Here is a 56,005-nt window from a genome sequence, read left to right on the forward strand (position 1 = left end):
GGTCCACCCGGTCCAGACCCCACGACGGCGGGTTCAGCTGGTCCGTCGAGACCGAGACGGTCTGGTTCTGCTCCACGTAGGCGACAGCGGGGTCGGCGGCGACGCGCTTCGCCTGCTTTTCGGTCAGCGCACCGGAGAAGCCACGGACCGAAGACGCGAAGGTCTTCTCGACCGTGCCGCCGTGGCGCTGGGTCACGCTCTTCGCGGTGGCTTCGACCGACGAGCCGTCCTTCAGCACGACGATGTAGCTGTCCTTGATCGCCTTGGCGCTGCCGGCGTTGACGATCGAACCTTCCGCCGCCGACGCGACGGTGGTGCCGCCGAGCGCCGTCAGCACTGCGACGGCCGCGGCCACACCGAAGGCAGGCAGTCGTCTCTTCAAGGTTCCCAGGGAATTGTTCAAGATATTCCTCCCAGGCAGGGGCGACCCACGGACATGACGAGGCCCGCCGGATCGTTGGGGTGAATCAGAGGTGAACCGCGTTCCACTTAGGAGCGCAGGCTGAGACTAAGTCGCGTTTTCACCCTAAGGAAGACCTTGCATTACGGACATCCCGGTAGTAATGGGCACCGCGTCGGCGCAGCTCGGGCACCGTTCAGCCCCCGCCTTTAGTCGCGTTTTGCGCCCGTACGGCCCACGAAGAAATGGGGATCCGCACATCTGGTGGTCGTTTTCCCACCCTCGCGGCGTTTCACGCTCGTGGAAGTACACACGGATGGCCGCCTACTAAAGTCGTGACGTCGGCGGGCGGAAAACGATTTCCATCCTACCTTCGGATGGAGCACACTCGGGCGCATGCTGCTCCGACAGGAAATCCCGGCCGATCGCGAGGCGATCCACGCCGTGCATCTGGCCGCGTTCGCGAAACTCAGCGTCCCAGTGGTCGAGGCGAAACTCGTCGACGAGCTACGGGAGGACGGCGACCTGATCGGCGCACTGTCCATCGTGGCCGAACGCGACGGCGAGGTCGTCGGACATGTCTGCTGCAGCCCGGCGAGGCTCGGCGGCGACGAGAAGTCGACGGTCGGTCTCGGCCCGCTCGGCGTCCTGCCCGAATACCACGCCTCCGGCATCGGCTCCGCGCTCGTGCACGCCGTGGTCGGCGCGGCGGACGCGCTCGGGTACGGCGCGGTGGTCCTGCTGGGCGACCCGAACTACTACTCCCGCTTCGGTTTCGTGCTCGCCGCACAACACGGGATCACGCCGCCGGTCGCGGAATGGGCGCCGCACTTCCAGGTCCGCACCCTTCGCGCGTACACGCCAGAGCTCCAGGGCGAGTTCCACTACTCGCCCGCCTTCGACCGCCTCTAGCCCCTCCCGCGTTTCGTCCTCTGAATGCGGTCCTTGCGCGTGCGACTACCGCATCCAGAGGACGAAACGCATGGGGGTCAGGACGGCGCGAGGAGGTTGTTCCGGCGCAGGAACTCCTCGGCGACGTCGAGCGGGTTGCGCTTCTCCTCGCTGAACTGGACATTCAACTCGGTCAATTGGTCGGTCGTGAGCGCCGCCGAAACCCGGTTCAGCGCGTCGACCTCCTTCGGTGACAACGTCCCCTTCGCCGCGAGCGGCACGATGTTCTGCGCGGGGAACATGTTCTTGTCGTCCACCAGCGGCACGAACCCGTTGGCGGCGATCGACGACGACGTGCTGAACAGGTCGGCGACCTGGACGTCGCCGGACTTCAGCGCCGCAACCGTGACCGGGCCGCCGGTGTCCGTCGTGCGGATCTCGGCGAACTCACAGCCGTAGAGCGTCTTGATCTTGTCCTTCCAGCGGCTGCTCCACTGCCCTGGGCCGCCGAACACGAATTCCTTGCACCGCTTGCCCAGATCGGAGAAGGTCCGGATCCCGGAATCGGCGAGCTCCTTGCGCACCACCAGCAGGTCCTTGTCCTCCGCAGGCGCCTGTTCGAGGACCTCGAATCCCGACGGCAACTTCAGCTTCAGCTGCGCGTAGACGTCCTGCGGCGTGGTCGCCTGCGTGTCCTTATCGAAGTAGCGCAACAGGTTTCCGCTGTAGTCCGGCACCACCGAAAGCGATTTGTCCTGCAGCGCCTTGACGACGACCTCGCGGCTGCCGACCGGCGGGCGCACGGTCACGTTCTCGGCGCCCGCGTTGCGCAGCGCGCCCGCGTAGATCTGGGCCAGCAGAAGGCTTTCCCCGACGTCGGACGCGCCGATGATGATGTCCCCGGTCGCGCCGCCCTCGGCTCCGCCGGCGAGCGGGTTGCCACAGCTCGCCGTCAGCAAAGCGATCCCGGCGAACAGCGCCGTCACCGTCCGCCTCATACCTTCGCCTTCTTCCCGCTCGCGGCCTGCGCCAGCCGAACTCCCTTGGGCACCAGCAACCGCTGGACACCCGCCAGCGCGAGGTCCAGTACGACCGCGAGCAACGTCGTCAGCAGCGCGCCCGCGACCACCTGCGGATAGTCCAAAATGGCCAGTCCGTCGAGCAGGAACCGGCCGAGCCCGCCGAGGCCGACGTAGGCGGCCACGGCGGCCGTCGCCACCAGTTGCAGTACCGAGTTCCGCACCCCGCCGAGCACCAGCGGCAGCGAGATGGGCACCTCGACCTTCCACAACCGTTGCCAGCCGGTCATTCCGATGCCCTGTGCCGCGTCGACCACGCCGTGGTCGGTCGCCTGCAGGCCCGCGTACGTCCCGGCGAGGATCGGCGGGATGGCGAGCACCACGAGGCCGATGATCGTCGAGAGTTCGCTTTCGGTGAAGAGCAGGAACAGGAAGGTCACCAGCCCCAGCGTCGGCAGCGCGCGGATCGCGTTGCCACCGCTCACCAGCAATACCGCCCCGCGGCCGGTGTGCCCGACGTAGAGGCCGAGCGGGATCGCGATGATCAGTGCGAAGACCAGCGCCAGCGCCGTGTAGCCGAGATGCTGCAGCAGCCGGGCAGGGACGCCGTCCGGGCCCTGCCAGTGGGCCGGGTCACCGAACCAGTTCAGCACGTCGCCGATCATTTCGCCCCCGCCGTGGTCGCCACCCGGTCCCAGGGTGTGAGGAGATCGCGAAGCCGGACCAGAACCAGATCAACGATCAATGCGAGCAGCAGCGTCGCGACGATCCCGACGACGATCGGCGAGAAGTACTCGCGCTGGAAGCCGTCGGTGAACAGCACGCCGAGCCCGCCGGTGCCGATCAGCGCGCCGACGCTGACCAGGCTGATGTTGCTGACCGAGGCCACCCGGACACCCGCCGCGAGCACCGGCACCGAAAGCGGCAGCTCCACGCTGAGGAACCGGCGCGCGGGTTTGTAGCCGATCGCCGTGGCCGCGGCGACGACATGCGGCGGGACGGCGTCGAGCGCGTCCAGCACCGGGCGTACCAGGAGGGCGGCGGTGTAGACGGTGAGTGCCACGATGACGTTGACGCTGTCGAGGATCTTCGAGCCGATGATGCCCGGGATCACCACGAACAAGGCGAGCGACGGGATCGTGTACAGCAGGTTCGACACCACCAGCAGCACGGAACGCGCCGCGGCGAACCGGTGGCCGAGCCAGCCCGCCAGCACCGCGATCACCAGGCCCAGCACCAGCGGGACCAGCGAGAGATAGATGTGGTCGAGCAGGTCGCCGAAGAACTGCGAGCGGTTGTTGGCGCTGCCCAGGTAGCGGCCGAGCTCCGCGAAGAAGTCCCCCATCAGGAACTCAGCGACGGCGCTTCGATCACCTCGAGGACTTGCTGGGCTCTGACCACGCCGAGGACCTTCTGGTCGGCGTCCACCACGACGCCGAGGCTCGCGGGCGACGAAAGCGCCGCGTCGAGCGCGCCCCGGATCGGCGACCCCTGAAGGTACAGCGAACCACCGGCGACGAGATCGGTCTCCGCGAGTTCTCCGTCCACAGTGGACCCCGGACGCAGCCAGCCGCGCGGTTGGCCGTCGGCGTTGACCGCGACCTGCCACTCGTCGGACGGCCCGGGGGCGGGCTTGCCGACCTCGACCCGCTTGACCTCTTCGACGACGATCCCTTCCGCCGAAAGGAAGGAAAGCCCGCGGTAGCCGCGGTCCTTGCCCACGAACGACGCGACGAAATCGTCGACGGGATGCCGCAACACCTCCGAAGGCGTGCCGTACTGCGCGAGCACCCCGCCGACGCGGAGCACCGCGATCTTGTCGCCGAGCCGCACGGCCTCGTCGATGTCGTGGGTGACGAACACGATCGTCTTGCCCAGCTGCGACTGCAGGCGCAGCAGTTCGTCCTGCAGTTCCTCGCGGACGATCGGGTCGACGGCGGAGAACGGCTCGTCCATCAGCAGCACCGGCGAATCCGCCGCGAGCGCCCGCGCGACACCGACGCGCTGCTGCTGTCCGCCGGAAAGCTGGGCGGGGTACCGCTTGCCGAGTTCCGCGGGCAGGCCGACGGTTTCGAGCAGTTCCGCCGCGCGCTTGCGCGCCTTGCCCTTGTCCCAGCCGGACAGCAGCGGCACGGTGGCGACGTTGTCCAGGACCGTCCTGTGTGGAAAGAGGCCGGCATGCTGGATGACGTAACCGATGCCGCGGCGCAGCAGTGCCGGGTCGCCGTCGCTGACGTCCTCGCCGTCGAGCAGTACCGTGCCCGAGGTCGGCTCGACCATCCGGTTGATCATCCGCAGCGACGTGGTCTTGCCGCAGCCGGACGGCCCGACGAAGACGGTGATGGTGCCGTCCTCCACGGTGAGGTTCAGGTCGTCGACCGCGACCGTCCCGTCCGGATACCGCTTGGTCACGCCACGGAACTCGATAGTCACGTGTCTCTCCCCATGTCTGGTCGAAAAACCGTAGCCCAGATCCTGCCTGTTGGCACGGTGTCCCAGGAGGCGGGTCACTAGGCTGCTGCCTGTGAGTTCCTCCGTCGATGACGTCCTCGCGGCGCACGGTGTCCACGTGCGACCGCTCCATCAGGTGATTTCCCTGCTCCGGACGGATTGGCGTGACCTCGGCGAGCTGATCCGCATCAGCACCGCGCCACACCGGAGTGTCGAAGACGTGCTGAACGCGCTCGGCGACGACTTGGAGCGGAACGAGTCCCGCTTCCGGCTGAACCCCGCCACCCGGGAGAAGTACGCGCGCTTCGGGGCACGGGACCGGAAATCCGATCCCGACCTGCTGAAGACCATCACCAGCTACGTCGAGAACGTGCCCGCGCCGCTGGCCGCGCTCGATCACGTGCAGGCGACGCCGGAGACGGTGCTGAACCGGGCGCTGTGGCTGGACGAGCGCTATGACCTCGATACGGCGAAGCTGCTGTTCCTCGGCGACCACGACCTCACTTCACTGGCCGTACGCGCGTTGCGGCCGGACGCGGACCTCACTGTCGTCGATCTCGACGATCGCGTGCTCTCCTACATCGACGAACTCAGCGAGCGGTCCATCCGCACGCTGCACACGGATCTGCGCGTCGGCCTGCCTCCCTCGGTGACCGGGCGGATGGATCTCGTGTTCAGTGATCCGCCTTACACCCCCGAAGGAATGGGCTTGTTCGCCGCACGCGGGGTGCAGGCGCTCGCCGAACCCTCGGACGGGCGGCTGCTGCTCGCCTACGGCTACAGCCCCCGGCATCCCGCGCTGGGCGCGCAGGTGCAGCGGGCGCTCGCGACGCTCGGCCTGACCTTCGAAGCGATCCTGCCGGACTTCAACCGCTACTTCGGCGCGCAGGCGATCGGGAGCGCGGCGGACCTCTACGTCTGCCAGCCGACCGCGAAGTCGAAGAAGAACCGCGGCGGCAAGGGGAAGGCCGCGATCTACACGCACGGCCCGCAGTCGGTGGAGTCCGCCGGGGCGGCGAAGACTTCGCTGCTGGACAAGCTGCACGAGATCGCCACCGAAGGCGGGCTGGCGCTGGAGTCGCGGCCGGTCGACTGGTCGGTTTCCGGGCCGGAAGGCGACGCCGTCGCGATGGACCTCTCGGCCGACCCCGGCCCGTGGCTGCTGCGGACCCTGCTGGGCACCAACGCGCGACGGCTGGCGCTGCTGGTCCCGAACTCGCATCCCGACCTGACCAACGCCGAGGCGCAGGGCGCGCTCAACCGGCTGGTCGGGGCGAAGTACAAGCTGCGACTGCTGCGAAGCACCCCGGACAACCGGCACGCCGTCGTCGTCGCGGACGCCGTCGAGCACCAGGAGGAGCTGCTGACCAGGGCGCACGCGCGGCTGGCGAATGTCTCGCTGGACGTCCCGCCGGAGCTGACGGACGCGCGGCTGATCGACCTGCCGCGGCACCGGCTGGCGGAACTGCTCGGCTGAGGCCCCGCAACCCCCGAGTGCTAGGAACGGTCCTTTCCTTGCGAAATTTGCAAGGAAAGGACCGTTCCTAGCACTTGAGCGAGCGTGAAAGGGACCGTCACACCACGCCGTCGGCCTCCGCGGCCTTCGCGACCGCGGCGGCCACCTCGGGCGCGACGCGCGGGTCCAGCGGGCTCGGGACGATCCGGTCCGGGCCGAGGTCGTCCTGCGCGACGGCGAAGATCGCCTCGGCCGCCGCCAGCTTCATGTTCTCCGTGATCGCCCGCGCACCGGAATCCAGCGCGCCGCGGAAGACGCCGGGGAACGCCAGCACGTTGTTGATCTGGTTCGGGAAGTCGCTGCGCCCGGTCGCCACGATCTTGGCGTACCGCGAGGCCGCGACCGGGTGCACCTCCGGGTCGGGGTTGGACAGCGCGAACACGATCGCGTCGTCGGCCATCCCGGCCAGCAGGGTCTCGTCGATGGTCGCCCCTGACAGGCCGAGGAAGACGTCGGCGCCCTTCAGCGCCTCGCCGAGGCCGCCGCGCAGACCGGCCGTGTTCGTGGTCTCGGCGAGCTTCTCCTTGATCGGGTTCAGGCCTTCGCGACCGGAGTGGATGATGCCGCGCGAGTCGAGCACGGTGACGTCCGCGACGCCGGCGTTCTGCAGGATCCTGGCGCAGGCCACACCCGCCGCGCCGGCTCCCGAGACGACCACGCGCTGGCCGGAGATGTCCTTGCCGAGGACCTGGTTCGCCCCGCGCAGCGCGGCCAGCGTGACGATCGCCGTCCCGTGCTGGTCGTCGTGCATGACCGGGCAGTCGAGGGCCTCCTTGAGGCGGTCCTCCAGTTCGAAGCAGCGCGGCGCCGAGATGTCCTCCAGGTTCACCGCGCCGAACGACGGGCGCAGCCGGACCAGGGTCTCGATGATCTCGTCGACGTCGGTGGTGTCGAGCACCAGCGGGATCGAGTCGAGCCCGCCGAAGGTCTTGAACAGGACCGACTTGCCCTCCATGACCGGCAGCGACGCGCTCGCGCCGATGTCACCGAGGCCGAGCACCGCCGTACCGTCGCTGACCACCACGACCAGCCTGTCCGCCCACGTGTACCGCTTCGCCTTGGCCGCGTCCTCGGCGATCGCCCGGCTCACCTTCGCCACCCCAGGCGTGTACGCGACCGAAAGGTCACGGGGCGAGGAGATCGGTCGCGTGGCGGCCACGGAGAGCTTGCCGCCCTCGTGCCCCTCGAAGATCTCGGTGTCCGTCACTGGCGTGGTCATCGTGGTGGTTCCCGTCATTGCTTCCGCCGTGTCTAAGGACGGCGAAGTCTCGATTCGAGCGAAGGTCATTGGAATTCTCCTGGGACTGCGAGCGGGGGAACTGGCCGGTGAGCAGGCCAAAATTGGGCATGGCCCGGCCACCTGGGGTAACTCGTCCTCCGACACGGCAGCCCAGCGCGGTAGCGCCGGCCTGTCGGCGAAGCGTCCAATCGGCCATCGGTGCCGTGGGTGTGGCGACGGCCGCGGACGCAGCGGTCGGATCATTGTGACAGGCGTGCGGACCAGTGTGCCCCTCTGGTGCGGTTGATGTCACAAACCGGCCCGGCTTTCCGCAGTTCAAAGGAGGTTTCGCAAGACGTCCATCCGGTTTGGGAAGGGCTCGTTAGCATTGGGACATGCAAGCCAGGCGCCTCAGCATCCCCGACTGTTTCGAGTTCACCCCGCGGGTTTTCCCCGATCACCGCGGCCTGTTCGTGGCGCCGTTCCAGGAAGAAGCGTTCGTCGAAGCGGTCGGGCACCGGCTTCGTCTCGGGCAGACCAACACCAGCGTCTCGCGCCGCGGGTCCATCCGCGGCGTGCACTTCGCGGACACCCCGCCCGGGCAGGCGAAATACGTGTACTGCCCGAGCGGTTCGCTGCTGGACGTCATCGTGGACCTCCGGGCGGGCTCGCCCACTTTCGGTGAATGGACGTCCGTTCTGCTCGACAGCACCGAGTACAAGGCGGTCTACATCGCCGAAGGCCTGGGCCACGCCTTCATGGCGCTCGAAGACGACACCGTCATGGCGTATCTCTGCTCCGAGCCGTACAACCCGGCGGGCGAGCACGGCGTCAACCCGATGGACGCCGATCTCGCCTTGCCCTGGCCTCAGGACATCGAACCCGTCGTGTCCGAAAAGGACACCGCGGCGCCCTTCCTGAAAGAGGCCTTGGAACAGGGACTGCTGCCGCGGTACGACGACTGTGTGGCGTACTACGAGAAGTTGCGGGCCGCGGGCTGAGCTAGCGCGCCACGTCCTCGGCCAGCACCCGTTCCACGTTCCGTTCCGCCAGCGCGGTGATCGTGACGAAGGGGTTCACCCCGGTGCTGCCGGGGATCAGCGATCCGTCGGTCACGTAGAGGTTCGGGTAGCCCTTCACCCGGCCGTACAGGTCGGTGGCCTCACCCAGCACCAGTCCGCCCAGCGGGTGATAGGTGAACCGGTTCTCGAACGACCGCGTATCCCCGAACAGGTCACTGCGGTAGATCGTCCGATTCGCCCGGTTGACCTTGTCGAACAACGACTTCGCCGCGTCGATCGACGGCTTCCCCTGTGAAGCGCGCCAGTGGAGCCGCGCGGAGTCGCTCGCGGCGTCGTAGGTGAAGTGGCCGCGTTCGGGGTTCTTCGTGATCGCCAGGTACAGGCTCAGCCAGGTCTCGACCCCGGCCGGCACCGGCGCGACCTCGGCGAAGACCGGGTTCACCGGGTCGTCCCACGCGTCGATGCCGAGCGCGGGCATGCCCGACTGAAGCGAGCCGCCGAGGTCCCACGCGTGGTTGGCGCGGCCCAGCATCACGTTGCCGTTGGTACCCCAGCCGCGTCCGACCTCGTCGTTCAGCCCGGGCAGCGTCCCGGTTTCCCGTGCCCGCACGAGCAGCTCCGTCGAGCCGAGACTGCCGGCGCCGAGGAACAGGTACTTCGCGCCGAGCTGCTTCCTCGCCACGATCGCGCCGTCTTCGGAGGTCTCGTGCACGGTGAGGACATAGGTGCCGTCGGTCTGCCGGGTGATCCCGCGGACCTCGTGCAGCGTCTTGATGGTCACCTTCCCGGTGCCCAGCGCGGCCGCGAGGTAGGTCTTGTCGAGGGACCGTTTGCCGTGGTTGTTGCCGTAGATGACCTCGGACGCGAGCGCCGACCTCGGGACCTTGCCCGCTTCCTCCCGCTTCATGTACTCGAAGTCGTAAACGCTGGGTACGAACACCGTCTTGAGGCCCGCGCGCGTGGCGGCCTTCCGGGACACCCTCGCGTACCGATAGGAACGGCAGGTTTCGAACCAGTGCGGGTCGATGTGGTTCACACCGAGCGCCTGGTTGGCCCGGGGGAAGTACGTCCCGTACATCTCGTCCGCGTCGACGGCGGGCAGGATCTCCTCGAAGTACGACCGCCTCGGTGTCACGGCCATCGCGCCGTTGACCAGCGAACCGCCGCCGACGCCTCGTCCGAGGTAGACGGACATGTCGCCGTGGCTCACCCTGTCGAGGACACCGGGGTACCGCCCGATGTCCCGGTTCGCCAAGTCCATCCAGAGAAACGACGCGAGCGGGGCCTGCGTGCGGTTCTTGAACCAGGCTGCCCGCCGGTCCGGCCGGAGCATGTCGCAGAAGACCTTGCCGTCCGGGCCGGGGTCGGCCCACAGTTTGCCCATTTCGAGCATGACCGTGGGAATCCCGGCTTCGCCGAGACGGAGCGCGGTGACCGCGGCGCCGTAGCCGGTGCCGATGACCACGGCCGTCGAGAAGCCAGGGGACGCTTCTTCGGCCTGCGCGGTGGAAATCGTGGTCAGGCCGAGCGCGGCGGCGGAGTTGAGCGCGGTGTACCCGAGGAACTTGCGGCGCGACAGTGGGGACATGGGCCGATGATCGCCCGCCGTTCGAGCCGCCTTCAAGAGCGAATCCGAAGAGGATTCGCGTCAACTGGGTAAACACCGTTTATTTTCACTCGAACGTGGCGATTCAGGGGTCCCTTGGGTGGCTTCCCCGATGTGGCTCAGACCGGCACAGACCACTCTTTCGAGTCATGAGACGCCTTCTCGCCGCGACCGCGGCCGTACTGTCCGCAGCCACCCTCTTCGCCTTCCCCGCCCACGCCTCCGCGGCGGCGTTGCCCGACTTCGACTTCTCCGCCTGCCCCGCGCCGCCCGCCAACGCCGATCCCGGCACCTGGCGGTGCGAAGCCTTTGTCTCCCAAGGAGTCCTGACCATCGGCGACCGCGAGATCCCGCTCGGGGAGATGCGGCTGACGTTCTCCGAAGGCAAAGTGGACGGAAAATACGCGCAGGTGTTCGGCGAACTGCGGCACGCCCCGGCCCGGATCCGCGGCGCTTTCGGCGCGAGCCTGCAGCTGAAGTACGGCGGCTACTCGGACTTCCAGTCGAACGACGAGCGCCGCGGCGAACTGGACCTCTACGCCACCCTGCGGCATCCCTTGCTGCCCAAGGAATGCACGATCGGCACCCTCGCCGCGCCGCTCCACTCGGTGGTCAAGGACGATCCCGCGGTCCCCTTCGAGGTGATCTCGCAGAACCCCATGACCGTGAAATTCGGTGTCGTCGACTCGCAGCTCGCACTACCGGGCACGAGCGGCTGCGGCCCGCTGACGCGAGCGGCCGACGACGTGCTCGGTCTGCCGTCGGCGAGCGGGAAGAACACCTTCAAGATGGCGACCTACGTGCGGTTCAAATCCCTCTGACCACCCGCGTTTCGTCCTCTGAATGCGGTAGTTGCACACGCAAGGACCGCATTCAGAGGACGAAATGCGTGAGGGACCGGCGCCCTACTTCTTCTTGGTCACCCAGATGGTGATGGTCGCGGTCACGACGGGCTTCCCGTTCGTGTCCGTGATCGTCACCGGCACGGGGAGCTCGAAGCCCTCGTCGCCGAATTCCGGCAACTCCGGCAGTTCGGCGACGGCGCGCAGGCTCGTCTCGGCCTTCGCCACATACGCGACCGTCATGCCCTTGGGCAGCCACCGATGCGTCGTCGGCACGGTCGCCTCGGCGAGCATGCCCATCGCGATCTCGGCGAGGTTGCAGGCCGCGATCGCGTGAAAGGTCTTGATGTGGTTGTAAACACCCCACCACTTCGGGGAGGTCACCTCGCACCGGCCGGGACGCAGGTCGCGTACCGACGGGAGCACCGTCCGGAAGTACGGCACACGCAGGCACATCGCCGCCGAGAAGAGCTGTTTGCCGACCGGCTTGCCCGCCAGCCGGTTCCACATCGCGTAGGTCGGATTCTGCGCCATCACGGTCTCCTCACCATGTTACTCACCAGTAGCATAACCGGACGGCAGGCTATATTCGCAACGTGGCACATCGGCTCTTCCTCCTCCGGCACGGCCAGACCGAGTGGTCCGTCAACGGACGGCACACCGGACGCACCGACATCCCGCTCACGGCCGCGGGCGAGGGGCAGGCCCGCGCGGCGGGCGGCACCCTGCGCGCGGTACTCGGCGGCAACCCCGCGCTCGTCCTCTCCAGCCCCCGCACCCGCGCACTGCGCACGGCCGAGCTGGCCGGCCTGCGCGTCGACGAGGTCACCGAAGAGCTGTCCGAATGGGACTACGGCGACTACGAGGGCGTCACGACCCCGGTGATCCGCGAGACCGTTCCGGGGTGGACGGTCTGGTCACACCCGATCCCCGGCGGCGAAAGCGCGGAAGACGTCAACGCCCGCGCGGACAAGCTGATCGAACGCGTCCGCGAGCCGCTCGGCGAGGGTGACGTGATCCTGGTCGGCCACGGGCATTTCAGCCGCGTCCTGGTCGCGCGCTGGGTCGGCCTGCCGTCGACGGCGGGCGTCCACTTCGGACTCGACCCGGCAGGCGTCGCGGTGCTCGGCGACGAACGCGGCGAGCCGCAGATCGAACACCTCAACCTGCTCCCCACGACGGAGGACTAGTGGACGACCGCATCCGGCGTATCCGGGAAGAAGACGTCGACGCCGTCGTCCAGCTCGTCTACGACCTCGCCGAGTTCGAACGCGCCCCGGACGAGTGCCACCTCACTCCCGAGCAGCTGCGCGTCGCGCTGTTCGGCGAGGCGCCGGGCCTGTTCGGGCACGTCGCCGAGGTCGACGGGGAGATCGTCGGGTACGCGCTCTGGTTCCTCAACTTCTCCACCTGGCGCGGTGTGCACGGCATCTACCTGGAGGATCTCTACGTCCGCCCCGAGCAGCGCGGCTCCGGCCTCGGCAAGGCTCTTCTCGCCACCCTCGCGGCGGTCTGCGTCGAGCGCGGTTACGCCCGTCTCGAATGGTCGGTGCTCAACTGGAACCCGGCGCAGGGGTTCTACAAGTCGCTCGGCGCGGTGCCGATGGACGAGTGGACGGTCGACCGCCTCACCGACGAACCGCTGAAGGCACTCGCCGCCCAGGTCTAGCGCGGCGTCAGGAGTCGCGTTCCTCGCGCTCACGGCGCGCCGCGCGACCCGCGGCACCGTCCCGCTCGGCTGCCTCTTCCTCGGTCTCGCCCTCCTGCATCCCGAGCGCCCACGCCCGCGACGGGCGGCGGAACAGCAGCACGATGACGGCGACGCCGACCAGCCCCAGCGGCACTCCCCACAACGGCTGCCCGGACGGGCCCGCGCCGTACCAGCCGACGCCCACCAGGATCAGCGCGACGACCACCCCTGGCGACCTCGCCCACGTCTTCCCCATCATCAGCCCGGCCGCGCAGGCCAGCGTCCCGACGGCGAGGACGAGGTAGTAGGCGACTTCGGCCAGGAGGTTCTCCGGTCCGGCCCGGCCGTTGACCAGGAGCAGGATCGCGAACACGATCAGAGCGAGCCCCGGCAGCGCGGTGACGGCGCCGGCGAGGCGGACTTCACGGGGCGCGGGCGAGAGCTTGTCGGCGATGGACACGGCGAAACAGCCTTCCAGGCTTCCGGACACGGTGCCCCACCAGGGCGGGTCACCGTACGTGAGCACTTTCGATCGTATGCCACCCGGTCGGCCGGTTTCCCCTCGCCGTCACAGGGGAAGAATTGGCAGTGTCGTCGATGAGCGGGCGGTCGGCCCGGGTGCACTTGTCACGACGCGCGAGAGCCGCCGGCGATGAGGAGGAACGCCCGCCACAGGGGTCATACGGTGCTGCTTCGAGAACGCACGGGCCACTGAGCTTCGCGTCACCTGACGCTCCCCTCTTCGGGCCGAAGTCACTTACCCTGCGGTATGTGCGTGCCATCCTCGTCGTGAATCCCCAGGCCACCTCGACCACCGCCGGTGGCCGTGACGTGCTGGCGCACGCACTGGCCAGCCAGGTCAAACTCGACGTGGTGGAGACCGACTACCGCGGCCACGCGATGGCCGTGGCGCGGTCCGCCGCCCGCGACGGGATCGACCTGGTGGTCGCCCACGGCGGCGACGGCACGGTCAACGAGGTGGTCAACGGCCTTCTCGCGGACGCGGACGGCGATCCGGCGAAGACCGGCGGCGTCCCCATGCTCGGCGTCGTACCGGGCGGCTCGGCGAACGTGTTCGCCCGCGCGCTCGGGATCGCGCACGATCCCGTGGAAGCGACCCATCAGCTCCTTAACGCCATCGAGAACGACCGAAGCCGCAAAGTCGGCCTCGGGATCGCCGACGGACACTGGTTCACCTTCAACGCCGGCATGGGCTGGGACGCCGACGTCGTCGGCCGCGTGGCCAAGCGCCGGGGCAAGCAGACCACCGCGGGCCTCTATCTGAGGGCCGCGGTGGCGTCACATCTGCGGCCTCCGCTCGGCCGCCCGCCCCTCACGGTTCGCATCCCGGGCGAAGAGCCCACCGAAGTGCTGACCGCTTTCGTGTCGAACACCGATCCGTGGAGCTACCTGGGGGACCGTCCCGTCCACCTGAACCCCGGCAGCTCGTTCGACACCGGACTGGGCCTTTTCGCGTTGAGCGGTCTGGGATTGCCCACCGTGTTCAAGCATGTACGGCAGGCATTGCTCACGAAGAGCAACCAACGCGGACGACGTCTCCTTCGTCACGATGACCTGCCGATGATCCGCATTGACGCTGCTGAACCGGTAAACTTCCAGGTGGACGGCGACCTCGTCGGCCAGCGGAAGAGGGTGGAGTTCTTCAGCGTCCCGGAAGCACTGACGGTAATCGTCTGACGACCGGACCGCTGATCGCCTGCGGCAAAGTACGAACTGCCGCTCATCGACGCAGAACCTCCGCTCAGCGCATCGGCCTTCCCATCGGAAGTCCGTTTCGGAACGAAACCGCAGGTCAGAAGCGTCGCTCGGCCGGGTGAGCTGACTCACCGATCTTCAGAAAACCCTTGTCGAAACGGGTGCTTCGTGAAAGCATTCACAAGCACCCAAAAAAACGACCGCCATGACGACTATGGCGCGGAGTACCGCGCCGTTATGAAGGAGCTCAGAAACATGGACTGGCGCCACGACGCGGCCTGCCGAGACGAGGACCCCGAGCTGTTCTTCCCCGTGGGAACCAGCGGTCCTGCTCTGTCGCAGGTAGCGCAGGCGAAGGCCGTGTGCCACCGCTGCACCGTCGCTTCCGACTGCTTGGCCTGGGCATTGGCCAGCGGGCAGGACGCAGGCGTCTGGGGCGGGATGAGCGAGGACGAGCGACGGGCCCTGAAGCGCCGTCGTACGCACATCGGCACGCGTACCTCCGCCTGAGTTTTTCAACTCACGCACGCTTCATCGCATCACCAAAAACTGAGTAGCACCCAAGCCTCGGGCAATCCCGCGGCGTAGTGGCTCTATGGCCCTGCGTCGCGAGGTGACACCTACCCGACTTGAGCTTAACAAGCGAGGCCGACACGCCCCCGAGGGGGTACGGCTTCACTGGACTTTTTCCAAGTCCTCCCGCGGAACCGTTACAGGGCCGGCGCCATCTTCTCTTCGGGCGCCGGCCCTAAAACGTGTCCGGGTGAGACTGTCCATTGAGGACGATCAAAAGGGACAGTCCACTAGAGACGTCGGGACAACGGGATACGCAGGGCCGCTTCGGTACCCACCCGGCGGCCGCCCGCCTCTTCGGAATCCCCGCGCAGTCCACGGATCGACAGCGATCCGCGCAGTTCGGACTCCACCAGGGTCCGCACGATCTGGAGCCCGAGGCCGTCACTGCGTTCCAGCGAGAAACCCGAAGGCAGCCCGCGCCCGTTGTCGCGGATGACGACATCGAGCCAGCGTGCCGAGCGTTCCACTTCGAGTTCGACCTTGCCCGGCCGTCCGTCGGGGAAGGCGTGTTCGATGGCGTTCTGGACCAGCTCGGCCAACACCATCACCAACGGCGTCGCGATCTCGGCGACGACGACGCCGAACGAGCCCGTACGCGAAAGCCCGACCTGCGATTCGGCCGTCGCGACCTCGCCGACCATCGGGAGGACGTTGTCGAGCAGCTTGTCGAGATCGACCCGCTCGTCCACCGAGATGGACAGCGCCTCGTGCACCATCGCGATCGACGAGACCCGGCGCACGGATTCGCCGAGCGCGAGCCGCGCCTCCTCGCTGGAGGTCCGGCGCGACTGGAGCCGCAACAACGCGGCGACGGTCTGCAGGTTGTTCTTCACCCGGTGGTGGATCTCGCGGATGGTCGCGTCCTTCGAGAGGAGGGCGCGGTCACGGCGCTTCACCTCGGTGACGTCGCGCACCAGCACCAGCGCGCCCGCGGGCTGCCCGGCGGGGCGCAGCGGCAGCGCACGGAACAGCACGACGGCGCCGCGCCGGGAATCCGCCTCCGTCCGGCTGCTGGGCTTGCCGTCGAGCGCCTCGATGATCCGGTGCGACACCTCGGTCGCGTCGAACGGGTCGCGGATGAGCGAGCGGGTCAGCGGCGCGAGGCGCTGCCCGACGAGGTCGGATTCGTGCCCCATCCGGTGGTAGGCCGACAGCCCGTTCGGGCTGGCGAAGACCACGGTGCCGGTCGGGTCGAGGCGGATGAGACCGTCGCCGACCCGCGGGCTGGTGTGGGTGTCCGTCTGGTTCCCCGGGCTGGGGAAGGTGCCGTCGACGATCATCTGGCACAGGTCGCCCGCGCTGCCGAGATAGGCGATTTCGAGCGGGCTCGGCACCCGCGAGGCGGCCAGGTTGGTCTCACGGGACAGCACGGCGATCACCGTGCCGCCGAACACCACCGGGATGGCCTCACGCCGCATCGGCAGGTCGCGGTACCAATGCGGGTCCTCTTCGCGGCAGATCCGCACCTCACGGCTCGCCTTGGCCAGCTGCGGATGCTCATCCTCGGTGAACCGGGAGCCGACGACATCCTCCGGATGGGCCGTCGGCGCCGTCGTCGGACGCGCGTGCGCGACGCACACGAAGTCGCCGCCGTCGGGCTGCAGCTCCTCCGAGACGGCGACCCAGAGCAGGAAGTCGGCGAAGGACAGGTCGGCCAGCAGCTGCCATTCGGCGACCACGGCCTGGAGATGGTCCGCGGCTTGACCGGACAGGCCGGTGTTCTCCGCGAGCAGATCGGAAAGGGTGGACACGTCCCCATCCAAGCAGGGTGAGGGCCGCATGACACACTGGAGAGGTTGACCCTGGCCCAGCGGTGTCGTATCACCCCGCGCGGGCCACTCGGACGAGGAGTGAAACATGTCGAAGCGCGCCCGCAAGCGTCGCGACCGTAAGAAGAACGGCGCGAACCACGGCAAGAAGCCCAACTCCTGATCATCGATCAGACGACGAAGGCCCCCGCACCGATCCGGTACGGGGGCCTTCGTGTGTCCTGTGCCGCGTTACTCGAAGGTCTGCTCGATCTTGACCTCGGTGCGCTCGATGGTGATCGAGCCCTTGGTCTGCACGGTCTGGCGGATCGAGGCCCGCAGCCGGGACTTGAGGTCGTCCGGCGCGTGGTCGCCACCGCACTTGCGGGCGAGCAGCTGCTTGATGTGCTCGTCGATGCCGTATTCCTCGAGGCACGGCGGGCAGTCCTCGATGTGCTTGCGCAGGGCGGCGTCGCGCTCGGCGCTGCACTCCTTGTCCAGGAGCAGGTAGATGTCGGCGAGGGCTTCCTCGCACCTGACCTTGTCGTCCGCTCCGGCGCAGTAGTCCTCGCTCATCGCCCCGCCACCTCCTGCTGTTTGCCCGCGCGGATGAAGCCGCGCTCGCGCGCGACGTCGGCGAGCAGGTCACGGAGCTGGGCGCGGCCGCGGTGCAGCCGGGACATCACGGTGCCGATGGGCGTGTCCATGATCTCGGCGATCTCCTTGTACGCGAAACCTTCGACATCGGCGAGGTAGACCGCGAGGCGGAACTCCTCCGGCAGCTTCTGCAGCGCTTCCTTGACGTCGGCGTCGGGCAGGTTGTCCATCGCCTCGACCTCGGCCGAGCGCAGCCCGCTGGAGGTGTGACTCTCCGCCTTGGCGATCTGCCAGTCGGTGATCTCCTCGGTGGGCTGCTGCACCGGCTGGCGCTGACGCTTGCGATAGCCGTTGATGTAGGTGTTCGTGAGGATGCGGTACATCCACGCCTTGAGGTTCGTACCCGCCTTGAAAGACGCGAAGGCGGCGTACGCCTTCAGGTACGTCTCCTGGACGAGGTCCTCGGCGTCGGCGGGATTCCGGGTCATCCGCATGGCGGCCGAGTACAACTGGTCGAGCAGGGGCATCGCGTCCCGCTCGAAGCGCTCGGCCCGCGCGGCCGCCTCTTCGGCGTCCGTGCCCGTGTCCGGCGCGGGATTCTGCGTGCTCGGCAAACCGTTCCCTTCCCGATCGGCGTCGATGCGCTTGTGCGCATGAGACGTCGTCGAGTTTACGCGCGGACGGATCACCTGGCCGCCCGGCGTGCGCGGGATCAGGATTCGGGGAGCTTCGAGTGTGGTGGACACGTGCCTTTCAACAGTGACGCCCAGCCGGGCATTCCCGGCGCGCTCGTAGACTCCGCCCATGGCAGGCAAGGGAACCCCGGCGACGGCGCTGCTGGTGAAGCAGAAAGTGGCGCACGTTCTGCACGCCTACGACCACGACCCGCGGGCCGAGTCGTACGGCCTCGAAGCCGTCGAAGCGCTGGGGCTCGACCCCGCGCGCGTGTTCAAGACACTGGTCGCCGAGGTCGACGGGAAACTGACCGTCGGTGTGGTCCCGGTCACCGGCCAGCTGGATCTGAAGGCGCTGGCGGCCGCCGCGGGCGGGAAGAAGGCGAAGATGGCCGACCCCGCCGCCGCGCAGCGCGCGACGGGATACGTGCTCGGCGGGATCTCGCCGCTCGGGCACCGGAGCCGGCTGCCGGTGGTGATCGACTCGTCGGCGGAGAAGTTCGAGACCGTGCACTGCTCGGCCGGGCGGCGTGGGCTGGAGGTCGAGCTCGCGCCCGGTGATCTGGCGCGGCTGACCGGCGCCGTGGTCGCCCCCATCGCGGGCTGATCTCCCGAGACTCACCCACGAGAGGGAGTGGCGTCGGTCCGCAGCGGGAAGATCACGCGCCCGCGCTCGGGAATCGTCATCGGCAAGCGAAAGACGACTCCCGGGAGCGACGAAATGACCGAGACCTTGCCCGGCGTACCGAGGTGGGCGAACCTCGCCGCCCACGCGACGCTGCTGGTGACCTTGCCCTCCGGGCTGTGGCGGATCGCGATGGGCCTCGGCCTCCCAGTGGGGTTCACCGCCCAGGGGCTCGACGAATTCGGCATCCCCGGCTGGGGCTCGGCCTACGTCTTCAGCCTGAGCCTGCTCGCCGAAGCGCTCGCGTTCCTCACCCTCGGGCTGGTCCGGCCGTGGGGCGAGGTGTGGCCGCGCTGGATCCCGGGGCTGCGTGGCCGCCGGATCCCGCCGCTCGCCGCGATCGTCCCGGCGGCCGCCGGCGCGATCGCCCTGACCGTGCTGGGGATCCAGGGACTGTTCGGCTGGGGAGAGGCCGGTTCTTCGATGTCGCCGGGGAGCTGGGAGGACTCGCCGGTCTACGGCGTCGTCATGGCGGCCTGTTACGCGCCGCTCCTGCTCTGGGGCCCGCTGCTGGCCGCGGTCACCGTGCACTACGCCCGGCGGCGGTTGTCAGGCGAGCGGCCGCAGCACACGCTCCAGCCACTCGGCGGCCGCGCGTGACACGCCTTCGAGGTCGGCGCTGAGGTTGTGATCTCCCTGGAGCACCACGATCTCGTGATGCGGCCCCGCCTTGGGCAGGCCGAACGGGTCTCGTTCACCCTGCACCACCAGGGTCGGGACCTCGACGGCGTCCAATTCGCCCTGCCGGGTCTTCTCCGGCTTTCCCGGCGGATGCTCCGGGAAAGCCAGGCAGAGCACCGCCACCGCCTGCCCCGCCGCGGCCGTCCGGCAAGCGACGCGAGCCCCGGACGACCGGCCACCGAACACGATCGGGAGGTCGTCGAAGCGCTCGGAGATCTCGTCGGCCACGGTGAGCCAGGCGGTGTCGAGCTGGGTGGCGGGGGCGGGCGCCCGACGGCCCGCCACCCGGTACGGCTGCTCGACGAGCGCGACGTGGACACCGGCCGCCTGCGCGGCGCGGGTGACCGCGACCAGATCCTTCGCGCCGATCCCGCCGCCCGCGCCGTGGCCGAGCATCAGGACCGCGATCCCTTCTTCGGCACAGTGCAGCTCGGCCCGCGCGGGGCCGTAGGCGGTGTCGATCTCCAGCTTCGTCATGAGTTCGGCAGCTCGAAGAGCGCGCTGTCGGCGGCGGGTTCGACGCGGTCCACCAACTGCGGGCCGTTGTTCCGGACGTTGTTGACCAGGCTGGACACCGGCCGCAGCTCGATCGTGTCGACCAGGTCCACCGGGGGCGGGACGAGCAGGTCGGTGACGTCGGGCAGGTCGGGGTCGAGCCAGGTGTCCCACTTCTCGCGCGGCATCAGCAGCGGCATGCGGTGGTGGATGCCGGTGAGCCTGCCGACCGAGTCCGTGGTGATCACGGAGAAGGTGATCAGCGGATCGGCGTCCTTGTCGTCCTTCGGCCGCCAGGTCTCCCAGATCCCGGCGAACGCGAGCGACCCGTCACCCGGCCCGGTCATGAAGAAGGGCTGCTTCTCCTTGCCGTCGCGCCGCCACTCGTACCAGCCGTCGGCGGGGACCAGGCAGCGCCTCGCCGAGACCGCCTTCTTGAAGGACGGCTTCTCCTTGGCCGTCTCGGCGCGCGTGTTGATCATCTTCGAGCCGACGCCGGGGTCCTTCGCCCAGAACGGGACCAGGCCCCAGCGCATCATGCGCAAGGACCGCACGGCCGGCTCGTCTTCGAGCACCGCGCCGTCGGCGTCACGCGGATGCCGCTGGACGACGGTGGGCACGTCCTTGGTCGGCGCCACGTTGTGATCGGTCCGGATCCGGCCCTCGGTCAGGTCCACCGCGGCGAACTCGTCGATCAGCGCCGCCGGATCCTTGGTGGCGGCATAACGCCCGCACATGCGAAAACCTCCCTAATCGACAGCCATCGTTACACGCCGGCCAGACGATGGCGAGCAGCATGGGATCATTGTTCCGCGGTGTTCGAAGAGCAGGAGGCGGTTTGGCGGGCAAGGACTGGCGCAGGCTGGACGAATCCGACGTGCGGATCCGTCCCGGCAAGGGCACCAGGCCGCGCAGCAAACGCCGCCCCGAGCACGCGGACGCCTCCACGGCGATGGTCATCGGCAAGGACCGCGGGCGCTGGACCTGCGCGATCGACTCGGATCCGGACCGCGTCGTCACCGCGATGCGGGCCCGTGAGCTGGGCCGGGTCCCGGTCGTCGTCGGCGACACCGTCGGCATCGTCGGCGACGTGAGCGGCAGACCGGACACCCTCGCGCGCATCATCCGGGTGGACGAGCGCTCCAGTGTGCTGCGCCGGACCGCGGACGACACCGACCCCTTCGAACGAGTGGTGGTCGCCAACGCCGAACAGCTGCTGATCGTGACCGCGCTGGCCGATCCCCCGCCGCGCACCGGATTCATCGACCGGTGCCTCGTCGCCTGTTACGCGGGCGGTCTCGAACCGGTCCTTTGCCTGACGAAGGCCGATCTCGCCAGCCCGGACGAACTCCTCGCCGGCTACGCGGGCCTCGACATCCCGGCCGTGGTCACCCGGCACGACGAACATCCGGAAGAACTGACCGGACGGCTCAAGGGCCGGGTCACCGCGCTGGTCGGGCATTCCGGGGTCGGCAAGTCCACTTTGGTCAACCGGCTGGTCCCCGACGCCGGGCTGGCGACCGGCGTGGTCAGCGCGGTCGGCAAGGGCAGGCACACGTCCGTCGCGGCGGTCGCGCTCCCCCTGCCCGGCGGCGGCTGGGTGGTCGACACCCCCGGTGTCCGCTCGTTCGGGCTGGCACACGTGACCGCCGACGACATCGTGCTCGCGTTCGAGGAGTTCGCCGCGGCCGCCGAAGAGTGTCCTTCCGGCTGCGGTCATCTCGGGCCGCCTTCGGACCCGGACTGCGCACTCGACGACGTGGTCACAGATGGTGACGCGAGTCACGAGCGACTGGAGTCTTTGCGCCGCCTTTTGGGCTCCCGAGCTGGTCATGACGACGATCGGTAACTAATTCCGGCCTGGAGCGATACCCCGTTCGGATTAGATCAACTTTCCTGAGGGGTCCTCTTGAAGCGCGTAACCACGCTTGCCGCCATCACCACGGCCGCCGTCCTGGCGCTGTCCGCTTGCGGTGGCGAGACGCAGCCCGGCGCGGCTGCTCCCACTCCTGCTCCTTCCGAAGGGAAGAGCCTGCTTTCGTCGCCGCTCGGCGACCCGATCCAGCTCGCGGCCCTGACCCGCGAGAGCACCAAGAAGGCCAAGTCGTCCAAGGTGACGATGGAGAGCGTCGCCGGCACCCAGAAGCAGACGGCGACCGGGCAGGGCGTGTACGACGGCGAGAACACCAAGTTCTCGATGTCCATGGACAGCGACGGCAAGAAGCTGGACGTCCTCTTCGTCGACAGCGCGCTGTACTTCAAGCTCGACGCCTCCGACAAGGCCGAGATGAAGACCGACAAGTCGTACGTGAAGATCTCCGCCGACGGCCAGGACCCCATCTCGCAGCTGCTCGGCAAGATGATGTCGAAGGCCATCAAGGACAGTGACCCGTCGCGCACCCTCGAGCAGGTCTCGCAGGCGGGCAAGATCACGAAGTCGGACCAGGTCGAGCTGAACGGTGAGCTCACCAACCACTACGTCGTCGAGATCGAGGTCGAGAAGGCCATCGCCCTCGTCGCGGGCGAGGTGGGCGTCCCGTTCCCGGCGGAGGTCCAGAAGCAGCTCGACGCGAAGCTGAAGGGCAAGAACGTCACCATCCCCACCGAGCTGTGGCTCAACGCCGACCAGCTGCCGGTGCAGGTCGTCTCGGACCAGACCGCGTTCATGAAGGCCATGGGCGTTTCCGGCGACGGCGTCGCCAAGACCACGGTCAAGTACACCGACTGGGGCAGCCCGGTGGAGGTCACCGCCCCGCCGGCCGACCAGGTCGGCGACCTGGCGGAGATCATGAAGAAGGCCGGCCGCTAGTCCGACGTTTGCGCGTGAAGGCCCCCTTCCCTCTGCTCAGCCGAGGGAAGGGGGCCTTCACGCGCTTCCGAACCATCGGACGGTGGAAATTCACGCGACAGGCACTACGGTGGTGGTACAGACCATTCACCCGAGGGAGTCCCATGCGTGCCACCGGATTCGCCGTCGTCTGTACCGCTCTCCTGCTCTTGGGCGGCTGTTCCGGTGAAGAGAAACCGGCGACGCGGCCGGTGAACGACGCGGCGCAGCTGGCCTCGGTCGCCGCCGCCGGCACGCAGAAGGCCCGCTCGTCCAAGATCGCGCTCGAGACCACCGCGGACGACGGCCGCAAGGTCGTGGTCACCAGTTCCGGGCTCTACGAGGGACCGAACAGCAAGTTCTCCATGGTCGCCGAGATCGCGGGCGAGAAACGGGACCTGATCTTCGCCGACGGCGTCCTCTACTACCACCTGTCGGACACCCAGGTCCAGGAACTCAAGACCGACAAGGAATGGGTCAAGATCACCGCCGACGGCAAGGACTCGCTCTCCACCGCCAACGGCGCGCTGATGACGAACGTCGTCGAGACGATGGATCCGACCCGGACGATCGAGCGGATCTCGAAATCGGGCAAGGTCACCAAATCCGAGCAGGCCGACGTGAACGGCACGGCCGCCACGCGGTACGTCCTCGACCTCGGTGGCGCGCCCGCCGAGTTGTGGCTGGACGCCGAACAGCGCCCGGTGCAAGTCAGCATCGGCAAGGCCACGGTCAAATACGACAGCTGGGCTTCGGACGTGGTGATCATCGCGCCGCCGCCCGAGGCGGTCGGCGACAGCCGCTGAGCCGTTGCCCCGATCGGGGCGCGGTCCGCGGCTGTGTTTCGCTTGAGTGCCCGCGATCGAAAGCAGGTCCTCATGCGAAGAACGGCCCTGTCCACCGTCGTGCTCGTACTCGGTGCGCTGCTCGGCGCCTGTGACGGCGATGCCGTCTCGTTCGCCGACGCCCGCGCGCTCGCCGACGGAGCGACGTCCGCCATGGACGGCAAGGCCGCGAAGTTCACCACCGACGTCACGGCGGGCACGATGCGGTCGAAGAACCAGGGACAGGCCAAGGTCGCGGCGACGGGCACCGCGCTGGCCATGACCACGGACTTCCTCGGCGAACCGATCGAACTCCGGCTGGTCGGCAAGATCGTCTTCGCCAAGGTCCCCGACACCGCCCGTGAAGACATTCCCGGCGGGAAACCCTGGGTCAAGGTCTCCCCCGACGGCGCCGACCCGTTCTCGCAGGTCGCCGGTGGCAGCATCGACCAGCTGGCGAAGCAGAACGACCCCGGCCGCGCGCTCGACCAGGTGCGGAAGGCGGGCACGCTCACCGGATCCGGGCACGCCGAACTCGACGGGGTGTCCGCCGAGCATTACCGGCTGGACGTCGATCTGGCCGCGCTGGGCGGTGACCTGCCCGCCGGATTGTCGGCCGAGACCGTCACCGAGCTGCGGGGCAAGGTCGGGAAGCTCCCCATGGAGATCTGGCTCGACGACGCGCGCCGCCCGCTGCGGATCATGCTCGACCTCGCCCCCGTCCTCGTCGCTTCGGGCGCGCCGGACGGCGCGACCGCCAGGATCGTCACGCGCTACAGCGAGTGGGGCACGCAGGCCGACATCCAGGCGCCGCCACCGGAGGAGATCGGGGAGATCCCGGCGGGCTGACCCTGTCACGTTCCCCGCACGCGTTTCGTCCCTCTCGTGAAGGCGGACAGGAGAGGAACGAACATGCGCGTGATGGTGATCGGGGCGACCGGGATGCTGGGACGGCCGCTGGTGCGGCGTCTGCTGGCCGAGGGCCACGAGGTGAGCGGACTGGCCCGCGGCGCGGACCGGGTCGCCGCGGTGCGCGCGACCGGCGCGAAACCGGTGACGGGTTCGCTGTTCGACGTCGACGCGCTGGCCGGCGCGCTGAACGGGCACGACGCGGTGGTGAACGTCGCGACCCGGATCCCGGACGCGCGCCACGCGATGACACTGGCCGGCTGGGCCGAGAACGACCACGTGCGGGTCACCGGCAGCCGGACCCTCGCGGCCGCCGTGCGACGGGTCGGCGAGCTGGAAATCGTGGTGCAGGAAGGGATTTCGTTCGTCTACGCCGACGGCGGCGACGAGGAACTGGACGAGGACGCGCCTCTCGCGCTTCGCGGCAACATCGCGTCCTCGACGGTGGCACATGCGAACATCGCGGAGCTGGCGGACGAGGGACGCACCGCGATCCGGCTGCGGATCGGGCTGCTGGTCGCCGACGACCCGATGACCACGACGATGCTGGCGGCCGCGCGACGCGGTTCACCGCTGATCTTCGGCCGCCGGACCGACTGGACCGCGGCGATCCATCCGGACGACGCGGCGGCGGGCGCGATCGCGGCGCTGCGGGCGCCGAGCGGCGTCTACAACCTGGCCGCGGATCCGGTGCGGAAGCAGGAACTCGGCGAGGCGATGGCCGCCGCGGCCGGTGTCCGGCGGCCGCGCGCGCTGCCGAAGTGGCTGGCGAACCGACTCGGTCTGATGTCGGTGCTGGCGCGTTCGCAGCGCGTGGTCTCGACCCGGCTCACCGAGGCGACCGGCTGGCGCCCCGAACGCCCGGTGCCCGGCCCCTCGTGGTTCTAGCGTTTGGTCCTCTGAATGCGAGGGGTCAGAGGAGTTCCAGCAGGAAAGGGAGCTCCTGGGGCGCATACCAGGCCAGTTCGTGGTCTTCGGCGTCGCCGAGGGTGAACTCGGCGTCCGGATCGCCGAGGTCGGCCTGGTCGATCACCGCGGCCGCGGCCTGCACGGACTCGGCGGCTTCGGCCGCGTCGACGTGGATCGCGGCGACGTCGACGATCTTCACCGGCCCGGACAGCCGGACGACGGCGGCGTCGAGATCCGGGCGCAACGTGACGTCGTCGATGTCGGCCGAGATCACCACCCGCCGCGGCTCGGGCTTCTCCTCGGCCGCGATCAGCCGGAGCGACGCCCTGGCGGCGTCGAGCAGCGCGGCGTACTCGAGTTCTTCGTCGGATCCGCTGGCGTAGGACTCCCGCAGCGCCGGGGTCAGCGCGAATCCCGTGCCGCTGCGCGCCCGGAGCTCTCCGGCGGTTTCGAGCTCACGGAGCATCGCGATCGTCCCGGGTAGATAGACCCTCACCAGTGCGCACCCTTCAGCTCTTCCAACGATTCCTCGATCATCCCGGCGAGCAGGTCCACATCGGACACGGCCTTGCGATCGCCGTTCAGTCCGAAATAGACACCGCCGTGATACGAGGTGACCCCGATCGCCAGCGCCTGATTGCGCACCAGCGGCATGACCGGGAACATCTCCACCATCTTCGCCTGTCCCGCGTAGAGCGGCACCTGCGGGCCCGGCGAGTTGGTGATCAGCACGTTGAAAATACGTCCCGACATCGACCCGGCCACCCGCGCGCCCAGCGAATGCAGCGTCGGCGGGGCGAAACCACCGACCGTCCGCAGCCCGCGTGCGGCGACCGAACGGCCGGAGTCGAGGTGGTCCGCCATCGCGTGGCCGATGTGCTGCAGCCGCAGGACCGCGTTCGGCTCCCCGACCGGAAGATCGACCAGATAGGCGTCGACCTGGTTCCCGACCAGCCCCGGCGTCGAGTACTCGGCCGTCTCGGCGTCGCGGACGGCCATCGGCACCAGTGCGCGCACGGTGGTCGTCGCGGTCAGGTTCGAGCCGCGGGAGAGCAGCCATTCCCGCAGCGCGCCGGTGATCGCCGCGAGCACGACGTCGTTGACCGTACCGCCGTGCGCGGCGCGGACCTTGCGGAAATCCTCCAGCCGTGTGCGGACCCCGGCGAACATGCGGCCGCCGGAGGTGCGGACGTTGAGCGGCCCGGACGGCGCCGGATTCACCATGGTCTTGAGCGCCGACGCCACGTCACCGACCGTTTCGGTGACCTTGCCCGCCATCGCGGTGACGTCGTGGGCGATGGAGCGGACGTTCTCCACCAGCTCCGTCGGCCGCTGCACGGTCTCGGCGACCGCGTCGAGGATCAGCTGCGTGCGGCTCGGTTCCCGGCGCGGATGCCAGGTGTCGTCGTCGAACGGTTCCGGCTCCTGCGGGGTGGCATCGAGGATCAGCTGCCCGATCTCGATGGTGCCGATCCCGTCCACGACCGACTGATGCGTCTTGGTCACCAGCGCGACGCGGTCGCCCGCGAGCCCCTCGACGAAGTACGCCTCCCAGAGCGGCCTTCCCGGGTCGAGCCGCCGCGACATCAGCCGCGCCACGAGGTCGAACAGCTGGCTGTCGGAGCCCGGCTGCGGCAAGGCGGACCGCCGGACGTGGTAGTTGAGGTCGAAGTCGACGTCGTCGACCCACACCGGCCGGGCGAGATGCCCCGGCACCTCCAGCACTCGCTGCCGGTAGCGCGGCAGGAACGCCAGGCGCTGCCCGATCAGGTCCAGCAGCCGCTCGTGGTTGAAGCCCTCGCGCGGTCGCTCGAAGATCGCCACGCCGCCGACGTGCATCGGGGTCGAGTGGTCTTCCACGTACAGGAACGAGGCGTCCAGCGCGGAGAGGCGGTCGGGCATGGGCCGATCCTTACACAATGGGACACTCGCCGGTGTGGGTGATGAGTCGGTGATCTCGCCGAAGGACCGGTTCCTGACGGTGTACGGCCGCAAACCGGTGCTCGAGGCATTGGACGACGCGGCGCTCGAGGTGGACAAGGTGATCCTCGCCGACACCGTGCGCGGGCCGAACGCCGCCGAGATCCAGCGTGCCGCCAAGGCCGCCGGGGTGCCGGTGCAGCGAGCGAGCGCGCATCGCGTCAAGGTGCTGGCGGGCAACGGCAAACAGGACCAGGGCGTGCTGGCCGACGTCGTCGCCCCGCGTATGCGATCGCTGCACGCGGCGCTGTCCGACGGCAGGCCGCCGTCGCGGGTGCTGCTGCTCGACGGCATCACCACCCCGGCGAACGTCGGGATGATCCTGCGCACGGCGACCGCCGCCGGACTGGAGGGGGTCGTGGTGCCGCGGCGCGGGGTCGCCGCCCTCGACCCGATGGTGGTCAAGGCTTCGGCCGGGGTCGCGTTCCGCGCGCCGGTGCTGCGGTGCGGCAGCGCGCGCGAGGCGGCCGAAATGCTCACCGAAGCCGGTTACGGCATCTACGCGCTGGGCGCGTCGGCACGCAGCTCGGTGTTCGACGTCGAACTGCCGCAGCGCGCGGCGTTCGTGCTGGGCGGCGAGACGAACGGCGTCGGCGCCGAAGTCGGCGAACTGGTGACGGAGTGGGTGTCGATCCCGATGCCCGGCGAAGTCGAGTCGCTGAACGTCTCGGCCGCCGCCGCGGTGCTGTCGTTCGAGCTGGTGCGCCGGGCTAAGGCTTCGGGAACAACGCGCTGAGCTCGGTCAGCGTCTCCTCGACCGAGGTGTGGTGCACTCCGGCCATCCCGGCCGCGACCGCCGCGCGAACGTTGTGCGCGGCGTCGTCGACGAACACACACCGGTCCACCGGCAGGTCGAGCAGCCCCGCGGTGAGCAGGTAGACCTCGCGTTCGGGTTTGGCCACGCCGACCTCGCCGGAGAAGACGAGCGCGTCGAAGAACGGGCCGAGTGACCGCTTGGCCTCGTCCGACGCGCCGGGGGCGTTCGAGAGCAAGGCCGTTTTGATACCGCGCTCCCTGGCCGAGATCAGGAAGGCGTACAGCTCGTCCGCGCCCGCGTCCGTGAGCACCCCGACATAGTCGATGACCAGCCCTTTCAGCACCGGCTCACCGTACACAAGCGATCACCGCCCGGTTCATCCTCTCGGGCGGTCCTTGTCGCGGCCGGGGCCACTGCCTGCCCCTTAGTTGCTGGGCGTGGCCGAGGTGGCCGCGGAGGGGGACTGCTTGATGAAGTCGTACGTACTGAGACGGCTCGAACCGTACGAACCGCCGTACCGGGTCGCCGACCGGCCCGACGGCCTGATGCACCGGGCGGCGTCGCCGGACAACCAGCTCGTGCTGGACCTGCCGCTGTCCGGGGAACGCGTCGTGGAGGAACCGCGGCCGGCGCCGGACACGCCGGACGGCAGGCAGATCGGCAGGCTGCTGACCACCATCCTCGAAGCCTGTGACGGCCGGCGTCCGGCGGTCCAGGTGCGGCCGATCCTCGACCCGGCGCTCCACCACGCGCTGCTCGACAGCGGCCGTCGCCGTCCGGCGGGCGGCTACCGGCCGAAGTCGGTCCACCTGGGTCATCCGGCGGACGGCGTCGTCGAAGCCTGCGCGACCGTCGAACAGAACGGACGCAGCCTCGCCCTGGCCGCACGCTTCGAGCGGACGCCGTCGGGCTGGGTGTGCACTCGCTTCCACCTGCTGAAGCCGCCGCGACGGGTCTCCGCGCTCGCGGCCTGAAGCGCGTGAAGGCCCCCTTCCCTCGGCTGAGCCGAGGGAAGGGGGCCTTCACGCGCTTGGGGCCGTTAGCGGCGCGGACCCTTCTTGCCCTTCTTCTGGGAGGCGCGCTGCGCGGCGCGACGCTCCCGGCGGGTTCCGCTCTGGTCGCCACCTGCACTGCCGGCACTGTCCGAATGCGACTCGACGCCGCCGTCCTCGGACGGGCCCGACATGGTCAGCCCGGACTGCGAACCACCGCCGAGTCCCTTGCCCCGCAAGGCGGACGGCACGGACTGGGTGTCGGTCGCCGGTCCCTGCGGAGGCGTCGGGCGAGCGTGCCTGCCGTCGCCGTTCGCGGCCTGGCCGTTCCCGGAGCCGACACCGGCGGGCAGCGCGGACGCGGACTCCGGCGCCGGTGCGGCGGGCTCGGCCTGCTCGACCTGGAGGTTGAACAGGAAGCCGACGGCCTCCTCCTTCAGCGACTCCAGCATCGCGCGGAACATGTCGTAGCCCTCGCGCTGGTACTCGATGACCGGGTCGCGCTGCGCCAGGGCACGCATACCGATGCCCTCCTTGAGATAGTCCATCTCGTAGAGGTGCTCACGCCACTTGCGGTCGAGCACGGTGAGCATCACCTGACGCTCCAGGCTCCGCATCGCGCCTTCGCCGACCTTGCCGTCGATCTCGGCTTCGCGCTCGTCGTACGCGCGATGGGCGTCTTCGAGCAGCGCCTCACGCAGCTTGTCGGCGTCGAGGTCGTCGTCCTCGGTGAGCTCTTCCCAAGTGACCTTGACCGGGTACAGCGTCTTGAGCGCCGTCCACAGCTTCTCGTGGTCCCAGTCCTCGGCGTAGCCCGACGAGGTCTCCTCGGTGACGTACGCGTTGATGACGTCGACGAGCATGTGCTCGATCTGCTCGCGCAGATCCTCGCCTTCGAGGACGCGCAGACGCTCGGCGTAGATCACCTTGCGCTGCTCGTTCATGACCTCGTCGTACTTGAGGACGTTCTTGCGGATCTCCATGTTCTGCTGCTCGACCTGCGTCTGAGCGCTCTTGATCGCCTTGGAGACCATCTTGTGCTCGATCGGCACGTCGTCCGGCAGCCGCATGGTGGTCATGACCCGCTCGACCATCGTCGCGTTGAACCGGCGCATGAGCTCGTCACCGAGCGAAAGGTAGAACCGGGACTCGCCCGGGTCGCCCTGACGGCCGGAACGACCGCGGAGCTGGTTGTCGATCCGGCGCGACTCGTGCCGCTCGGTACCGAGCACGTACAGCCCGCCTGCCTCGCGGACCTCCTCGGCCTCGGCCTTCGTTTCGGCCTGGACCTCTTCGAGCACCTTCGGCCAGGCGGCCTCGTACTCCTCGGAGTGCTCTACCGGGTCAAGACCGCGGTCGCGCAGCACCTCGTCGGCGATGATGTCCGGGTTGCCGCCGAGCACGATGTCGGTACCGCGGCCCGCCATGTTGGTGGCGACCGTGACCGCGCCCTTGCGCCCGGCGCGGGCGACGATCAGCGCCTCCCGGTCGTGGTGCTTGGCGTTGAGGACCTCGTGCGGGACACCCAGCTTGAGCAGCAGCTTCGACAGGTGCTCGGACTTCTCGACACTCGTGGTGCCGACCAGCACCGGCTGGCCCTTCTCGTGCCGCTCGGCGATGTCCTCGGCGACGGCCTCGAACTTGGCCTGCTCGGTCTTGTAGATCAGGTCGGCCTGGTCGGCGCGGACCATCGGCTTGTTGGTCGGGATCGGCACCACACCCAGCTTGTAGGTCTGGTGGAACTCGGCCGCCTCGGTCTCGGCGGTACCGGTCATCCCCGCCAGCTTGTCGTAGAGCCGGAAGTAGTTCTGCAGCGTGATCGTGGCGAGCGTCTGGTTCTCGGCCTTGATCTCGACGCCTTCCTTGGCCTCGATCGCCTGGTGCATGCCCTCGTTGTAGCGGCGGCCGTGCAGGATGCGGCCGGTGAACTCGTCGACGATGAGGACCTCGCCGTCGCGGACGATGTAGTCCTTGTCGCGCTTGTAGAGCTCCTTGACCTTCAGCGCGTTGTTCAGGTAGCCGACCAGCGGCGTGTTCGCGGCCTCGTAGAGGTTGTCGATGCCGAGCTGGTCCTCGACGAAGGCGACACCCTTCTCGGTGACACCGACGGTGCGCTTGCGGATGTCCACCTCGTAGTGGATGTCCGCCTTCATCAGCGGGGTCATCCGGGCGAACTCGACGTACCAGCGCGAGGACTGGTCGGCCGGGCCGGAGATGATCAGCGGCGTCCGGGCCTCGTCGATGAGGATGGAGTCCACCTCGTCGACGATCGCGAAGTTGTGGCCGCGCTGCACGCAGTCTTCGAGGCTCCACGCCATGTTGTCGCGGAGGTAGTCGAAGCCGAACTCGTTGTTCGTGCCGTGCGTGATGTCGGCGGCGTACTGCTGGCGGCGGACCTCGGGCGTCTGGTCGGCCAGGATGACCCCGACCTCGAGGCCGAGGAAGCGGTGGATGCGGCCCATCCACTCGGCGTCACGTTTGGCGAGGTAGTCGTTCACCGTGATGACGTGCACGCCCTTGCCGGACACGGCGTTCAGGTATGCGGGGAGGACCTGGGTCAGGGTCTTGCCCTCACCGGTCTTCATCTCCGAGACCTGGCCGAGGTGCAGCGCGGCGCCGCCCATCAGCTGGACGTCGTAGGGGCGCTGGCCGAGCACGCGCCAAGCCGCTTCCCTCGCCACCGCGAACGCCTCCGGCAGGAGGTCGTCGAGTGACTCGCCGTCCGCGTGCCGTTTACGGAACTCCTCGGTCTTGGCCCGCAGCGCGGTGTCCGAAAGTTCCTTGACGTCGTCTTCGAGGGTGTTGATGTGATCGGCGATGTGTCGCAGCCGCTTCACCATTTTGCCCTCGCCCGCGCGGAGCAGGCGGTTCAGCACCATCCGGTCGACCTCACTAGCTGATTGTGATCGCACCCGAGCCGGTCCCGGGCAATCTCGTCCGCGGTGGCGCCTGGTAACGCACCACCGTCCGCCCCCATCGTAGGGAACACCTCGGTGTTCGCGCACGCACCGTCTGTCGGTACCTGACGGGATGGGGTGCGTCCCCGCCTGATCCGGACATGACGGCGGCCCGCACGGGACGCGTGCGGGCCGCCGTCAGGGCAGTAGGGGCCGGCTAGCTCAGCCGGATGACGCCGTAGTCGAAGCCTCGCCTCCGGTAGACGACGCTCGGGCACCCGGCGTCGGAGTCGTTGAACAGATAGAAGTCGTGACCGACCAGTTCCATCTCGTAAAGAGCCTGGTCGACCGTCATGGGCTCCGCGTCATGTTTCTTCTCGCGGACGACGCGACCGGGCTGGTGTTCGGTCACCCCGTCATCCCAGCGCTGCTGCTGGGGCATTTCGAAGTCACCGCTCTCGACAGCGAAACCGTTGGCCATGGGTTCGGCCTCCGGCGCTTCGAGTACAGCGGTACCCGCCAGATGGCGGGTGTCGGTGGTCATTCCACCGGCGGCCGCCATCGAAGTCGCCTCGGCGACGGATTCCGGGCGGCTGCGGCCGTAGTGCACGCGCCGGCGGTCGTGTGTCTTCCGCAACCGGTTCTCGAGCTTGTTCAGTGCGGAATCCAGCGCTGCGTAGAAGTCGCCCGCACACGCTTCGGCGCGTACGGCGGGGCCTCGGCCCTTACCGGTGATTTCGACGCGCTGGCAGTTCTTCGACTGCCTGCGATTGGGCTCGTGGAAGAGCTCCACGTCGTAACGGATGACCTTCTTGTCGTAGCGCTCTAGCCGGGCCAGCTTTTCGCTGACGAGTGCCCGATAGTGGTCGGGCACCTCCACGTTGCGGCCCTTAACGACGATGTCCATACACGACCTCCCTCGCTGAAATGACTGCGAGCTGTAGATGTGTTCACTAGGGCGCCGGTAATGCGGGGACGAAGCCCGGATCGCGGGCGGTGAGGGAACTCGGCATACGGTCACGACGTCTCGTGTCGGATGTCCGAGCGCGGACTCAGCGCGGCTCCGGCGCCAGGGACATGGGCTGGTCACCTCCCTGCCTGCCGGGATTGCTGATAGCGCTGCACGTTAGCTGCATCACGCCCGGAGCAACAGCCCCCGAGCCGGGGGATATCAGGACGTGAGACCTCGTCACCGCACGCGACGAAGACACTGCGGCCAGCGGGACAATCCGGCTTGTCGGGCGTCGTCCCGGTGATTTGTTTTCACGCGGACGGCGCAAGCCTTCGGACAGGAAAATGCGGAGGGTGCCTAGGGTGCCGTCCCCGGGGGAATCCGCCGCCACCCCGGTGGAGTGGCGGGCCGTCGGAGTGTTCCCCAGAAGGTCCCTCATATCCCGTCAACGCTTGTGTACCCATTCCCGTTCCCGATCATTCATCACTCTTGTAGGTGACGTCCCGATCACCCGGCGGCGGCCAGCGCTACCACCGCGGAAACGTGAATTCCGCTTATGTCCAAAAAGCGCGTACAAGCGGCGGCGGTCGCTCCGGTTGTGATCACGTCGTCAAGAAGAACGACCCTCTCCCGGCAAGCTCCCGCGACCAGGCGAATGCGACCGTCGAGGTTCGCCGACCGCTGGGCACGGGTGAGCCCCACCGCGTCGCGGACGCCGGCCCCGAGCCTGAGGACCGGTGCCACTGTCGCCGGCTTTCCCTTGCCCGCCAGCGCTTTCACGCATTCCTCGGCGACGCGCCGGACGTGGGGTCCGCCTCGGACACGGGAGGCGGACCGTCGCGAAGGGACCGGGACGAGGCAGGGCTCCGGCTCCGGCTCGGGCAGCTGGAGGAGCGCCTCGGCGACGGCCCGCCCGAACGACGGGGCGAGGTCGCGGCGGCCACGTTCCTTGTACGCGAGGATCAGGCGACGGGCGTCGTCGGCGTAGGGGGCCAAGGCGTAGACGGGCACGAGACCGGCCGTCGGACCGCGGATGACCTCGCTGAGCGAACCCCAGGCGGCCTGGCAGGTCTCGCAACAGGACGCGCCCGGTGCTCCGCAGGACGCGCAGCGGGCGGGGATGAGGAGATCCAGGATCTTGGACATGGGGCGAGTGTCGTTCGGGGCTCCGACAGTTCCGGGCGCCGTCGGGTCGTGAGAGGTCCGCTTTGGACACTTTGCGCCGTCAGGGGGCCGGTGTCGGCTGGTCGTCGTTGAAAAAGTCAATCGAGGAGAAGGTCGCTTCGGGGCCCTTCTCGGCCCTTCGCGGCTTCGCCGCGGCGGGACTCTTCGCGCCTTCGCCGCCCTTCGCGCGCGGGTCTCGGTCCGTGAAGGCCTCCTTGCCTACCCTCAAGGTAGTAAAGGAGGCCTTCACTACCTTCCGCCGCGCCCCGCTTCGCTAGCGCCGCTAGGAAAGCTAGCGTTACTAAAGGTCCCTTGCTCCCCTTGGCGATGTCCTGAAGGCCACCTATAGGACGCTGAACGTCTCAAAGGTGCCCTTCAGGACATGGACCCCGAGCGAAAGCTCAGCCCGGGTAGAAGGGATCCGCGTCGGTGACGGTGTGCGCCTGCGGCCGCCAGACCTCGCCCAGTTCGGAGGCGACCCACAGCCCGCCCGCGTCCGCGACCAGGTTCTGCCTGCTCGGCGCCGCGGTGACACCGTGCACCGGCGGGGTCAGGTTCGAGCTGTTGAAGGCGTCCATCCGCTGCCCGTCCAGCGGCACCTTGACCACCGGCAGCGAACTCGACGACGTCGCGGCGATCAGATGGTCCTGGGTCGCCCAGTCGACGTCGACGACGTCCTTGAGGTCGCGTTCCTGCAGTTTCCGCGGCGCCCGCAGCGCCACCGAGTCCGCCGTCCGCACGATCGAGGCGACCACCAGCTGCCCGTTGACCACCGCGGCCAGCCGGGACCCGTCGCGCGAAAGGCGCAGTTCGGTGATCTGGCCGAGGCCGGTGAGCAAGGTGGCGTCGACGCCGGCCTTCACCCAGCGGCCGTCCGCGGCCAGGGTGACCCTGGCGACGGTGTTGTGGTCGACCACCGTCCAGACCTCGCCGGAGACCCCGCCGCCGCGGGCGACCGGCCGCCAGGTCGGCCGGCTCAGGCTGCCGCCGAACAGGTCCACCGAGGCGAGGTCGTGCCCGAGGTCGCCGACCCGGAGCCACTGCCTGCCGTCGCGTTCTTCGACCACCGCGAGCCGTTTGCCGTCGACGGACTGCGCGGCGCTGACGACCTTGTACCCGCCGTTGCCCGCGGGCCCGCCGACCGGCTGCCCGTTCTCCAGTGACCGGACGCGGCCGTTCACGGTCATCAGTCCCTGCAGCCCCGAGTTGGGCGCGATGTCCACGTTGTAGTTGGGCAGTTCGCTGGAGCGCCAGTATTCGTGTTCCGGCACCAGCGCGGTGCCGTCGGCCAGCAGCCGGACCCGGCTCAGCGTCACCGTCTGCAGCGACAGGACGATCTGCGCGGCGATCAGGTTCCGGTCCGCGAGGCTGGCCCCGCCGACGCCGGTCAGGTTGATGTCCAGCGTCCCGTCGTCCGTGCTGCGCACGTTGCTTTCGATGGTGACCTGGTCGCCGAGCAGATCCTTGACCGCGCCCTTCAACCCCTCCGACGGGCCCTGCAGCACCAGGTCCATCACCCGCCCGGGCAATCCGGCCTGCGGTTTCGCCGCGACATACCGGAGATCGGGGACGAAGGCGCCGGAGTCGGGCGAGTAGAAGCTGATCGGTACCCGGAAATAGTTGAGCGCGAAATCCTCGTCGGTGACGGCGAGGTCCTGCGGCGGGTCCACGATCCGCCACTGGCCGTTCGGCTGCTTCCGCAGCTTGAACTGCTGCGAGTACTCCGCCTTCACCGGGAGGAACGCGCTGTCGGGGCTGAGGGTGCCGAGTTTGAACCCGCGGACGTTCACCACCTGCTCGTCCGGGTTCCCCGAAGACGACGAAGTGTCGTAAACGGTGCCGAAGGTGTCGTCGATGATCGTCAGCCCCGGCGACGGCTTCCAGTTTCGCCGGGCGTCGTCGTCGAGGTAGACGCGCGCGGCGGCGCTGGCCGTGCCCGGTGCCGCGGAGTTGCGGATGAACTGGCGGGTGACGGTCAGCGGGTCGATCCCGGCCGCCGGTTCCGGGACGTCCGCCGGCGCCTGCCCTGGTTTGTCCCCGGAGACGACGACGGGCTGGGATTCGAGCGGGATGTTCGCGCAGCCTGCGACCAGCAGGAACACCGCGAGCAGGGACAGCAGCCGTTTCACCGGCCGACCTCCTCGGGCTCGGCGAGGATCGCGTCGGGCGCGGGCCGGACTTCGAGCAGTCCGGACGAGCCGTGCGGGTCGGTCGCCTTGTGATCGGGCGGGGGCAGGACCAGCGGGCTCTCCCCCATCGGCGTGTCCTGCCGCCGCGGCAGCACGAGCCGGAAGCAGGCACCGTGGCCGGTCTCGCCCCACGCGTCGAGCACGCCGCCGTGCAACCGGGCGTCCTCCTGGCTGATCGCGAGGCCGAGGCCGGTGCCGCCGGTCCGCCGGTTACGGGACGGGTCGGCGCGCCAGAACCGGTTGAACACCAGTTCCGCCTCGCCGGGCCGCAGCCCGACACCGCGATCCCGCACGGTGATGGCGACCGCGGTCTCGTTGACCGCCAGCGTCAGCACCACCGGGTTCCCTTCGCTGTGGTCCACCGCGTTCGCCAGCAGGTTGCGCAGGATCCGCTCGACGCGGCGCGCGTCGACCTCGGCGGGTGCCTCCTCGTCCGGCAGGACCAGTTCGACCGAGCTGCCCGCGTTGCCCGCGATCACCCGGACCTGCTCGACGGCCCTGGTCGCGATCGGCCGGACGTCGATCAGCTCGGCCGAGAGCTCCTCGACGCCGGCGTCGAGCCTGCTGATCTCCAGCAGGTCTCCGAGCAGTGCCTCGAACCGGTCGAGTTCGTCGACCAGCAGTTCGGTGGAGCGGGCGAGCCCGGCCGGGAACTGCTCGCGCGACGCGTGCAGCACGTCGGCCGCCATCCGGACGGTGGTCAGCGGGGTGCGCAGTTCGTGCGAGACGTCGGAGGTGAACCGGCGCTGCAATCCGCCGAACTCCTCCAGCTGGCGGATCTGCCGCTGGATGCTCGCGGCCATCTCGTTGTAGGACACGGCGAGTTTGGCCAGATCGTCCTCGCCGAGCACGGCGAGCCGCTGGTCGAGCTCCCCGCCCGCGAACTGTTCGGCCGCCGCGGCGGCCTGCCGGACCGGCCGGACCACCTGCCTGGTGACCAGGTTCGTGATCCCGGCCAGCAGGAGCAGCAGGACGAGCCCGCCGACGAGCAGCGTGTTCTGCACCGTCGAGATGGTGTTCTGCTCACTGGTGAGCGGGTACAGCAGGTAGAGCTGGAGCGGGTTGATCATCGTGCTCACCGGCGCGCCGATGATCAGATACGTCGTCTTGCCGCCGTCGGCGTCGGTGACCGTGTGGGTCAGATAGCTGAGCTGCTCGGTCTCCACGAACTGGCGCAGCCGCACCGGCACCCGGTCGTAGGGACCGGCTGCCACCGGTTTGCTGGACTGGTCGCGCCCGCCCGCGGCCAGTACCGGTTCGAAGGTGCCCGCGGTCGATCCCGCGCCGTCCTGCGACGTCGTCGTACTGGAGATCTTCTTCAGCGCGTTGTTCAACCGCGCGGTGAGCGCTTCCGGGCTCTCGGTGCCGACGCCGACCAGCTCGGCGGCCGCGGTCTCGACGACCGCCCTGGTCTGGGCGATCGCCGCGTTCTGCTTGGTCTCGACCAGCCGATCGGTGATCTGGTTCTGCAGCACCATGCCCAGCACGAACACCACCGCCGACGACAGCGCCAGCGTGGACACGGTGACCCGGAACTGCAGCGAATACCGCCACAGTTCGTTGAACGCGACGATCTTGCGGCGCACGAAAACCACGATGCGCCGGAACTGGCGCATCGTGGTCTGGGCAAGCCTTCGCAAGCGTCCGCTCATGGGGTGATCACGGCGGGCCGGCCTTGTACCCGACACCGCGAACGGTCAACACCACCTCGGGGTGTTCCGGGTCCTTCTCCACCTTCGACCGCAGCCGCTGGACGTGCACGTTCACCAGCCGGGTGTCGGCGGCGTGGCGATAGCCCCACACCTGCTCAAGGAGCACCTCGCGGGTGAACACCTGACGCGGCTTGCGGGCGAGCGCGACCAGGAGGTCGAACTCGAGCGGGGTCAGCGGGATGGCCTTGCCCTCCCGTGTCACCTCGTGGCCGGGGACGTCGATCGCGAGGTCGCCGATCGTCAGCGACTCGGCGGGCTCGGCCTCGGTGCGGCGCATCCGGGCGCGGACGCGGGCCACGAGTTCCTTCGGTTTGAAGGGCTTGACCACGTAGTCGTCGGCACCCGACTCGAGCCCGAGGACGATGTCCACCGTGTCGCTCTTGGCGGTGAGCATCACGATCGGCACGCCGGATTCGGCCCGGATCGCCTTGCAGACGTCGATGCCGTTCATGCCGGGCAGCATGAGGTCGAGGAGGACCAGGTCCGGTTTCAGCTCACGAAGCGCGGGCAGCGCTCGTGAGCCGTCGGCCACGACGGCTGTGTCGAACCCCTCCCCACGCAGCACGATGGTGAGCATCTCCGCGAGAGCAGGGTCGTCGTCGACGACCAGAACACGTGCCTTCATAAACCTATGTTCGCACTAGTTTCCCCGTGCGGACGCGCGACCCGGCGATGTGACCACCAGAAAGATCATCGAATCGGGCAAATTGCTCCATCCGAGTAGGGTCTTCGGGCCCTAGAGACCGCGGCGGAGCCTGGTGAACGGCCTCGGAGAGTCGATCGCGAAGACACCGGTGAGGACATCGCCGCGGTGATAGGTCGCGACGAAGCGCTTCGAGGCGACGTCACCTTCGACGATCCGCACGTCTTCCGTGGCCACTCCGGCGAATTGGAGCCGCCGTCCGTACTGATCGGACCAAAAGTAACCGTGTCGTGCGAAATGCGTGACGGTCGAGCCGGCGAGCAGGTTCGCGACCGCGACACCCGGCTGTTCCCCGGCCGCCGTCCAGTGCTCGGCGCGGACCCGTACGCCGCGCAGCGGGCAGCGGTATCGGGCGACGTCACCCACCGCGATCACTCGGGGATTCGCTGTGACACAGCCGGAATCGACCAGCACCCCGTCGTCGACGGCGAGCCCGGAGCCGGTCAGCCATTCGGTGGCGGGCCGCGCCCCCACCCCGGCGACGACGAGATCGGCGCGGAGCTCACGGCCGTCGGCGAGCCGCACACCGGTGACCCGCCCGGTTCCGGCGAACCCGGCGACGGCGGCACCCGTGATCAGCCGGACGTCGTTCTCCGCGTGCAGTTCCCCGCACACCGCGCCCATTCGCGCGCCGAGGACGGGGGCGAGCGGCACGGGCATCGCCTCGACCACGCTCACTTCATGGCCGAGCAGACGGCACGCGGACGCGACCTCCGCGCCGATGAATCCCGCGCCGATGACGACGACCGAAGCAGGCCCCGCCGCGAGAGCCTGTTTCAGCGCGACCGCGTCTTCGAGCGTCCGCAAGGTGTGCACGCCGGCAAGATCCCTTGCCGCGTCAAGGGTTCTGGCCACCGCTCCGGTCGCGATGACGTAGCCGTCGGCGGCGATCGTGGTGCCGTCGCCGAGCGTCACGCCTTCACGGCCGAGCTTTTCGGCGCGGACGCCGAGGTGCCATTCGGCGGCGAGCGCGTCGAGATCGTCCTGTCCGGCGAGCGCGACGTCGGCGGCGGAAACCTTGCCCAGCAAGAAATCCTTCGACAAGGGCGGCCGGTCGTACGGCGGTTCGGCGCCGATCATCACCAGCCGTCCGCCGAAGCCCTGCGCGCGCAATTCCTGTGCCGCGCGGAGTCCGGCCAAAGAGGTACCGACGACGGCGACGCTTCTCAAGCGACGTCCTGCCGCACCTCGGTGTCCACGTAGATCACCCCGTCGGCGACCACGACCGGGTACGTGCGGACGGCGTCCTTGGCAGGCAGGCAGTCCGGCGCGCCGGTCCGCAGATCGAACCGCGCGGCGTGCAGCGGGCATTCGACGTAACAGCCTTCGATCCAGCCGTCGGCGAGCGACGCGTCCTGGTGGCTGCAGGTGTCGTCGAGCGCGTAATACGCGCCCTCGGAATGGAAGACCGAGACGGGCACGGGACCCGCCAAACGGACGGCTTCGCCTTCGGGCAGTTCGGAGACGGAGCAGGCACGGATCATCGGGGCCTCCGGGGAAAGGACCGACGGTTTGTTGATGTTGCGCATTACGAGACGGGACGTGCTCTGCGCAACAATCACCCCCGAGGGGCCGATCCGTCAAGGGATTCGCCCACTCAGCCGAGCGGATGCGGGCGAAACGGCTACTGTTGCGTCATGCGGAACCAGGACGCGGGGAACGCAACATCCAGCCAGGTGCAATCGGTCGACCGCGCGATCAGCGTGCTGGAACTGCTGGCACGCAACGGGGAAACGGGCATCACCGAGATCGCGGGCGAGCTCGGTGTGCACAAGTCGACGGCCTCCCGCCTGCTGAGTGTCCTGGAGAACCGCGGCCTGGTCGAGCAGCTCGGCGAACGCGGCAAATACGCGATCGGCTTCGGCGTCGTCCGGCTCGCCGGCGCCGCCACCGGCCGGATGGACCTGGCGAAACTGGGCAGGCAGACCTGCCAGAGCCTGGCGGAGACACTCGGCGAGACGGTCAACATCGCGATCGCCGACGACGGCGTCGCGATCAACGTCAGCCAGGCCCGCGGCTCGGCCGCGATCACCACGCAGAACTGGACCGGGCAGCGCACCCCCCTGCACGCGACGTCCAGCGGGAAAGTGCTGCTCGCGTACATGGGCGACGTCGAGCGCAAACGTTTGCTCCGGCGAAAGCTCGAACAGTTCACACCGCGGACCACGGTCGATCCGGACGAACTGACCGTGGAGCTGGAGCGGATCGCCGAGGACGGGTACGCGGCCTGTTTCGAGGAGCTGGAGCTGGGGATGCACGCGGTCGCGGTGCCGGTCCACGGTCCCGGCGGCGACGTCGTCGCGGCGATGAGCGCTTCGGGTCCCTCGTACCGGCTTTCGAAGCAGCGGGTGCGGCAGATCGTCCGGCCGCTGACCGAGGCGTCGGCGGATCTTTCGGCTCAGCTGGGGTACTTCGCGGAGTGACGCGACCTGCCCTCTCACGCCGTCGGGCGTGCTAGGAACGGTCCTTTCCTTGCAAATTTCGCAAGGAAAGGACCGTTCCTGGCGCGCGGGGGTCGACAGCCGGGGTTGAACCAGCCGACCTTTTCGGGCTCTTGACAGCGCGCCCGCCCGTGCCGCACTTTGTTGCTGAAGACGGAACAACGTGCCTCATCCGCAACAGCGCCTGTCACCCCGATGCCCGCTTGTCCTTTGTGGACTTCCGGGCAGGCAGGAGGTACCCCTCACCATGCCCCCCGTACCCCGCGTCGTCGTGATCGGCGCCGGCATCGTCGGCTGCGCGCTCGCCGACGAACTCACCGAACGCGGCTGGACCGACGTCACCGTTCTGGAGCAGGGCGACCTGTTCGCCACCGGCGGGTCGACCTCGCATGCGCCCGGCCTGGTCTTCCAGACCAACGCCTGCCGCACGATGACCGGGTTCGCCCGGTACACCGTCGCCAAATACGGCGCGCTCGACCTCGACGGGAACCCTTGTTTCCGGCCGGTCGGCGGGCTGGAGGTGGCCACGACGCCGGAACGGCTCGCCGACCTGGAGCGGCGGCACGGCTGGGCCACCGCGTCGGGCGTCGAAAGCAGGCTGATCGATCCCGGCGAATGCGCCGCGCTGCATCCGTTGCTCGACCCGGCCAAGGTGCTCGGCGGATTCCACATCCCCTCCGACGGCCTCGCCCATCCCCTCCGCGCGGCCGAGGCACAGGCCCGCCGCGCGATCGGACGCGGCGCGAGGTTCATCGCCCGCCAGAAGGTCACCGGCATCGAACAGTCGGGGGGCCGGGTCACCGGCGTCACCACCGAGACCGGGAGCTTCCGCGCGGACATCGTGGTCTCGTGCGCCGGGATGTGGGGGCCGGTGCTCGGCGAACTGGTGGACCTCACGATCCCGCTGGTCCCGATGGCGCATCAGTACGCGCGCACCAGCCCCCTGCCGTCACTCGCCGGCGTGACCGAGGAGGCCACGAGACCGATCCTGCGGCATCAGGACGCCGACCTCTACTTCCGCGAACACGTCGACCGGATCGGCATCGGCGCGTACGGTCACCGGCCGATGCCGTTGCCCGCCAAGGAGATCGGCACCGGCGAGGGAATGCCCTCGGAGCTCACGTTCACCCCCGCGGACTTCGAAGCGTCGTGGACCGCCGCCGTCGACCTGCTGCCGTCGCTGGGCGAGACCAAGGTCGAGGAGGGCATCAACGGCCTGTTCTCCTTCACCCCGGACGGCATGCCACTACTGGGCGAACACCCCGGCCTCGACGGGTTCTGGGTCGCCGAAGCCGTCTGGATCACGCATTCGGCCGGGGTCGCGCGGGCCATGGCGCAATGGCTGGTCGACGGCAGGGCCGACGCGGATCTGCACGGCTGCGATCTCGCCCGGTTCGAGCGGGTGCAACTGGCGCCGGACTACGTCATGAAACGGAGCTGCCAGAGCTTCGTCGAGGTCTACGACGTCGTCCATCCCTTGCAGCCCATGGAAGAACCACGGCCGCTGCGGACGAGTCCCTTCTACGATCGGCAGGCCGGGCTCGGCGCGTTCTTCCTCGAAGCGAGCGGCTGGGAGCGTCCGCACTGGTACGAGGCGAACGCGAACCTGCCCGAGGTCGACCGTGTCCCCGCGCGCAACGAATGGGCCGCGCGGTACTGGTCGCCGATCGGCGGCGCCGAAGCCCTGGTCGCGCGGCAGCGGGTCGCGATGTTCGACATGACCTCGCTGAAACGGGTGGAGGTCACCGGTCCCGGCGCGTTGCCGTTCCTGCAGACGATGACCACGAACCAGCTCGGCAAGAAACCCGGCTCGGTCACCTACACCCTGCTGCTCGACGAGGACGGCGGCGTGCGCAGCGACCTGACCGTCGCCCGGCTCGGTGCCGAACGGTTCCAGGTCGGCGTCAACAGCTCCATCGACATCGACTGGCTCCGGCGGCATCTCCCCGGCGACGGCGCCGCGCAGATCCACGAGACCACCCCGGGCACCTGCTGCATCGGGCTCTGGGGCCCGCTCGCGCGAGCCGTCCTGCAACCACTGTCCACAACGGACTTCTCCCACCGGGCGATGGGCTACTTCAAGACCAGGCAGGCGTACGTCGGCCACGTGCCGGTGACCGCGATGCGACTGTCCTATGTGGGCGAACTCGGCTGGGAGCTGTACACGAGCGCCGACCTCGGCCGCGAACTGTGGGACACGATCTGGGAAGCCGGGCAGGCGCACGGGGTCATCGCCGCCGGACGGGACGCGTTCTCCAGTATGCGGCTGGAAAAGGGGTACCGGCTGTGGGGCACCGACGTCACCACCGAGCACGATCCGTACGAGGCCGGTCTCGGTTTCGCCGTGCGGATGGACAAGGGCTACTTCATCGGCCGGGACGCGCTGGCCGGCCGCTCGGAGGAAACGGTGACCAGGAAGCTGACCTGTCTCACCGTCGACGATCCGTACTCCGTCGTACTCGGCAAGGAACCGGTGTACGCCGACGGCCGTCCCGCCGGGTACGTCACGAGCGCCGCGTACGGCTACACCGTCGGCAAGAACATCGCCTACGCCTGGCTTCCGGTCGAGTTCACCCGGCCGGGCAGGCCGCTGGAGATCGAGTACTTCGGCGAGCGGATCCCCGCCGTCGTCGCGCGCGAGCCGTTGTTCGACCCCGCCATGACCCGGATCAGGAGCGCCGCATGAGTCATTACGACGTCATCGTCATCGGCCTCGGCGGGATGGGCAGTGCCGCGGCGTACCGGCTCGCCCGGCGAGGACGCCGCGTGCTGGGCATCGATCGGTTCGCGCCCGTGCACAACCTCGGGTCCAGCCACGGCGGCTCACGGATCACCCGGCAGGCGTACTTCGAGGACCCCGCGTACGTCCCGCTCCTGCTGCGGGCGCACGAACTGTGGGAGGGCGTCGAACGCGACTCCGGCCGGAAGATCTTCACCCGCTGCGGCGGGATCATGCTCGGCGGTCCCGATTCGCGGACGGTGTCGGGCAGCCTGGCCAGCGCGCGGACCTGGGATCTGCCGCACGAACTGCTGGACGCGGCGGAGATCCGGCGCCGATTCCCCACGATGAACCCGGCGGACCACGAGATCGCGCTGTACGAGGAGAACGCCGGCTTCGTGGTGCCGGAAGGCAGTGTGGCGGCGCATCTCCAGCTCGCCGCGCGGGCCGGGGCGGACCTGCACCACGAGGAGCAGGTCCTTTCGTGGCGGGAGACGAACACCGGGGTCCGGGTGGGCACCTCGCAGAGCTTCTACACGGCGGAACAGCTGGTGGTCTGTCCCGGCGCCTGGGCACCGGGGCTGCTCACCGAACTCGGGATCGATTTCACCATCGAACGCCAGGTCCAGTACTGGTTCGCACCGTCGGGCGGGGTGGCTCCGTTCCGCGCCGATCGGCATCCGATCTATGTCTGGGAAGGCGAGGGCGGCCGCCAGTTCTACGGCTTCCCCTCACACGACGACGCCGGAAGCGTGAAGGTCGCGTTCTTCCGCGGCGGCGAGACCTGCACGCCCGAAACGATCGACCGGACGGTGCACGCCGAAGAGGTCGGCGAGATCTCGGCCTTCGTCGGACGGAAGATGCCGGCGCTGCCCGGCACGTTCCTGCGCGGAGCGACCTGCATGTACACGAACACACCCGACGAACACTTCGTCATCTCCCGCCATCCCGCGCACGAACGCGTGGTGGTCGCCTGCGGGTTCTCCGGGCACGGCTTCAAATTCGTCCCGGTGGTCGGCGAAATACTCGCCGATCTGGTCGTGGACGGCACCACCGCGCAGCCGATCGGCCTGTTCGACCCCGCCCGGTTCGCCGGAGTGCCGAGATGACGAGTCTCATCCCGACGCTGGGTGGCGGCTACTACACCGATCCCGTGATCTTCGCGGCCGAGCAGGAAAAGATCTTCGAACGCAAATGGTTCTGCGCGGTCCGCTCGGCGGATCTGCCGTCGGCCGGTGACTTCCGGACCGTCCAGGTAGGACGGGAGAGCGTGCTCGTCAGCCGGGGCCGGGACGGCGGGCTGCGGGCGTTCCTCAACGTCTGCCGCCATCGCGGCGCCCGGCTGTGCACGGAAGAGGCCGGCACGGTGAAACGCGCGTTCCAGTGTCCGTACCACGCGTGGACGTACGGGCTCGACGGCAGGCTGATCGCGGCGCCGAATCTGGCGAACCTCCCCGACATCGACCGGGCCGAGTACGGGCTGCACACCGTGCACCTGCGGGAGTGGCTGGGCTACGCGTGGGTCTGCCTCGCCGCGGAACCGCCGTCGTTCGAGGCCGACGTCGAAGGCGCGGTCCGCGAACGGCTGGGCGATCTGGAGTCGATCGAGCGGTACCGCCTCGACAAGCTGTCGGTCGGGCGCCGGATCACCTACGACGTCAAGGCGAACTGGAAACTGATCGTCGAGAACTTCATGGAGTGCTACCACTGCGCGACCATCCATCCCGAGCTGACCGAGGTGCTGCCGGAGTTCGCCGACGGGTACGCGGCGCAGTACTACGTCGGGCACGGCGCCGAATTCGGCGAGGACGTGGAGGGGTTCACCATCGACGGCCGTTCGGGCTTCGACCGGCTCGACGGCGTCGCGGCCGACCAGGACAGGCGGTACTACGCGATCACCATCCGGCCGCAGGTGTTCGTGAACCTGGTGCCGGACCACGTGATCTTCCACCGGATGTACCCGCTCGCGCCGGACCGGACGGTCGTCGAATGCGACTGGCTCTATTCGGAGGAGGTCGTGGCGTCGGGGCGGGACGTGTCACGGTCGGTGGAGTTGTTCCACCGCGTGAACGAGCAGGACTTCGACGCCTGCGAACGCTGCCAGCCCGCGATGGCGTCCCGCGCCTACCGCGGCGGCGGCGTGCTGATGCCGTCGGAACACCACATCGGCGAGTTCCACACCTGGTTACTCACGCATTTAGAGGACTAAGTGCGGAGGAGGGCGGTCGCGAGAGCCGGGGTGTCGACACCGGCGACGCCGTCGAGAACGTGCCAGGGCGCGAGCCAGCCCGTCGCGGCGAGCTCGTCGTAGACCACCGAGCACCGCTTCTGGAGCGCGTCGTCGGTCTCGAAGGAATCCCGCGCGCGGCCGGCGTCGCTCTCCGCGCGGCGCTGCGCGCGGTCGGCGGCGACGTCGGCGGTCACCCGGAGCAGCAGATGCGCGACGGGCACCGGCAGGCCGAACCGGTCGATCTCCAGTTCCTTGAGCCAGCGCACGAACTCGCCGTCCGCGCCCTGGTGCAGCCGGGCGGCGCCGTACGCGGCGTTCGACGCGACGTACCGGTCGAGCAGCACGACGTCGTGAGCACCGAGACGCGCGCGGATCTCGCCGGCCGCGCCCCGGCGGTCGAGCGCGTAGAGCATCGCCATGCCGTAGACGGAATCGGCGAGGTCGCCGTGCCCGCGGTGCAGCGCTTCCTTCACGAGGTCGGCGTGCACGCTTTCGCCGTAGCGCGGAAACGCGATGGACGTGACACTCGCCCCGGCCGCGTTCAGCGCACCGGTCAGCGCGTCGGCGAGCGTGCGCTTGCCCGCGCCGTCCAGACCTTCGATCACCACGAGTCGTCCCACCCGCCCAGATTACGGGGCGATGGTCGACCGGCGGGCCAGACGGGTCAGCTCACGTCCGGCCCACCGGTCCGCTAGGGGACGCGCCTCTTCGAGTGCAGGAAGAAGCCGGCGACACCGATGAGGAGCAAGCCGCCGAAGATCAGCAGCGGGACGAAGCCGGTGTCCTGCGCGTCGGGCGCGGGGCCGCCGTCGCCGCGGGGCATCACTTGGGCGTTGTAGCCGCCGGCCTTGCCCTCCTGGGCGTACGGCGAACTCGCGAGCATGTCGCCATACCGGCCTGAGACGGTCTTCTGATACTCCGCGAGAGTGGCCGAAGCACCGGTCGCGTAGCCGCTGGCGCCCGAGTCGAGCAGCGTCACCTGGCCGTCGCGCAGTGCGTACCAGGCGTCGACCTGGGGTTCGTGGAGCAGCGTCGCGCCGGCGGGCAACCGCCGCGCCAGTTCGCTTTCCCGATCGCCCGACGCGATGTTGCCGACGCGCCAGGCGCCGTCGTCGCCGCGGACCGACCATACGGTCGCGGTCTGCCCGTCGGACGCCGTCACCGGCACCGCGACGTAGGCGAGCCGTCCGGCGACCGCGCCGTCACCGGCGACGAAGTCCCTCGAAAGCTCGTAAACCGGGAAGGATTCGTCGATGACGCTGACCGATGGCGCGTGGCTCGAACCACCCATTTGTGTGAAGAAGCGACCGAGTTCGGCACGCAGCGTGGGGTCGTCGGCAGCCGCCTTCGCGGCCGCGAGATCTTCACCCGACAGATGGTCCGCGCGCGCTCCGGGCGCCGAGATCAGCAGCGCGACGGCGACCAGCCCGGCGAGTCCGAGGAACCGCCGCGCGCTCATCGCCGGATCCCGGTGAGCGTATGGGTCCAGGTGAAGGACTTGTTGGCCGAGTAGAAGTCGTAGGTCGACCAGTTGTAGCGGTTGCCGGTGGGCAGTGGATCCCCCCACGAGACCCACTTCCGGCCGGCGTCGGCGCCGTAGAGGACGTGCATGTGGCCGCCGCCCGAGGCCCAGCCGACCCGCGTCTGGACGGGCTTGCCGTCGCCGGTCTGCGCCTGGACGGCGGCGAAGGGGATGCGGCCCTTGACGTAGTTCCCCGGGGCCGAGAAGCCGAGCTTGCCGAAGGCGTGCCGGACGTCGCCCAGCGTCCCCGGCTTGTCGGCGCACTCCCGGCGTCGCTCGTCGTGGGCGATCCGGCAGAATTCGTTCTGACTGACGGCAACGCCGTGGTGTGCCGCGATGGTGTTGCCGGAAGCCACCCAGCACCACTGGGGCTTTTCCTGCGTCTGCATGGCGATGGGCCGGCGGGCAGGCGCCGGGGACAGCGCGCTCGCCGGGGTCTGGATCGCCAGCCACGCCACGAGACTCGCGGCGCCGGCGGCGCAAACCCTCCTCGAGAACACAGGCACGACGGGCCTCCTGGTCACCATGGCGAACCAATGTGGTCACAACGGTGAACAGCAGGCTCACACAGAGCAAGATGGGCACTCGGCGGAACGGACCGTTCCGGGGCGTTTCCACACCCCGGAACGGTCACTCTTCCGGGGTCAACAACCCCGAACGGGGGACGTAGTGTTCACAGTGCGCTGCTAACGTGAACGTTCCGCGGTGTTCACGCTCAGCGCACACACTGGTCTGGTGAAGGGACGAGCGGTGACACGAGACGGGGACACCCCGACGATCATCGACGGCACGCGACGTCAACCGCTCGAAGCCTTGCCCAAGGAGCTCGTCGAGGCCCTCCGCAGCGGCGAATTCCACCACGCGCTCCGCCAGGCGATCGCCTATCGCGGCCTGTCCCTCGCCCGGCTCCGCGCCCACCTCGGGCTCCGCGGCGTCCAAATCGGACAGTCGACGCTGAGCTACTGGCAGCGCGGATTACGCCAGCCGGAGGTACCCAAGGCGCTCCCGGCGGTGCGTGCGCTGGAATCGGTGCTGCAGCTGCCCGCGGACGCGCTCGTCGTACTGATCGGACCGCGGACGGCGCGGGCGCGCGGGCATCAGATGGCCGCGTCGTTCCACGACATCCGGTCCGGCGACATGGGCTCGATCGTCGACCAGCTGCTGGCCGAACTGGGCGCGTACCCGTCGGCCAACCGCTACAACGCCGACCTCGAAATGCTCGCGGTGCACGACACGATCACCTTCGACACCGCGCACCGGCAGGTCGGCCTGCACACCCGGCTGGTGTGCCGGGCGCGGCGCCACGGCCCGGACCGGTACGTCACCGTCTACAACGGCGACCCCGGCTGCAATATCGGCGACGTCGAGCTGATCACCGCCGAGGGCTGCCGCGTCGGCCGGATCCGGCGCAACGCCGAAGCCGAGACGATGGCCACCGAACTGCTCTTCGACCGGAAGCTCGCCGAGGGCGAGATCCACGTGTTCTGCTTCGAGGTCCGCGACGACTCCGGCACCGCGTCGCCCGGCTACTTCCGGATGCTGCGGGACCAGTGCTCCAGCTACCTCGTGCAGCTGAAGTTCGCGCTCGGCGCGCTACCCGCCCGCTGCACCCGGCAGTTCCGGACGCGTGACGACGCCGTGCCCGTCGAGTCCGAGGAGCTGCCGCTCGACATGGGCGGGGTGACCAGCGGTTTCTTCAGCGACGCCGGGCCGGGGCTGGCCGGCATCGAGGTGGAGTGGCAGTAGCGTCCCCCGTGCTATGAACGGTCCGTTCCTTGCAAAATTTGCAAGGAACGGACCGTTCATAGCAGCGGTCAGTACCGGTAGTGGTCGGTCTTGAACGGACCTTCGACGTCCACGTCGATGTATTCCGCCTGCTCCTTGGTCAGCTTCGTGAGCTCACCGCCGAGCGCGTCGAGGTGGATCTTCGCGACCTTCTCGTCGAGCTTCTTCGGAAGGCGGAAGACCTCCTTGTCGTACTCCTCGTGCTTGGTGAACAGCTCGATCTGCGCGATCACCTGGTTGGAGAAGCTGTTCGACATCACGAACGACGGGTGCCCGGTCGCGTTGCCCAGGTTCAGCAGGCGGCCCTCGGACAGCACGATGATGCTCTTCCCGTCCGGGAAGACCCACTCGTCGACCTGCGGCTTGATGTTGATGCGCCGGATGCCCGGGTAACGCTGCAGGCCGGCCATGTCGAGCTCGTTGTCGAAGTGGCCGATGTTGCCGAGGATCGCCTGGTGCTTCATCCGCGCCATGTGCTCGACGAGCACGACGTCCTTGTTCCCGGTGGTCGTGATGATGATGTCGGCCTCGCCGAGGACGTTCTCCAGCTTCTTGACCTGGTAGCCGTCCATCGCCGCCTGCAGCGCGCAGATCGGGTCGATCTCGGTGACGATCACCCGCGCGCCCTGGCCGCGCAGCGATTCCGCGGCGCCCTTGCCGACGTCGCCGTAACCGCAGACGACCGCGACCTTGCCGCCGATGAGGACGTCGGTGCCGCGGTTGATGCCGTCGATCAGCGAATGCCGGATGCCGTAGCGGTTGTCGAACTTAGACTTGGTCACCGCGTCGTTCACGTTGATCGCCGGGAACAGCAGTTCACCGGCGGCGGCGAGCTGGTAGAGCCGCAGGACACCGGTGGTGGTCTCCTCGGTGACCCCGCGGACGCCTTCGCCGATCTTGGTCCACTTGCCGGTGTCCGCCGCGACCGAAGCGCTCAGCAGCTGCAGGAACACGCGGAACTCGTCCGAGGTGTTCTCGTCCGGGGACGGGACGACGCCCGCCTTCTCGAACTCGGTCCCCTTGTGCACCAGCATCGTGGCGTCGCCGCCGTCGTCGAGGATCATGTTGGGACCTTCGCCGTCCCAGGTCAGCATCCGCTCGGTGCACCACCAGTACTCCTCCAGCGACTCGCCCTTCCAGGCGAACACCGGAACACCCTTGGGCTCCTCGGGAGTCCCGTGCGGGCCGACGACGATCGCCGCGGCCGCGTGGTCCTGGGTGGAGAAGATGTTGCAGGAGGCCCAGCGCACCTCGGCACCCAGCGCGACGAGGGTTTCGATCAGCACCGCGGTCTGTACCGTCATGTGCAGCGAGCCCGAAACCCGGGCTCCCCGCAAGGGATACACCTCGGCGTATTCGCGGCGCAGCGCCATCAGGCCCGGCATCTCGTGCTCGGCGAGGCGGATCTCCTTACGGCCGAACTCGGCGGCCTCGAGATCGGCGACGGCGAACTCGATGCCGTTGCGGGTGTCGTGCCGCTTGGCAACGCTTTCGGGGGTCATATGCGCGCTTCCTCCAAGGTTGGATGACATCGGAACAGTACCGTTGTCGGTTCAGTCCCCACTGGAACGGTTTGGAGGCCTTCACCGTGGTCATGCCGGGTCCCGATACCCGCGTCGTCGAAATACGCGTACCCGGGCTAGTGGGCACGAGCGGTGAAAGCCTGCTGGATTCGACGTCGGTGGTCGACGTCGCGGGCGACGGCGTCGGCAGGCTGATCCGGCCGTCGGACCGGCTGCGCCGCCCCGCTCCCGGTCCGGTGCTGCCCGCGCTCGGCCGTTCCATCCCGCGCATCCTCGAAGGCTACCTCTGGAGCGGCATGACCTCCGGGGGCGCGGCGAAGGCGACGTGGGCGCTGCTGTTCCCGTTCTCGCTGGCGAACGTCGCGCATTGGATGCTGCCGCCGGTCCCGGAAGGCAAGCGGTCGGCGGCGCTGCTCGCCGGAGCCTGCCGGGGGGTGCTGCGAGTGGCCTCACTGCTGCTGACGATGTTGCTGATCAGCCAGCTCGCGGTGGTCTCGCTCGACCTTTTCGCCGCACAATGCCTCGCGCCGGGTTCGACCTGTCTCGAAGGGGCGCCGTCGTTCCTGCGCGACTTCGCACCGCTGCGGACGGCGATCGGGGTACTGCCGCTGCTGGCGCTGATCTTCGTGCTCGACCGGATCCCGTCGTCGGACTGGCGATCGCGGAACAGGGTGCACCGCGCCCACAGTTCGAGCCCCCTGCAACCACAGGACCTGCCGCGGACGCCGGGTCTGCGCACGCTGCACACCGTCGCCGCCTTGACCTGTGTCGCGCTTCCGTTGCTCGGCGGGCCGTTCCGGCTGCCGTCGGGGACATTCGACCTGGTCGTCTGGATCTGCGCGCTGGCGCTCGTCCTCGCCGCGCTGGTGGCCTCGACGGTCGGTTTCTCGGCCGGGCCGGTGATCAGGGGCGGGCTGATCGCGTTCGCCGTCGTACTGGTCGGGATCGCCGTCGTGCGCCGGACACCGCTGCCCGCGGGGCTGCCGGGCGGCGGACTCGGCGGCGCGGACGGGACGGTCGAAGCGCTGGGCGCCGCGATGGTCACGGTGACCATACTGTTCGCGCTGATGCTCGTCCCGGCGGCCCTGCTCGGCCGGTCGACGTGGAAGCACCTGCCGCACCGGCTGCGGCCCTGGCTCGGCGGCTGGGCCGCGGCGCCGGTCGTCGCGCTGGCCGGGCTGCTCGGCGGCGGGTTCGGCGCGGGGCTCGCGGTCGCGCTGCGGCAATTGGTCGGCGCGACCGAACTCCGGCTGCCCGACACCTACTCCCTGGTGACCGTGCTGTGGGGTGCCGGTCTCGCCCTCGCCGTCGTGCTCGGTGTGCTGGGCTTCGCGGTCGCCGTCCCGTTGCGACGGCTGCGCCGCGGCATCCCGAAGATCGTCGCGCTCATGGAGATCGGCAAGGCACAGGAAGAGGAGGCCGCCCGGGTATGGGCCCGCGCCTCGTGGGAACGCAAGCATCTGCACCATCTCGCGCTCACCGTGGCGCTCTCGATGGCGGCGGGTGGTGTCGTGCTCTTGGTGCTGCGCTTCGGTTTCGGCCCGCTGGGCGCCTGGTCCAAGCCGATCTCCGCGATCGGCGTGTTCGCGCTGGGCGCGATGGCGGCGGGGCTGCTGCGGGTCGTGTTCGCCGCCGCGACGACCCCCAAACGCAGCCGTCACCTCGGCGCGCTGGCGGATCTCGTGTGCTTCTGGCCGCGTGCCGCCCATCCGACCGTCCCGCCGAGTTACGCGCTCAAGGTCGTCCCGGAACTCGCGGACCGCGTCAAGGAACATCTGGCCGACCCCGGCACGCGGGTCGTGCTGTCCGGCTACAACCTCGGCAGCCTGCTGACCGTGCTCGCCGCCGCGCGCGTGATCGCCGATCTCCCGCCGGAGGATCGTGACCGCGTCGGGCTGCTGACCGCGGGCTCGCCGCTGCAATGGGGCTATCAGCGCGCCTTCCCCGCGATGCTGCCGCAGACGCAATTGGCCGGGCTGTACGAAGGTCTCGACGGCCGTTGGCGGGCGTTGTGCCGCGGCACGGACATCTTCGGCGGCGGCGTCACGACGTGGCGGCATCGTGTGGTGGCGGGGAAACTGCTGGGCGACGGCTACCTGCCCGGCGGAGGCACCGGACCGCTGGCCGCCGAGCCCGACGAGCACGGTGTCCTGGTGCTCGGCGGCGATCATTGGCTGCCCGACCCGATGCGCGGGCCGACCGGACGGCACCGCTGGGCACCCGGCGTCCTCAAGCACACGGACTACGTCGTCGACGCCGAATGGGACAACGCCGTCGCGATGGCCGCCGGCCTCGGCCGCCCCCGGCCGAAGAATCCTTGGGGCGAGCAGGGTTCGCTGTTCGGGGACTTCCCGCAGATGCGCTGAAGCGCGTGAAGGCCCCCTTCCCTCGGCTGAGCCGAGGGAAGGGGGCCTTCACGCGCTATCGGTGGTTTCAGTCGGCCTTGCGGCGCAAGCGCAGCAGGACCAGGACGCCGGCACCGGCCAGGACCAGCAGGCCACCGGCCCACAGCAGCCAGGCGTTGTCGAAACCGGTGTCCGCGAGGCCGCCGCCGTTGCCGCCGTTACCGTCGACCACGGGGGCCGGGGCGGTGGTGCTGCTCGGGGCTTCGGAGGTCTTGTCCGAGGAGGTCGGGGCAGTCGTCGGCGGCTTGGCCGTGGTGGTCTTCGTCGGCTCGCCCGGCTTCGTCGGCTCGGACGTCGGCGTCTTCTTCTCACCGCAGACGAACCAGTGGCTGATCTGCGCCTGCTGGTCACCCTTGTTCAGCGGCGAGCGCAGCTGCGTCCACGGCGGGTTCTCGGGCAGCCCCTTCTCGCCGGGCACGTAGACGTTGTAGCCGTGACCGCCCTTGACCACGATCGCCGTGACGGTGACGCCCTTGGCGACCGCGGTGATGTCGAGGTACAAGTCCTTCTCCGTGCCACCGGTGAAGGTCAGGTCCGAGGCGGGGATCAGCTTGCCCGGGACCTTCGCCCCCTCGCAGGTGGTGGCGTTGCTACCCACGACCTGGGTCGCGCGGTCGTCGCTGCGGGTCGCGAGGGCGGTGCCGGCGGTCCCGACGAGGGCCACCGCGGCGAGGGCGACGACGGTGACGGCGGAGCGGAAACGCCGTCTGGGCTTGGTCTGCATTCGGAGCTCTCCTGTACCGATCGGGGGACAAACGAGCGAAGCGCGGCGCCACCTCCGAGGGAACGCGGTCAACTCGCGGTGCATCTGCAGGAGTCGCGTTAACCCATCAGGGGGAAGCAAGGTCCCGGACGGTATCGCACACGGATTTTACTGCGATACCGGGACCCCCAGGTGTTACCTGTCCGAGACCGGACCGCCCCGGCACGAGAACGGCCCACCATCCACAAAGGAATGGTGGGCCGCCGAAACGAGAATGATCAGTCCGAAACGGACGTCGGGACCTCGTCCTTCTTCTGCTTGCCGAGCAGCGAATGGCGACGGCTGTAGACGAAGTAGATGAGGACACCCAGCACCATCCACGCGATGAACCGCAACCAGGTCAAAACGGTCAGGTTCAGCATCAGCCACAGGCAGGCGAGGATCGCCAGGATCGGGACCACCGGCACCCACGGCACCCGGAAGGCGCGGGGCAGATCCGGCCGCGTCTTGCGCAGCACCATGACACCCGCGGAAACCAGGATGAAGGCGAACAGCGTGCCGACGTTGACCATCTCTTCCAGCTTGTCGGCCGGGAAGAAGGTCGCGGCGACGGCGACCAGTCCGCCGACGACGATGGTCGCCCGCTTCGGCGTGCCGTTCGCACCGGTCTTCGCCAGCGAACGCGGCATGAGGCCGTCGCGCGACATCGCGAAGATGATCCGGATCTGGCCCAGCATCAGCACCATGACGACGGTCGTCAGACCGGCGAGCGCACCGACGGAGATGATGTTGGCCGCCCAGTCGACGCCGTTGGCCGCGAACGCGGACGCGAGCGTCTTCTTGCCGCCGTCACCCGCCGAGGTGGCGAGTTCCTTGTAGTTCACCATGCCGACGACCACGAGCGACACGGCGACGTAGAGCACCGTGACGATGGCGAGCGAGCCGAAGATGCCGCGGGGCACGGCCTTCTGCGGGTTGCGGGTCTCCTCGGCGGTGGTCGCGACGATGTCGAAACCGATGAACGCGAAGAACACCAGCGACGCCGCGGCCAGCAGACCGAAGACACCGAACGAGCTACTGCTGCTGCCCGCGAACACCGAGAACAGCGACTGGTCGACCCCGGTGGCCGAGGTTTCGGCGCCGGACTGGGCCTCCGGGATGAACGGGCTGTAGTTGGAGCCCTTGATGTAGAAGATGCCGAGCACGATCACGAACAGCACCACCGCGACCTTGATCCCGGTGATCACCATCGAGAACCGCGAAGACAGCTTCGTGCCGAGGGCGAGCAGGGTCGCCAGCACCAGCACCACGATCAGGGCGCCCCAGTCGACGGGGACGCCGCCGATCTCGAACGACGTCTTCGTGCCCTTGCCGAAGATGTAGGAGAGCACGGTTTCGAGATAGGCGGACCAGCCCTTCGACACCGCGGCCGCGCCGACCGCGAGCTCCAGGATGAGATCCCAGCCGATGATCCACGCCATGAACTCGCCGAAGGTGGCGTAGGAGAACGTGTACGCGCTCCCGGCCACCGGGACGGTCGAGGCGAATTCCGCGTAACAGAGAGCCGCCAGCGCGCAGGCGATGGCGGCGAAGACGAACGAAAGCGACACCGACGGGCCCGCGTAGTCGCCGGCCGTGCGCGCGGTGAGCGTGAAGATACCGGCACCGATGACGACGGCGACGCCGAAGACGGTCAGATCCCACGCGCTCAGGTTCCGCCTGAGCTTGGTTCCCGGTTCGTCGGTGTCCGCGATGGACTGCTCGATGGACTTCGTACGCCACAGGCCGTTTCCGGGCACCCTTGACCTCCTACACCTGACTGCGGTTCAAGGGACCCTATCGCCCGGTCGTGACGGCAGCGCGGTGGGAGAGCAACGAGGTAGCCGGGGTTCGCGGCGGTAATCGGCGGAGTACGGACAGTTGCTCCGGACGGCGGGCGGGACTCGCCCGTTTGCCCGTTTGCCCGCCCGTCTCCCTCCCGCCGACGCAAGGAACGGTCCTTTCCTTGCGAAATTTGCAAGGAAAGGACCGTTC

55 protein-coding genes (1 of these 55 only partly in view) are annotated in these 56,005 nt (G+C 68.9%); 24 read left to right on the top strand and 31 right to left on the bottom strand.

The window, feature by feature from the left end; translation table 11 throughout:
• Positions 1–403, bottom strand: partial view of a S8 family peptidase gene (locus tag ACIBTM_RS03365; RefSeq protein WP_395874964.1) — the beginning only. 1,163 nt of this gene lie to the left of the window's left edge; the window shows 403 of its 1,566 coding nt (coding positions 1–403); it begins with the start codon at positions 401–403; its stop codon lies beyond the left edge, outside the window.
• A gap of 393 nt (positions 404–796) precedes the next feature.
• On the opposite strand from ACIBTM_RS03365, the gene ACIBTM_RS03370 reads away from it, so the two are divergent.
• Positions 797–1,312 carry a GNAT family N-acetyltransferase gene (locus tag ACIBTM_RS03370; RefSeq protein WP_395874965.1) on the top strand — a complete coding sequence of 172 codons (516 nt, stop codon included), beginning with the start codon at positions 797–799 and terminating at the stop codon, positions 1,310–1,312.
• Between the two features lie 77 nt (positions 1,313–1,389).
• Here ACIBTM_RS03370 and ACIBTM_RS03375 read toward each other — a convergent pair whose 3' ends face one another.
• From ACIBTM_RS03375 to ACIBTM_RS03390, 4 genes are read right to left on the bottom strand one after another with little or no spacing between them, the layout of a single operon-like run.
• Positions 1,390–2,289, bottom strand: a complete 900-nt coding sequence (locus ACIBTM_RS03375; protein ID WP_395874966.1) for an ABC transporter substrate-binding protein — start codon at positions 2,287–2,289, stop codon at positions 1,390–1,392.
• Positions 2,286–2,975, bottom strand: coding sequence for an ABC transporter permease (locus ACIBTM_RS03380; protein ID WP_038508680.1), 690 nt, complete (start codon positions 2,973–2,975; stop codon positions 2,286–2,288). The genes ACIBTM_RS03375 and ACIBTM_RS03380 overlap by 4 nt, the downstream gene beginning before the upstream one ends.
• Positions 2,972–3,655: an ABC transporter permease gene (locus tag ACIBTM_RS03385; protein WP_395874967.1), complete on the bottom strand. Its 684-nt coding sequence runs from the start codon at positions 3,653–3,655 to the stop codon at positions 2,972–2,974. Before ACIBTM_RS03385 ends, ACIBTM_RS03380 begins: the two co-directional genes overlap by 4 nt.
• Positions 3,655–4,743, bottom strand: a complete 1,089-nt coding sequence (locus tag ACIBTM_RS03390) for an ABC transporter ATP-binding protein (protein ID WP_395874968.1) — start codon at positions 4,741–4,743, stop codon at positions 3,655–3,657. The genes ACIBTM_RS03385 and ACIBTM_RS03390 overlap by 1 nt, the downstream gene beginning before the upstream one ends.
• A gap of 91 nt (positions 4,744–4,834) precedes the next feature.
• On the opposite strand from ACIBTM_RS03390, the gene ACIBTM_RS03395 reads away from it, so the two are divergent.
• Entirely contained in the window at positions 4,835–6,238 is a 1,404-nt protein-coding gene (locus tag ACIBTM_RS03395) for a bis-aminopropyl spermidine synthase family protein (protein WP_395874969.1), read from the top strand.
• Between the two features lie 97 nt (positions 6,239–6,335).
• Here ACIBTM_RS03395 and ACIBTM_RS03400 read toward each other — a convergent pair whose 3' ends face one another.
• Complete coding sequence (locus ACIBTM_RS03400; RefSeq protein WP_395874970.1) at positions 6,336–7,496, bottom strand: NADP-dependent malic enzyme; 1,161 nt, start codon at positions 7,494–7,496, stop codon at positions 6,336–6,338.
• A 395-nt stretch (positions 7,497–7,891) separates the two neighbouring features.
• Here ACIBTM_RS03400 and ACIBTM_RS03405 point away from each other — a divergent pair, with 395 nt between their 5' ends.
• The gene (locus ACIBTM_RS03405; RefSeq protein WP_395874971.1) at positions 7,892–8,497 is read left to right on the top strand and encodes a dTDP-4-dehydrorhamnose 3,5-epimerase family protein; all 606 of its coding nucleotides are present in this window, start codon (positions 7,892–7,894) and stop codon (positions 8,495–8,497) included.
• Position 8,498: 1 nt separating this feature from the next.
• Here the strand turns inward: ACIBTM_RS03405 and ACIBTM_RS03410 are convergent, their stop codons facing one another.
• Positions 8,499–10,106, bottom strand: coding sequence for a GMC oxidoreductase (locus ACIBTM_RS03410; RefSeq protein WP_395874972.1), 1,608 nt, complete (start codon positions 10,104–10,106; stop codon positions 8,499–8,501).
• A 167-nt stretch (positions 10,107–10,273) separates the two neighbouring features.
• On the opposite strand from ACIBTM_RS03410, the gene ACIBTM_RS03415 reads away from it, so the two are divergent.
• Positions 10,274–10,945: a hypothetical protein gene (locus ACIBTM_RS03415; RefSeq protein WP_395874973.1), complete on the top strand. Its 672-nt coding sequence runs from the start codon at positions 10,274–10,276 to the stop codon at positions 10,943–10,945.
• A gap of 84 nt (positions 10,946–11,029) precedes the next feature.
• On the opposite strand, the gene ACIBTM_RS03420 is transcribed toward ACIBTM_RS03415, so the two are convergent.
• Complete coding sequence (locus ACIBTM_RS03420) at positions 11,030–11,500, bottom strand: hotdog fold domain-containing protein (protein ID WP_016337062.1); 471 nt, start codon at positions 11,498–11,500, stop codon at positions 11,030–11,032.
• Between the two features lie 62 nt (positions 11,501–11,562).
• Between ACIBTM_RS03420 and ACIBTM_RS03425 the strand changes: the two genes are divergently transcribed.
• Together ACIBTM_RS03425 and ACIBTM_RS03430 are read left to right on the top strand one after the other, a co-directional pair.
• The gene (locus ACIBTM_RS03425; protein ID WP_395874974.1) at positions 11,563–12,156 is read left to right on the top strand and encodes an acid phosphatase; all 594 of its coding nucleotides are present in this window, start codon (positions 11,563–11,565) and stop codon (positions 12,154–12,156) included.
• Positions 12,156–12,635 carry a GNAT family N-acetyltransferase gene (locus ACIBTM_RS03430; protein WP_037341065.1) on the top strand — a complete coding sequence of 160 codons (480 nt, stop codon included), beginning with the start codon at positions 12,156–12,158 and terminating at the stop codon, positions 12,633–12,635. Before ACIBTM_RS03425 ends, ACIBTM_RS03430 begins: the two co-directional genes overlap by 1 nt.
• A gap of 7 nt (positions 12,636–12,642) precedes the next feature.
• Here ACIBTM_RS03430 and ACIBTM_RS03435 read toward each other — a convergent pair whose 3' ends face one another.
• Positions 12,643–13,182 (bottom strand): hypothetical protein, encoded by a 540-nt coding sequence (locus tag ACIBTM_RS03435; protein ID WP_395874975.1) that lies wholly within the window; start codon positions 13,180–13,182, stop codon positions 12,643–12,645.
• A 245-nt stretch (positions 13,183–13,427) separates the two neighbouring features.
• Here ACIBTM_RS03435 and ACIBTM_RS03440 point away from each other — a divergent pair, with 245 nt between their 5' ends.
• Both ACIBTM_RS03440 and ACIBTM_RS03445 read left to right on the top strand, forming a co-directional pair.
• Positions 13,428–14,354, top strand: a complete 927-nt coding sequence (locus ACIBTM_RS03440; protein ID WP_395874976.1) for a diacylglycerol/lipid kinase family protein — start codon at positions 13,428–13,430, stop codon at positions 14,352–14,354.
• Positions 14,355–14,627: 273 nt separating this feature from the next.
• Positions 14,628–14,882, top strand: a complete 255-nt coding sequence (locus ACIBTM_RS03445; RefSeq protein ID WP_007028999.1) for a WhiB family transcriptional regulator — start codon at positions 14,628–14,630, stop codon at positions 14,880–14,882.
• A 293-nt stretch (positions 14,883–15,175) separates the two neighbouring features.
• Here the strand turns inward: ACIBTM_RS03445 and ACIBTM_RS03450 are convergent, their stop codons facing one another.
• Positions 15,176–16,699: a sensor histidine kinase gene (locus ACIBTM_RS03450; RefSeq protein WP_395874977.1), complete on the bottom strand. Its 1,524-nt coding sequence runs from the start codon at positions 16,697–16,699 to the stop codon at positions 15,176–15,178.
• A 106-nt stretch (positions 16,700–16,805) separates the two neighbouring features.
• On the opposite strand from ACIBTM_RS03450, the gene ACIBTM_RS03455 reads away from it, so the two are divergent.
• Complete coding sequence (locus ACIBTM_RS03455; protein WP_369299112.1) at positions 16,806–16,880, top strand: 50S ribosomal protein bL37; 75 nt, start codon at positions 16,806–16,808, stop codon at positions 16,878–16,880.
• A 68-nt stretch (positions 16,881–16,948) separates the two neighbouring features.
• Here ACIBTM_RS03455 and rsrA read toward each other — a convergent pair whose 3' ends face one another.
• Positions 16,949–17,272 (bottom strand): mycothiol system anti-sigma-R factor, encoded by a 324-nt coding sequence (rsrA, locus tag ACIBTM_RS03460; protein WP_037341057.1) that lies wholly within the window; start codon positions 17,270–17,272, stop codon positions 16,949–16,951.
• Positions 17,269–17,907, bottom strand: coding sequence for a sigma-70 family RNA polymerase sigma factor (locus tag ACIBTM_RS03465; RefSeq protein WP_026466946.1), 639 nt, complete (start codon positions 17,905–17,907; stop codon positions 17,269–17,271). Before ACIBTM_RS03465 ends, rsrA begins: the two co-directional genes overlap by 4 nt.
• Before the next feature lie 190 nt (positions 17,908–18,097).
• Here ACIBTM_RS03465 and ybaK point away from each other — a divergent pair, with 190 nt between their 5' ends.
• Both ybaK and ACIBTM_RS03475 read left to right on the top strand, forming a co-directional pair.
• Positions 18,098–18,574, top strand: coding sequence for a Cys-tRNA(Pro) deacylase (gene ybaK, locus ACIBTM_RS03470; protein WP_038508656.1), 477 nt, complete (start codon positions 18,098–18,100; stop codon positions 18,572–18,574).
• 114 nt (positions 18,575–18,688) lie between these two features.
• Positions 18,689–19,252 carry a hypothetical protein gene (locus tag ACIBTM_RS03475; RefSeq protein WP_395874978.1) on the top strand — a complete coding sequence of 188 codons (564 nt, stop codon included), beginning with the start codon at positions 18,689–18,691 and terminating at the stop codon, positions 19,250–19,252.
• Here the strand turns inward: ACIBTM_RS03475 and ACIBTM_RS03480 are convergent.
• Complete coding sequence (locus ACIBTM_RS03480; protein ID WP_395874979.1) at positions 19,202–19,810, bottom strand: alpha/beta family hydrolase; 609 nt, start codon at positions 19,808–19,810, stop codon at positions 19,202–19,204. The genes ACIBTM_RS03475 and ACIBTM_RS03480 overlap by 51 nt on opposite strands.
• On the bottom strand, positions 19,807–20,565 hold the full coding sequence (locus tag ACIBTM_RS03485; protein WP_395874980.1) for an SOS response-associated peptidase: 759 nt from the start codon (positions 20,563–20,565) through the stop codon (positions 19,807–19,809). Before ACIBTM_RS03485 ends, ACIBTM_RS03480 begins: the two co-directional genes overlap by 4 nt.
• A gap of 101 nt (positions 20,566–20,666) precedes the next feature.
• Between ACIBTM_RS03485 and rsgA the strand changes: the two genes are divergently transcribed.
• The 5 genes from rsgA (at position 20,667) to ACIBTM_RS03510 (ending at position 25,276) form a co-directional block, all read left to right on the top strand.
• The gene (gene rsgA / locus ACIBTM_RS03490) at positions 20,667–21,677 is read left to right on the top strand and encodes a ribosome small subunit-dependent GTPase A (protein ID WP_395874981.1); all 1,011 of its coding nucleotides are present in this window, start codon (positions 20,667–20,669) and stop codon (positions 21,675–21,677) included.
• 60 nt (positions 21,678–21,737) lie between these two features.
• The gene (locus ACIBTM_RS03495; RefSeq protein ID WP_395874982.1) at positions 21,738–22,637 is read left to right on the top strand and encodes a hypothetical protein; all 900 of its coding nucleotides are present in this window, start codon (positions 21,738–21,740) and stop codon (positions 22,635–22,637) included.
• 143 nt (positions 22,638–22,780) lie between these two features.
• Positions 22,781–23,461, top strand: a complete 681-nt coding sequence (locus ACIBTM_RS03500; RefSeq protein ID WP_395874983.1) for a hypothetical protein — start codon at positions 22,781–22,783, stop codon at positions 23,459–23,461.
• Positions 23,462–23,533: 72 nt separating this feature from the next.
• Positions 23,534–24,328 carry a hypothetical protein gene (locus ACIBTM_RS03505; RefSeq protein WP_395874984.1) on the top strand — a complete coding sequence of 265 codons (795 nt, stop codon included), beginning with the start codon at positions 23,534–23,536 and terminating at the stop codon, positions 24,326–24,328.
• Between the two features lie 63 nt (positions 24,329–24,391).
• Positions 24,392–25,276 (top strand): NAD-dependent epimerase/dehydratase family protein, encoded by an 885-nt coding sequence (locus ACIBTM_RS03510; RefSeq protein ID WP_395874985.1) that lies wholly within the window; start codon positions 24,392–24,394, stop codon positions 25,274–25,276.
• Between the two features lie 25 nt (positions 25,277–25,301).
• Here ACIBTM_RS03510 and ACIBTM_RS03515 read toward each other — a convergent pair whose 3' ends face one another.
• Together ACIBTM_RS03515 and ACIBTM_RS03520 are read right to left on the bottom strand one after the other, a co-directional pair.
• Positions 25,302–25,793 (bottom strand): DUF6912 family protein, encoded by a 492-nt coding sequence (locus ACIBTM_RS03515; protein ID WP_395874986.1) that lies wholly within the window; start codon positions 25,791–25,793, stop codon positions 25,302–25,304.
• A complete protein-coding gene (locus ACIBTM_RS03520; protein WP_395874987.1) occupies positions 25,790–27,199 on the bottom strand; it encodes a wax ester/triacylglycerol synthase family O-acyltransferase in 1,410 nt (469 codons plus the stop codon). Before ACIBTM_RS03520 ends, ACIBTM_RS03515 begins: the two co-directional genes overlap by 4 nt.
• Before the next feature lie 34 nt (positions 27,200–27,233).
• Between ACIBTM_RS03520 and ACIBTM_RS03525 the strand changes: the two genes are divergently transcribed.
• A complete protein-coding gene (locus tag ACIBTM_RS03525; RefSeq protein WP_395874989.1) occupies positions 27,234–28,013 on the top strand; it encodes a TrmH family RNA methyltransferase in 780 nt (259 codons plus the stop codon).
• On the opposite strand, the gene ACIBTM_RS03530 is transcribed toward ACIBTM_RS03525, so the two are convergent.
• Positions 27,988–28,392 (bottom strand): HAD-IA family hydrolase, encoded by a 405-nt coding sequence (locus ACIBTM_RS03530; protein ID WP_395874990.1) that lies wholly within the window; start codon positions 28,390–28,392, stop codon positions 27,988–27,990. The two genes, ACIBTM_RS03525 and ACIBTM_RS03530, sit on opposite strands and share 26 nt — an antisense overlap.
• Positions 28,393–28,504: 112 nt before the next feature.
• Here ACIBTM_RS03530 and ACIBTM_RS03535 point away from each other — a divergent pair, with 112 nt between their 5' ends.
• Positions 28,505–29,008: an Rv3235 family protein gene (locus ACIBTM_RS03535; protein WP_395874991.1), complete on the top strand. Its 504-nt coding sequence runs from the start codon at positions 28,505–28,507 to the stop codon at positions 29,006–29,008.
• 65 nt (positions 29,009–29,073) lie between these two features.
• Here the strand turns inward: ACIBTM_RS03535 and secA are convergent, their stop codons facing one another.
• From secA to ACIBTM_RS03575, 8 genes are all read right to left on the bottom strand, one after another.
• Positions 29,074–31,905 (bottom strand): preprotein translocase subunit SecA, encoded by a 2,832-nt coding sequence (secA, locus tag ACIBTM_RS03540; protein ID WP_395874992.1) that lies wholly within the window; start codon positions 31,903–31,905, stop codon positions 29,074–29,076.
• Between the two features lie 235 nt (positions 31,906–32,140).
• Positions 32,141–32,830, bottom strand: a complete 690-nt coding sequence (gene hpf, locus ACIBTM_RS03545; RefSeq protein WP_007028981.1) for a ribosome hibernation-promoting factor, HPF/YfiA family — start codon at positions 32,828–32,830, stop codon at positions 32,141–32,143.
• 552 nt (positions 32,831–33,382) lie between these two features.
• Positions 33,383–34,021 (bottom strand): ComF family protein, encoded by a 639-nt coding sequence (locus ACIBTM_RS03550; protein WP_395874993.1) that lies wholly within the window; start codon positions 34,019–34,021, stop codon positions 33,383–33,385.
• Positions 34,022–34,440: 419 nt separating this feature from the next.
• Positions 34,441–36,168: an LpqB family beta-propeller domain-containing protein gene (locus tag ACIBTM_RS03555; protein ID WP_395874994.1), complete on the bottom strand. Its 1,728-nt coding sequence runs from the start codon at positions 36,166–36,168 to the stop codon at positions 34,441–34,443.
• A complete protein-coding gene (gene mtrB, locus ACIBTM_RS03560; RefSeq protein ID WP_395874995.1) occupies positions 36,165–37,880 on the bottom strand; it encodes an MtrAB system histidine kinase MtrB in 1,716 nt (571 codons plus the stop codon). The genes ACIBTM_RS03555 and mtrB overlap by 4 nt, the downstream gene beginning before the upstream one ends.
• A 7-nt stretch (positions 37,881–37,887) precedes the next feature.
• A complete protein-coding gene (mtrA, locus tag ACIBTM_RS03565; RefSeq protein WP_005150760.1) occupies positions 37,888–38,565 on the bottom strand; it encodes an MtrAB system response regulator MtrA in 678 nt (225 codons plus the stop codon).
• A 111-nt stretch (positions 38,566–38,676) separates the two neighbouring features.
• Positions 38,677–39,813, bottom strand: a complete 1,137-nt coding sequence (locus ACIBTM_RS03570; protein WP_395874996.1) for an NAD(P)/FAD-dependent oxidoreductase — start codon at positions 39,811–39,813, stop codon at positions 38,677–38,679.
• On the bottom strand, positions 39,810–40,127 hold the full coding sequence (locus ACIBTM_RS03575; RefSeq protein ID WP_395875780.1) for a bifunctional 3-phenylpropionate/cinnamic acid dioxygenase ferredoxin subunit: 318 nt from the start codon (positions 40,125–40,127) through the stop codon (positions 39,810–39,812). Before ACIBTM_RS03575 ends, ACIBTM_RS03570 begins: the two co-directional genes overlap by 4 nt.
• A 153-nt stretch (positions 40,128–40,280) precedes the next feature.
• Between ACIBTM_RS03575 and ACIBTM_RS03580 the strand changes: the two genes are divergently transcribed.
• The 4 genes from ACIBTM_RS03580 (at position 40,281) to ACIBTM_RS03595 (ending at position 46,012) form a co-directional block, all read left to right on the top strand.
• Positions 40,281–41,066, top strand: coding sequence for an IclR family transcriptional regulator (locus ACIBTM_RS03580; RefSeq protein ID WP_395874997.1), 786 nt, complete (start codon positions 40,281–40,283; stop codon positions 41,064–41,066).
• 265 nt (positions 41,067–41,331) lie between these two features.
• Positions 41,332–43,770 (top strand): FAD-dependent oxidoreductase, encoded by a 2,439-nt coding sequence (locus ACIBTM_RS03585; RefSeq protein WP_395874998.1) that lies wholly within the window; start codon positions 41,332–41,334, stop codon positions 43,768–43,770.
• Positions 43,767–44,912, top strand: coding sequence for an N-methyl-L-tryptophan oxidase (solA, locus tag ACIBTM_RS03590; RefSeq protein WP_395874999.1), 1,146 nt, complete (start codon positions 43,767–43,769; stop codon positions 44,910–44,912). The genes ACIBTM_RS03585 and solA overlap by 4 nt, the downstream gene beginning before the upstream one ends.
• Positions 44,909–46,012, top strand: coding sequence for an aromatic ring-hydroxylating dioxygenase subunit alpha (locus ACIBTM_RS03595; protein ID WP_395875000.1), 1,104 nt, complete (start codon positions 44,909–44,911; stop codon positions 46,010–46,012). Before solA ends, ACIBTM_RS03595 begins: the two co-directional genes overlap by 4 nt.
• On the opposite strand, the gene ACIBTM_RS03600 is transcribed toward ACIBTM_RS03595, so the two are convergent.
• The 3 genes from ACIBTM_RS03600 to ACIBTM_RS03610 all read right to left on the bottom strand — a co-directional run bounded on the left by ACIBTM_RS03600 (position 46,009) and on the right by ACIBTM_RS03610 (position 48,055).
• Positions 46,009–46,641, bottom strand: coding sequence for a dTMP kinase (locus ACIBTM_RS03600; RefSeq protein WP_395875781.1), 633 nt, complete (start codon positions 46,639–46,641; stop codon positions 46,009–46,011). The two genes, ACIBTM_RS03595 and ACIBTM_RS03600, sit on opposite strands and share 4 nt — an antisense overlap.
• Positions 46,642–46,724: 83 nt before the next feature.
• Positions 46,725–47,492, bottom strand: coding sequence for a hypothetical protein (locus ACIBTM_RS03605; RefSeq protein WP_395875001.1), 768 nt, complete (start codon positions 47,490–47,492; stop codon positions 46,725–46,727).
• Positions 47,489–48,055, bottom strand: coding sequence for a papain-like cysteine protease family protein (locus ACIBTM_RS03610; RefSeq protein ID WP_395875782.1), 567 nt, complete (start codon positions 48,053–48,055; stop codon positions 47,489–47,491). Before ACIBTM_RS03610 ends, ACIBTM_RS03605 begins: the two co-directional genes overlap by 4 nt.
• Positions 48,056–48,305: 250 nt before the next feature.
• Here ACIBTM_RS03610 and ACIBTM_RS03615 point away from each other — a divergent pair, with 250 nt between their 5' ends.
• Positions 48,306–49,301 (top strand): hypothetical protein, encoded by a 996-nt coding sequence (locus ACIBTM_RS03615; RefSeq protein WP_395875002.1) that lies wholly within the window; start codon positions 48,306–48,308, stop codon positions 49,299–49,301.
• Positions 49,302–49,369: 68 nt separating this feature from the next.
• On the opposite strand, the gene ahcY is transcribed toward ACIBTM_RS03615, so the two are convergent.
• Entirely contained in the window at positions 49,370–50,842 is a 1,473-nt protein-coding gene (gene ahcY / locus ACIBTM_RS03620) for an adenosylhomocysteinase (protein WP_395875003.1), read from the bottom strand.
• A 92-nt stretch (positions 50,843–50,934) separates the two neighbouring features.
• Between ahcY and ACIBTM_RS03625 the strand changes: the two genes are divergently transcribed.
• Positions 50,935–53,229 carry a hypothetical protein gene (locus tag ACIBTM_RS03625; protein ID WP_395875004.1) on the top strand — a complete coding sequence of 765 codons (2,295 nt, stop codon included), beginning with the start codon at positions 50,935–50,937 and terminating at the stop codon, positions 53,227–53,229.
• 67 nt (positions 53,230–53,296) lie between these two features.
• Here the strand turns inward: ACIBTM_RS03625 and ACIBTM_RS03630 are convergent, their stop codons facing one another.
• Both ACIBTM_RS03630 and ACIBTM_RS03635 read right to left on the bottom strand, forming a co-directional pair.
• On the bottom strand, positions 53,297–53,992 hold the full coding sequence (locus ACIBTM_RS03630; RefSeq protein WP_395875005.1) for an LPXTG cell wall anchor domain-containing protein: 696 nt from the start codon (positions 53,990–53,992) through the stop codon (positions 53,297–53,299).
• Positions 53,993–54,249: 257 nt separating this feature from the next.
• Entirely contained in the window at positions 54,250–55,770 is a 1,521-nt protein-coding gene (locus ACIBTM_RS03635; RefSeq protein WP_395875006.1) for an amino acid permease, read from the bottom strand.
• Positions 55,771–56,005: the final 235 nt, after the last annotated feature.

The organism is Amycolatopsis sp. NPDC049868, assembly GCF_044461365.1.
GTDB lineage: Bacteria > Actinomycetota > Actinomycetes > Mycobacteriales > Pseudonocardiaceae > Amycolatopsis.

Coding starts and splice junctions, on each gene's coding strand:
- ACIBTM_RS03370 (WP_395874965.1), top strand. CDS start 797: ATGCTGCTCCGACAGGAAATCCCGGCCGATCGCGAGGCGATCCACGCC.
- ACIBTM_RS03375 (WP_395874966.1), bottom strand. CDS start 2,289: ATGAGGCGGACGGTGACGGCGCTGTTCGCCGGGATCGCTTTGCTGACG.
- ACIBTM_RS03380 (WP_038508680.1), bottom strand. CDS start 2,975: ATGATCGGCGACGTGCTGAACTGGTTCGGTGACCCGGCCCACTGGCAG.
- ACIBTM_RS03385 (WP_395874967.1), bottom strand. CDS start 3,655: ATGGGGGACTTCTTCGCGGAGCTCGGCCGCTACCTGGGCAGCGCCAAC.
- ACIBTM_RS03400 (WP_395874970.1), bottom strand. CDS start 7,496: ATGACCACGCCAGTGACGGACACCGAGATCTTCGAGGGGCACGAGGGC.
- ACIBTM_RS03405 (WP_395874971.1), top strand. CDS start 7,892: ATGCAAGCCAGGCGCCTCAGCATCCCCGACTGTTTCGAGTTCACCCCG.
- ACIBTM_RS03410 (WP_395874972.1), bottom strand. CDS start 10,106: ATGTCCCCACTGTCGCGCCGCAAGTTCCTCGGGTACACCGCGCTCAAC.
- ACIBTM_RS03415 (WP_395874973.1), top strand. CDS start 10,274: ATGAGACGCCTTCTCGCCGCGACCGCGGCCGTACTGTCCGCAGCCACC.
- ACIBTM_RS03420 (WP_016337062.1), bottom strand. CDS start 11,500: ATGGCGCAGAATCCGACCTACGCGATGTGGAACCGGCTGGCGGGCAAG.
- ACIBTM_RS03445 (WP_007028999.1), top strand. CDS start 14,628: ATGGACTGGCGCCACGACGCGGCCTGCCGAGACGAGGACCCCGAGCTG.
- rsrA (WP_037341057.1), bottom strand. CDS start 17,272: ATGAGCGAGGACTACTGCGCCGGAGCGGACGACAAGGTCAGGTGCGAG.
- ybaK (WP_038508656.1), top strand. CDS start 18,098: ATGGCAGGCAAGGGAACCCCGGCGACGGCGCTGCTGGTGAAGCAGAAA.
- ACIBTM_RS03475 (WP_395874978.1), top strand. CDS start 18,689: ATGACCGAGACCTTGCCCGGCGTACCGAGGTGGGCGAACCTCGCCGCC.
- ACIBTM_RS03480 (WP_395874979.1), bottom strand. CDS start 19,810: ATGACGAAGCTGGAGATCGACACCGCCTACGGCCCCGCGCGGGCCGAG.
- ACIBTM_RS03485 (WP_395874980.1), bottom strand. CDS start 20,565: ATGTGCGGGCGTTATGCCGCCACCAAGGATCCGGCGGCGCTGATCGAC.
- ACIBTM_RS03500 (WP_395874983.1), top strand. CDS start 22,781: ATGCGTGCCACCGGATTCGCCGTCGTCTGTACCGCTCTCCTGCTCTTG.
- ACIBTM_RS03505 (WP_395874984.1), top strand. CDS start 23,534: ATGCGAAGAACGGCCCTGTCCACCGTCGTGCTCGTACTCGGTGCGCTG.
- ACIBTM_RS03510 (WP_395874985.1), top strand. CDS start 24,392: ATGCGCGTGATGGTGATCGGGGCGACCGGGATGCTGGGACGGCCGCTG.
- ACIBTM_RS03520 (WP_395874987.1), bottom strand. CDS start 27,199: ATGCCCGACCGCCTCTCCGCGCTGGACGCCTCGTTCCTGTACGTGGAA.
- ACIBTM_RS03535 (WP_395874991.1), top strand. CDS start 28,505: ATGAAGTCGTACGTACTGAGACGGCTCGAACCGTACGAACCGCCGTAC.
- secA (WP_395874992.1), bottom strand. CDS start 31,905: ATGGTGCTGAACCGCCTGCTCCGCGCGGGCGAGGGCAAAATGGTGAAG.
- hpf (WP_007028981.1), bottom strand. CDS start 32,830: ATGGACATCGTCGTTAAGGGCCGCAACGTGGAGGTGCCCGACCACTAT.
- ACIBTM_RS03550 (WP_395874993.1), bottom strand. CDS start 34,021: ATGTCCAAGATCCTGGATCTCCTCATCCCCGCCCGCTGCGCGTCCTGC.
- mtrB (WP_395874995.1), bottom strand. CDS start 37,880: ATGAGCGGACGCTTGCGAAGGCTTGCCCAGACCACGATGCGCCAGTTC.
- mtrA (WP_005150760.1), bottom strand. CDS start 38,565: ATGAAGGCACGTGTTCTGGTCGTCGACGACGACCCTGCTCTCGCGGAG.
- ACIBTM_RS03575 (WP_395875780.1), bottom strand. CDS start 40,127: ATGATCCGTGCCTGCTCCGTCTCCGAACTGCCCGAAGGCGAAGCCGTC.
- ACIBTM_RS03580 (WP_395874997.1), top strand. CDS start 40,281: ATGCGGAACCAGGACGCGGGGAACGCAACATCCAGCCAGGTGCAATCG.
- ACIBTM_RS03585 (WP_395874998.1), top strand. CDS start 41,332: ATGCCCCCCGTACCCCGCGTCGTCGTGATCGGCGCCGGCATCGTCGGC.
- solA (WP_395874999.1), top strand. CDS start 43,767: ATGAGTCATTACGACGTCATCGTCATCGGCCTCGGCGGGATGGGCAGT.
- ACIBTM_RS03595 (WP_395875000.1), top strand. CDS start 44,909: ATGACGAGTCTCATCCCGACGCTGGGTGGCGGCTACTACACCGATCCC.
- ACIBTM_RS03605 (WP_395875001.1), bottom strand. CDS start 47,492: ATGAGCGCGCGGCGGTTCCTCGGACTCGCCGGGCTGGTCGCCGTCGCG.
- ahcY (WP_395875003.1), bottom strand. CDS start 50,842: ATGACCCCCGAAAGCGTTGCCAAGCGGCACGACACCCGCAACGGCATC.
- ACIBTM_RS03625 (WP_395875004.1), top strand. CDS start 50,935: ATGCCGGGTCCCGATACCCGCGTCGTCGAAATACGCGTACCCGGGCTA.
- ACIBTM_RS03630 (WP_395875005.1), bottom strand. CDS start 53,992: ATGCAGACCAAGCCCAGACGGCGTTTCCGCTCCGCCGTCACCGTCGTC.